Source organism: Actinokineospora guangxiensis (assembly GCF_042657845.1).
Classification (GTDB): Bacteria; Actinomycetota; Actinomycetes; order Mycobacteriales; family Pseudonocardiaceae; genus Actinokineospora; species Actinokineospora guangxiensis.
In genome coordinates this window covers 226705-283162 of the sequence record NZ_JBHSKF010000002.1, presented here as the reverse complement: position 1 = coordinate 283162, position 56458 = coordinate 226705, and the positions used below count along the sequence as shown (strand labels likewise).

Genomic DNA, 56458 nt, shown 5'->3' with positions numbered 1-56458 from the left:
CGGCCCAGGTCCGCCAGGCCCTCGACGGCGCGGAGGAGGAGGTCCTCTCCGCCGTCCGCGACGCCTACGTCCTGCACGCCGCGGGCCGGACCGTCGTGCCGCACTCGTCGTTCCTGCGCTTCCCCGACGACGACCGCAACCGGATCATCGCGCTGCCCGCCTACCTGGGCACCGAGTCGCCGATCGCCGGGATCAAGTGGATCTCGTCGTTCCCGGGCAACGTGGCCAACGGCCTGGAGCGCGCCTCGGCGGCGCTGATCCTGAACTCGATGGAGACCGGCCACCCGACCGCGCTGCTGGAGTCGTCCACGATCTCGGCCCGGCGCACCGCGGCGAGCGCGGCGCTGGCGGCGGCGGCACTGCCCGGCGGCGACACCGGGGTGGCGCTGGTCGGCTGCGGGGTCATCAACTTCGAGGTGCTGCGCTTCCTGCGGGTGACCGTTCCCACGCTGGAGACGGTGACGCTGTTCGACCTCTCCGGCGAGCGTTCCGAGGCGTTCGGCAGGCGGGTGGAGGAGGAGCTGGGCGGGCTGAAGGTGGAGATCGCGGACTCCCTCGGGTCCGCGCTGTCCGCCCACCGGCTGGTCAGCTTCGCGACCGTCGCGGGCGTTCCGCACACGGCCGCCGAGGCGTGCGCTCCGGGAACCCTGATCCTGCACGTGTCGCTGCGGGACCTGGAGGCGTCCACGATCCTGGGCGCGGTGAACGTGGTGGACGACGTCGACCACGTCTGCCGGGCGGCGACGTCGCTGCACCTGGCGGAGCAGCGCGTCGGGCACCGGGACTTCATCGACGCGAGCATCGGCGAACTGCTGGGCGGCTCGGTGTCGCTGGAGCGTGCGACCGACCGCCTGACGATCTTCTCGCCGTTCGGTCTCGGCGCACTGGACCTGGCCGTGGCCGCGGTGGTCCACCAGCGCGCGACGGACCTCGGCCTGGGCACCGACGTCCCCGACTTCCTGCTGCCTGAACTCCCGTAGCCAAACATCCCCGCGGCTGGGCGCCGTGCCAGGGTCACCTGACCCTGGCACGGCGCCCAGCCATGTCCGCGTGTTGCCGCTCGACCTGGGCGCGCTGGTCGGCGACATCCCTCTCCGCCGAAGACCTCTGCGTGACCGACGACCCCATCGGCGCCGCCGGCACGTGCCCTGACCCGGCCGCGCCCGTACCGTGGCCCTGATGACCCCCTTCGGCCGACGAGCCCGCCACGTCGACCCGACCCCGCTGGACGCGCGCTTGGCCGCCTTCGCGGGCCGGGTCGGCGCGCTGAGCGACGGAGCTGGGGCCGAGGGCCATCTGCTGCTGTCGCGGAACGTGGTCGCCGAGCACCCCGCGATGCTGTGGTGGAAGGTGCGCGGCACGCCACGTGAGGTGCTGTGCTGGGATGTCGTCATCGAGCGAGGACCCGGCTACATCGGTTACCTCCAAGGGGAGTACGAGGAAGCCGAAGCGCTGGACGAACTCCTGTGCTCGGCTTTCCGGCTGGCCTCTCGGGAGTACGTGATCACGTGGCTGAACGGGGACGACGCGAGAGAGGTCCGCGAAGCGCATTTCGCGCACCTCCGGTCACCGGCGTGACTGGGCGCCGGGTGTCCGGAGAGGACACCCGGCGCCCGGCCGAGAACCGATCTACCCCTCGTCGACCGCCACGAACCTCAGCTCCGCGGTGTAGGACTCCCCCGCGTCGTCGGTGAGCCAGGTCTGCTCCGGGGTCGGCAGCATCTCGGTGATCGTGATGACGCCCTCCGGGTCCTTCTTGACCAGCCTGCGCAGCGCCTTCGCCAGGATGTTCACGTAGACCGGGCTGTCGAAGTCCACGTAGAACGGCCGCGGCTCGGTCGGCAGGACGGCGAAGACGAACCGCGGCATCGCGTGCTCATCGCGCCACGCGCGGCCCAGGACGAAGCGCCTGGCCTCGTCCTTCGCCTCGGCGAAGCTCGCCCCCGAAGCCGGGAGGCGCCAGGTCTCGCGGGCGATGACCATCCGGTCCACCGTCACGCGCGGGGTGTGCGGCGCTTCCGGGAGGACCTCGAAGAGGTCCATCGCCAGGGTGGTCAGCACGTGGGAGAAGACGTCCACGGCGGCGAACCGCTCGCCGTCGGGCAGGACCACCGCCAGGTCGCCGTCCACGTCGATGACCTCGACGTCCGCGCTGCGCACCGTGCGGGGCCTCGTCGGGTCGGCGGTGAAGTCGACCAGGGCCAGGTAGTAGTCCTCCGGGCGGACGAGGGTGTGGCGGATGCGGGCGGACAGGCGGGAGCGGTGCTCCTTGGGCAGCAGCGGCATCAGGCGCGCGCCCGGGTGGTCGCGGCCGGTCAGCTCCAGCAGCTCGGCGGGCTTCGGGTGCTGGTTGACGAACAGCGACGCGCCGATGGTGTTGCTGGCCAGGTGCAGTTCGCCGAGGACCAGCTCGAAGTTGCCCAGGGCGACCGCTTCCGGACCGGTGGCGGCGATCATGATGTCCGGGCTGAGGTAGCGGGCCGTCGTCCAGGCCTTGCCGGGCGGGCCGAAGTAGGCGCGCACGCCGTCGGCGACGGTGGACAGGGAGCGGTGGACGCGGTCGATGTCCGGTTCGGGGGTGAGGATGCGGCGCCAGCGGTCCTGGAACTCCCGGCGCAGGCCCTCGGCCTCGGCGCCCGCGTGGCCGTGCAGGATCGGCATGCAGGCGAACCAGAACTCGGCCAGGTTCACCGGGCCGCGGGCGGCCAGGGTCGTGAAGACGCCGCGGGCACGGGCCATGACGGCGGCGGCGAGGCGGGAGGTGAGCCAGCCCGCGCTGTCCAGCAGGGGTTCCAGCGGCGCCAGCGCGTCGAGCACGCCGCCGCCGAGGCGGGCGGTCGCCGCCCGGCGCGAGTCGGCGTAGACGAGGGCGCGGCACGGGGCGGTGCCCGTCGACTTCTCCCGGACGGCGGCGGTGTCGGTCAGCGCGACGAACCGCTGTTCCAGCGCGGTCAGCGCCTCGACCAGCTCGTCCGGACCGCACGCGGCGGCCACGGCGTCGCGGCCCCGTTCCAGCTCGTCCAGGGCGCTCAGGCCGCGGGTGCGCAGCTCGTCGTCGCCCACGGTGCAGAGCCAGGCGCGCAGGCCGCGCTCCGGTCGGGCGTCGGCGGGGATCTCCAGCCGCCAGTGGGCCCAGCGCTTCTTGACCAGCTCGGCCAGAGTCGCGGGGATGTCCAGTTCGGGCAGCGCCTCGGCGATCGCCCGCGCCGGGCGGACGCCGTCGCAGAGGTCCAGCACGGCCAGCTGCGCGGGTGTCGCGGGCTGCGGCGGCCTGCCGGGGACGATGACGGTGTCCCCGTCGCGGCGGATGAACGGCACGCGCCGGGGCGCGGTCCACGACGGCACCGCCGGGTCGGCGGCGATGGTGGCGGCCAGGGTGTCGATCGCCCAGCTGGCGAAGTACACCTCGGTGCCCGCGAGCAGCCCCTCGCCGGGGTCGACGGCCAGCCCGGCCGTCGACAGGTCCCAGCGGCCCCACCCGACCGGCCCGAAGAAGCCGATCGTGTCGTTCTTCACGCAGAACCGCTGCCAGTAGTGCGCCACCAGCTCCTCGCGCTGGCGCGGCATGCTGCTGCGCCCCTTGTCCGGCGTCCACGCCAGGAACGGCTTGATGCCCGAGCTGAGCACCGGCCGGTTCTGCCAGGCCACCGCCTCGCGGAAGTCCGGCCGGGCGGCGATGCTGAGCAGCTCGTGTGCTGTGTCGGTGGCGGCGGCGGTGAACTGCGCGCTGAACTCGGCCCACTCGGGCGTTGCCGGGTCGGCAGGATCGGCTTTGTCGGCTGCCTCGGCCAGCCCGTCCGGGGCCAGTCGCAGCACCCCGGCGGCCGGGAACCCGGCGCCGCGCAGTGCGAACTGGTCCCACAGCCGCCAGCGCGCGCCCAGCTTCGGTGTCTGGTCCACGCCCGCCCCCTATGCTCGTGCGAAATCGGTGTCGACGACGTCCGCCAGGTCGGCGGGCGACGGGTAGGCGAAGACCAGCGCCACGGGCACCTCGACGCCCAGCGCCTCCTCCAGCCGAGCGGTGATCTGGAACGCGGTGAGCGAGTCGCCGCCCGCCTCGTAGAAGTCGCTGTCGGCGTCCAGACCGGCATCGCCCAGGGTCTCGCGGTAGATGTCGACCAGCAGGTCGACGGTGGCGACGTCGGTGGCGAGCTTCTCGGTGGTGGTCATGCGAACTCCTTCTCGGTGGGGACTCTGTGGACTGGCAGGTGGGTCTTGGCCGCGACGGCCAGGGCCTCGGCCGTGTTGCCGCCGGAGACCACCGCGGCGGCGGTTCCCCGCCAGCCGGCGCGCAGCGCGCCCGCCAGGGCGACCGCGCCGCTGGGCTCGGCCGCGACGCCACGGCGGGCCAGCCGGTCTCGGGCGGCGACGATCTCGGCGTCCGACACGGCGACCAGCTCGTCGACGCGGGCGCGGATGACGGGGTAGGTGAGCAGGCCGGGCTGCTGGCCGCGCAGCCCGTCGGCGACGGTGCGGCTCGGTGGCAGCCGCACGGGTCCGCCTTCGGCGAAGGACCGGGCGTACCGGTTGGCGTTCTCCGGCTCGACGCCGACGACGCGCACCGGCAGGTCGCGCACGGCCAGGCAGACCCCGGCCAGCAGACCGCCGCCGCCGGTCGGCACGAAGATCGTCGCGACGTCGGGGGCGTCGGTGAGGACCTCCAGGCCGACGGTGCCCTGACCGGCGATGATCAGCTCGTCGTCGGAGGACGGCACGAACACCGCGCCGGTCTCCTCGGCCAGCTCCCGCGCCCTGCGGTCGCGTTCGGCGACCCCGCCCGCGACGGTGATCGTGCGCCCGCCGAGGGCGTGGATGAGGTCGGATTTCGCCGTGCTGGCCCCGGCCGCCATGACGACGGTGACCGGCACGCCCAGCGGCGCGGCCATCGTGGCCAGGGCGATCCCGTGGTTGCCCGATGACCCGGTGACGAACGCCCGCGCCCCGAGGGCGAGCACGGCGTTGGCCGCGCCGCGCAGCTTGAACGAGCCGCCGCGCTGGCGGTGCTCGCCCTTGAGCCACAGGCCGGGCAGGTCGGGGTCGGCGAGCAGGGGTGTCCTGCGCACGTGGCCGGTGATGCGGCGCGCGGCGGTGCGCACGTCCCCCGGCCCCAGACCGGTGATGGCGGCCGTCATGGTCCCCCGCTTCCGCTCAGGGCGCGGCGGTCGGTCTTGCCGCTGCGCGTGGTGGGCAGTTCGGCGAGCCGGACGAACCGGCGCGGCATGAGGTGCGGGGGCAGCGACGCGGCCAGGTGCGCGCGCAGCGCGCCGTCGGTGGCCCCGCCGCAGTCGCCCGCGACGTGCGCGGTGAGGAACACCCGGCCCCGGTCGTCGTGCTCGGCGCTGACCACCGCGCCGAGCACGCCGGGGTGGGTGAGCAGCGCGCCCTCCACCTCGGCCGGGTCGACCCGGTAGCCGCGGATCTTGACCTGGCGGTCGCCGCGGCCGAGGAAGTGCAGCCCGCCCGGTCCCCACCGGGCGAGGTCGCCGGTGCGGTAGAGCCGCGCGCCCGGCGGCCCGTGCGGGTCGGGGACGAAGCGCTCCGCGGTGCGCCCGGCCAGCCCGTGGTAGCCGCGGGCCACCCCGGCCCCGCCGATGTAGACCTCGCCGACGTCGCCGTCGGCGACCGGTTCCAGGTCCTCGCCGAGCACCCGCACGACGACCCCGCCGACCGGCTCACCGACGATGTCGACCTCCAGTTCGGGGTCGGCAGGCACGCGGAAGCGCGTCGAGGTCATCGTGGCTTCGGTGGGCCCGTACTGGTTGACCAGCTCGCCGGGCACCAGCGCCCGCCCGCCCGCCGACAGGAACGGCCGCAGCGACTCGCCGCTGGAGACCACCAGCCGCATCCCGCCCAGCAGCGCGGCCGGGTCGGGCTGCCCGGCCAGGAACGACAGGAACGACGGCGTGGTGCTCAGGATCGTGTCCACCCCGTGCCGGGCGACGGCGGCGCCGAACTCGGCGGGCCGCAGCAGCGCCGAGCGCGGCAGCAGCACCAGGCGCCCGCCCGCCAGCAGCGGCGCGAACGTGTCCCGGATGGAGGCGTCGTAGCCCATCGGCGCCATCTGGACTGCCACGGTGTGCGGGCCGAGCCCGTAGTCGGCGGCGATGAACCGCAGGTAGGAGTCCAGGCCGCGGTGCTCGATGAGCACCGGGCTCGGCTCGCCGGTCGAGCCGGAGGTGTGGCTGACGTAGGCGAGGCCGTCCGGTCGCGGGGACGGGAAGTCCCCCGGCCAGTCCCCGGTGTCGCCCACCAGCACCGGCGGAGCGGCAATGGGCAGGTCGACCGTTGTGCCGTCGGCGGTGACCAGCAGGCTCGCTCCCCCGCTGCGCACCAGCCCGGCCAGCCGGGCGGCGGGCTGGCTGGTGTCGAGGGTGAGGAACGCCGCCCCGGCCCTGGTGATCGCGGCGACCGCGACGACCGCGTCCACGCCCCGGTCCACCGCGACCGCGACCACCTTCTCCGGGCCGGCCCCGCGTGCCGCGAGCGCGCGGGCCAGGGAGTCGATCCGGGCGGACAGCTCGCCGTAGGTGACGTCGCCGTCCTCTGTGGACAGGGCGATCGCGTCGGGCGGGTGCCCGGCGATGGTGTCGGCGTAGGTGTCCATCAGGACCCCTCCACCGCGGCGGACTCGACGGCGGTCTGGTCGACGGCGACGAAGCGCAGCTCGCTGGTGTACTTCTGGCCCTCGTCGTCGGTCAGCCACGCCTGCTCGGGGTTGGGCAGCATCTCCGAGAAGGTGATCTTCGCGGCCGGGTCCTTGCGGGCCAGCCTGCGGATCGCCTTGGACAGGATGGTGATGTAGATCGGGTTGTCGAAGTCGACGTAGAACGGGCGCGGCTCGGTCGGCGAGACGGCGAAGACGTAGCGGGGCAGCTCCAGCGCGTTCTGCCAGTGCCGGGCCCGGACGAACCGCTTGGCCTCGGACTTCTCCTCGGTGAAGTCCAGCTCCGAGGCCGTCACCCGCCAGGTCTCGCGGGCCACCACGACCCGGTCGATGGTGATGCGCGGCGAGTGGTCGGCGGCGGGGCGCAGCGTGAAGCGGTCCATCACCCGGTGGGTCATGGCGTTGGCGTAGGCGTCGAGGACGTCGAACTCCGCGCCGTCGGGCAGCACGGCGACCAGCTTGTCGCCGCGCTCCTCCACGGCCACGTCGCCGCTGAGCACGGTGCGCGGGCGGTGCGGGTCGGTGGTGTGGTCGACCATCGCGACGTAGTAGTCCTCGGGGCGGTCCAGCGACGGCCTGCTGCGCGCCGACCACTTCAGCGGCAGCTCCTTGGGCAGCATCGGCAGCAGCCGCGGCGTCGGGAAGTCCTGGGCGGTCTCCTCGGCGAGCAGGTGCCGCTCGGGGTGCTGGTGGACGAACAGCGAAGCGCCCATGGTGTTGAGCGCGCAGTGCATCTCGCCGAGCACCAGCTCGAACTCCCCGCGCGCCACCGCCTCGGCGTCCTCGGCGAGCACCAGCAGGTCGGGGCTGAAGTAGCGGGACAGCGACCACCCCGCGCCGGGCTCGCCGAACTCCTCGCGCACCTTCGCGGCGATGTCGGCCGAGGAGATCCGCACCCGGCTCGGGCCGGACGGCACGTCCAGGATGCGGGCCCACTTCGCCCGCAGCTCGTCCTGGATGGCGTCCATGTCGGCGATGGAGGCCGCGTGCGGGGTGGGCAGGCACTCGAACCACAGCGACGCCAGGTCGACCGAGCCGCGCCGCGCCAGCACCGTGTCGTAGGCCTCGCGCACCCGGGCGCCGATGACCGCGCCGAAGCGGTTGGTCATCCAGCGGGCCGCCGTCAGGCACATCTGCAGCGGGGTCAGCTCGTCCAGCACGGCGCGGCCGAGGGTGGCGGTGGCCGCGCGGGTGCAGTCGGAGTAGACCAGCGCGCGGCAGGGCGCGGTGCGCTGGCCCTTGGCGCGCTGGGCCTCGGTGGCGGTGATGTCGGCGAAGTCGTTCTCCAGTGCGGTGAGCGCGGCGATCAGCGCTTTGGCGTCCTGTCCCGCGGCGGCGACGGCGGCGCGCCCGGCCTCCAGGGCGTCGAGCTTGGCCAGCGCGGCGGCCTTGACCGGCTCGTCGCCGACGCGCTCGATGATGGCCCGCAGCTCGCGCTCGGGGTAGGTCGCCGAGGGCACCTCCAGTCGCCAGTGCGCCCAGCGCTTCTGCACCAGGAACCGCACGGTCTCGACCACGTCGTCGCTCTCGCGGCCGAGCGCGGCGGCGATGGCGGGCACCGGCCGGGTGCCGTCGCACAGCTCCAGGACGGCGCGCGCGTCGGCGGGGATGTCCTGGGCGGGCCTGCCGGGCACGGCGATCTGGTCGCCGTCGAAGCGGGCGAAGGACACCCGCCGCGGCGGCACCCAGGCCCGGAACGCCGGGTCCGCGTCGAGGACCTTGGCGAGCGCGTCGATGGCCCAGCTGGCGAAGTACACCTGCGAGCCGGACAGGAAGCCGGTCGAGCCCGGGTCGATGGACAGGCCGTCGGCGGAGAGGTCCCAGCGGCCCCAGCCGACGGGACCGAAGAAGCCGATCGTGTCGTTCTTCACGCAGAACCGCTGCCAGTAGTGCGCCACCAGCTCCTCGCGCTGGCGCGGCATGCTGCTGCGCGCCTTGTCCGGCGTCCACGCGAGGAAGGAGGCGATGCCGGTGTCGAGGACGGCGCGGTTCTGCCAGGCGACGGCGGCCTGGAAGCGCGGCTGGGCCGCGATCCCCTGCAGCTGCACGGCGGTGCGCACGGCGGCGGCCTCGAACTCCTCGGCGAACTCGTCCCAGTCCGCGCCCGCGAGCTTGTCCTCCTCGCCGAACTTGTCCGCGGCGAGGGCCAGGCCCGGCGGGACGATGCGCAGCACGCCGTCGGCGGGGAAGCCAGGGCCGCGCAGGGCGAACTGCTCCCAGAGCCGCCAGCCCCCGTCGGGCAGCAGAACGGGTTCCTTCTTCTCGGGTGTGTCAGGCATGGCGAGCACCTTCCGGATGCGGTGGGGTCAGCCCGCGCGGGCGGCGACGGGGGCGGCGGGCGGGGGCGCCGCCTCGGGGGTGAGCTGGCGCAGGGCCAGGATGGCGTTGACGGAGGCGAGGCTGGCCAGGGTGGCGATCAGCACGACGGTGGCGGTGATGCCGAGCCCGTCGGTGAGCAGACCGGCGGTCAGGAAGCCGAGCGGACCGGCCAGGCCGCTCAGCGTGATCACCGACTGCAGCACCTTCGGCCGGTAGTCGGCGGGCACGCGGGCGGTCAGGATCGCGAAGAACGGGGCGTTGGACACCGGCACCGCGGCCGAGGCGACCGCGACGGCGGCCATCAGCACCCACACCGGCACGTCCGGCACGAGCAGCCACAGCGGCAGGGCCATCGCCGTCATCGCGACCAGCACGAGCGTCTTGGGTTCGACCTTCGTGGCCACCGCGATGGCTATCAGCGACCCGGCGAGCGCACCGGCCCCGGACGCCGACAGCAGCAGCCCGCCGAGCTGGGCGTCGCCGTCGAAGCGCTGGAAGGCCAGCAGCGGCAGCGCGATCGCCAGCACCCGCAGGACGAAACCGTAGGTGATGGTGGACAGCACGGCCTTGCGCAGGAACCCGTCGGCGTGGATGTGCTTGAGCCCGGCGAGCACCCCCGGCGGACCGGAGCGCGTGGCGGTGCCGTGCATGCGCGGCACCAGCAGGAGCAGCAGGGCCGACAGCGCGAAGGTGCCCGTGTCCAGCCACAGCACGGCGGGCGCTCCGAGGAAGGCGATCAGCGCGCCCGCGGTGGCGGGCCCGGCGAACGCGGCGATGTTGACCGCGCCCTCCAGGATGCTGTTGGCCCTGGCCATGCCGCGCGGGTCGTCGCCGATCAGCTCGGTGGCGAGCACGCGCTGCGCGGCGTAGTAGGGCACCCCGAAGACGCCGAGCACCGCGACGATCGCCAGCAGCAGCGGGTAGCTGAGCAGGTCCATGCCGTGCAGCAGCGGCACGAGCGCGATCAGCGGGGCGCGCACGGCGTCGCCGACGAGCATCGTGCGGTGCGCGCCGAAGCGCTGGATCACCTCGCCGCCGAGGAAGCCGAGCAGGGCGATCGGCAGCACCTGCACCGCGAACACCAGCCCGGTCTTGGTGGCCGACCCGGAGGTCTCCAGCACCAGCCACGGCAGGGCGAGCATCGTCATCTGCGTGCCGAACGCGGACACCGCGCCCGCGGTCAGCAGCGCGCGCAAGCCCATCACCGCGGACCTCCCGCGCACCACTCCAGCACCGCGCGGGCGGAGTGGTACTTGTTCTCGGCCTGGGCGAAGGCGGCGCTGGCCGGGCCGTCGAGCACCTCGGCGGTGACCTCCTCGCCGCGGTGGGCGGGCAGGTCGTGCAGGAACACCGCGCCGGGGCAGCGGTCCATCAGCGCCTGGTTCACCTGGAACGGCGCGAACACCGCGCGCCAGTCCGGGGTGGGCTTGACGGTGCCGGTGGTCTGCCAGCGGGTCGTGTAGACGACGTCCACCTCAGGCAGGTCGTCCACGTCGTGGCGCTCCTCGACGGTGGATTCGGCGCGCTTGGCGTGGATCTGGGCGCGGTGCAGGTAGTCGGGCTCCAGGCCGTAGCCGGGCGGCGTGCGCAGGTGCAGCTCGGTGCCCGGGAAGCGGCTGAGGCCGAGCGCGAGCGCGGAGGCGGTGTTGTTGCCCTCGCCCACGTACAGCACGCGCAGGCCGTCGACCGAGCCGAAGCGGCGGGTCAGCGTGGTGAGGTCGGTGAGCCCCTGCGTGGGGTGCTCCCCGGCGCTCATCGCGTTGATGACGGCCATACGGTCCTGGTTGGCGTAGGCGCGCAGCTCCGCCTCCGGCCCGGCGGTGCGGGCGACGAGCACGTCGAGCATCCCGGCCAGCACCTGGCCGGTGTCGTCCACGGTCTCGCCGGTGTTCTCCTGCAGGTCGCCGGGACCGTAGGTGATCAGCTTGGCGCCCAGGCGCAGCGCTCCCGCCGAGAACGCGGTCCGGGTGCGGGTGGAGGTCTTGCGGAACAACACCCCCACGATCAAGTCTTCCAGGGCGCGTTCGCGCGGCGGGCGGACGTGGTCCAAGGACCCCGCGGAGTAGTCCGCGCCGCGGTTGACGATCCAGCGCAGATCGTCCTCGCTGAGGTCGTCGAGCGAGATGAGGTGCCTGCGGCCCATCGCCGCCTCCTTACGGGTTCGCCGGGGTGCTCACGCCGACCAGAGGGCCGCGCGCAGGATGTCCACGCCGCGGTCGAGCCGGGCGATGTCGATGTTGACCGGGGGCAGCAGCTTGATGACCTCGTCGTCGCGCCCGCACAGCTCCACGATCAGGCCGTGCTCGAAGGCGTAGCGCTGCACGCGGTCGGCGCGCTCGGCCCCGCCCGCCGCGCCCAGGTCCAGGCCCAGCGCCATGCCGCGGCCGCGGGTGACGATCTCCGGGTGGGTCTGGGCCAGCTCGGTGCGGAAGCGCTCCAGCCTGCGGCTGGCCACCGCGAGGTCGGTGCGGAACTTGGTGCTCTGCCACAGCTCGATGGCCGCGGTGGCGGCGACGAAGCCCAGCTGGTTGCCGCGGAAGGTGCCGGTGTGCTCGCCGGGCTCCCACACGTCCAGTCCGCGCTTGAACAGCGTCAGCGACACCGGCAGGCCGATCCCGCCGAGGGACTTCGACAGCGTGACGACGTCCGGGACGATCCCGGCGTGCTCGAAGCAGAAGAAGCGGCCGGTGCGCCCGCAGCCGGACTGGATCTCGTCCACGATCAGCAGCACGCCGTGCTTCTCGGTGACCTCGCGCAGCGCGCGCAGCCACTCCCGGGACGCCGGGTAGACCCCGCCCTCCATCTGCATCGGCTCGACGATCACCGCGGCGGGCTTCTCCACCCCCGACGACGGGTCGTTGAGGTAGCGCTCGATCAGGCCGATGGAGTCGAACGCGCCCGCCGGGCCGTCCTCGAACGGGATGAAGGTGACCTCGCCGGGGCCGACGCCGCCCGCGCGGCGGGCGCGCAGGCTGCCGGTCGCGGCCAGTGAGCCGCGCGACATGCCGTGGTAGGCGCCGGTGAAGGCGAAGATCCCGCGCCTGCCGGTGGCCTTGCGGGCCACCTTCAGCGCCGCCTCGACCGCGTCGGTGCCGGTCGGCCCGCAGAACTGGATCTTGTAGTCCAGCCCGCGCGGGCGCAGCACCACATCGTTGACCGTGCGCAGGAACTCGCGCTTGGCCGCGGTGTGCATGTCCAGGCCGTGCATGATGCCGTCGGCGGCCAGGTACTCCTGCACCTTCGCCTTGATGGTGGCGTTGTTGTGGCCGTAGTTGAGGCTGCCCGCCCCGCAGAAGAAGTCGATGTAGCGGCGGCCGTCCTCGGAGAACAGGTCAGCGCCGACCGCGCGGTGGAACACCACCGGGAACTTGCGGCAGTAGGTGCGGACCTCGGACTCCAGGTCCTCGAAGACGGTGAAGTCGATGGCGGACGCGCCGGGGGTGACGGGCGCGACCGGGTCGGCGGCGAGAGTCATGGTGGTCTCCTTGTGCCTCAGCGGGGGGTGGCGGCGGTCCGCCGCCTGCTGCGCAGGACCGGCGCGGCGGTGGTCTCGGTCATGCGGGGGTAGCTCGGCAGGGCGGCGGCGAGCGCGGCGACGCTGCTGTGGTCGAACAGGGCGCGCACCGGCACGTCCACCGAGAGCGCGGCGCGCAGCCGCACCGCGACCCGGGTGGCCAGCAGGGAGTGCCCGCCGACGTCGAAGAAGCTGTCGTGCACGCCGAACGCGTCGGTGTTCAGCACCTCGGCCCACACTCCGGCGACAACCTTCTCGTCGGGGGTGCTCGGCAGGACCTTGGCGTGGGCCGCCGGGGCTTCCGGCAGCGGCAGCGCGAGCCGGTCGACCTTGCCGTTGGCGGTCTTGGGCAGCTCGTCGAGCACGACGTAGGCGGCGGGGAGCATGTAGTCGGGCAGCGACGCCAGCAGGAACGGGCGCAGCTCGTCGGCGCCGGGCGGATCGCCGACCAGGTAGGCGGTGAGCTGCAGGTCGCCGTCGGGGGCCGGGGTCGGGTGCACGACGGCCGCCCGCACACCGGGGTGCTCCAGCAGCGCGGCCTCGATCTCGCCGGGCTCCATCCGGTGCCCGCGGATCTTCACCTGGTGGTCGGCGCGGCCCAGGATGGCCACGGCGGCGCCGGGCCCGCGCCTGCCGAGGTCGCCGGTGCGGTACAGGCGCGCGCCGGGCTCGGCGGAGAACGGGTCGGGCAGGAACCGCTCGGCGGTGGTGTCCGGCCGGTTGCGGTAGCCGACGGCCATGCCCGCGCCGCCGAGGTAGATCTCCCCCACCGCGCCGTCGGCCACCGGCTCCAGGTCGGCGTCGAGGAGGAAGACGGTGGAGTTGTTCTGCGCGGCCCAGTCCAGCACGCGGCCCTCGGCGTCGACGCGGGCCGTGGTCGCCCACACGGTGGTCTCGGTGGGGCCGTAGAAGTCCCAGACCTGGGCACCGTCGGCGGAGAGCCTGCGCACCAGCTCCGGCGGCAGCTTCTCCCCGCCCGCCAGGACGGTCAGCGTGGACGGCGGCGACCAGCCGGAGTCCAGCAGCATCCGCAGCGTGACCGGGGTGGCCTGGAGCACGCGCGGGCCGTGCTCGGCGATGAGCGCGGCCAGGCGCTGCGGGTCGCGGGCCTGCTCGGCCGAGGCGATCACGACGTGCGCGCCGGTCAGCAGCGGCAGGTACAGCTCCAACACCGACGGGTCGAAGGAGACGGTGGTGAGGCCGACGACCGCGGTGCCCGGCTCCATCCCGGGGCGGTCCACCATGGACACCAGGAACTCGGCGAGGCCGCGGTGGTCGATCATCACGCCCTTGGGCAGGCCGGTCGAGCCCGAGGTGTAGATGGTGTAGGCGAGGTCCTCGGGGGTGGGGCCGGGCTCCGGCGGGGTGTCCGGGTGCGCGGCGATGGCCTCGGCGTGGGCGTCGATCAGCACGGGGACGGCCCCGCCCGCGGCGAGCACGTCGGCGAGCGCGGTCTCGGTGATGAGCGCGGTCGCGCCGGTGTCGGCGAGGAAGAACTCCAGGCGGCGGGGCGGGTAGTCGGGGTCCAGCGGCACGTAGGCCGCGCCCGCCTTGAGCACGCCGAGCAGGGCGATCGGCAGCCGGTGGCCGCGGTCGAGGTGCACCCCGACCACCGAGCCCCGGCCGACGCCGAGCCCGCGCAGGTGGTGGGCGAGGCGGTTGGCGGCGGCGTCGAGCTGGGCGTGGGTGAGGTCGCCGTCGTGCGAGCGCACGGCGGGCAGCTCCGGGGTGCGGGCCGCCTGCTCGGCGATCAGCTCGACCACCGTGCCGGTGGGCGGCGGGGCGGCGGTGTCGTTGCCGTGGGCCAGGAGCCGGGCGCGCTCGCGGCCGGGCAGGGCCGGGATGAGCGCGGTGTGGGCGGTCACCGGGGTGTCGGGGGCGGCGAGCGCGGCGCGCAGCAGGACGGGGTAGTCGGCGCCGATGCGCTCGACGCTGTCGGTGTCGAACAGGGAGGTGGCGTACTGCACGCGCCCGGCGAGGCCGTCGCCGACTGGGATCAGGTCCAGCACCAGGTCGAAGGGCAGGCCGGTGGGCGGCGACGGCCGCATCGCCACGTCCAGGCCGGGCAGGCCGACCCCGGCGACGCCGGCGGCCAGCAGCGAGAAGGTGACCTGGAACAGCGGGTTGCGGGAGAGGTCGCGGGCCGGGGCCAGCTCGGTGACGACCTGGTCGAAGGGGATGTCGGCGTGTCGCAGGTCGGCGAGCATGCCCGCGCGGACCCGGCCGAGCAGCTCGGTGAAGCTCGGCTCGCCCGCGACGTCGGCGCGCAGCGCGATCGTGTTGACGAACAGCCCGATCAGCGCCTCGGCGGCGACCCGGTCGCGGCCGGTCACCGGGGTGCCGACGGCGAAGTCGGTCTGGCCGCTGTAGCGGGCGAGCAGCGCCTGGAAGGCGGCCAGCAGCACCATGTACCGGGTGGACCTGTTGGCCCTGGCGAACGCGTCGACCTCGGCGAGCAGGTCGGCGGGGACCTGGAAGCGGCCGATCGCGCCCGCGCCGGTCCACTCGGCGGGCCGGGGCTTGTCGGTGGGCAGGCGCAGCGGCGGCAGGTCGGCGAGCTTGCCGGTCCAGTGCGCCAGTCCGGCCTCCATGCGCTTGCCCGCCAGGCGCTCGCCGTGGGCGCGGGCGTGCTCGGCGTAGCTGGTGGCCAGCGGCGCGAGGTCGGCGGGGCCGCCTCCGGTCAGCTCGCCGTAATGGGCGGCCAGCTCGCGGGTGAGCACCGGCCAGGAGCCGAAGTCGAAGGCGATGTGGTGCACGACGATCACCAGCACGTGCTCGTCGTCGGCGAGCCTGCCCAGCACGGCGCGCAGCGGGACGCCCGCGCCGACATCGATGGGCCTGCCCGCCTCAGCGGCGACCCAGGCGTCCACTTCGGATTCCGTACGGCCGCTCAGGTCGACCAGGTCGACCGGCACGGCCGAGGCCGGCTCCAGCACCGCGACCGGATCGCCGTCCTCGGCGGGAAACCGCGTGCGCAGCACCTCGTGCCGCCCGGCGACCGCCCGCAGCGCCCCGGCCAGCGCCCCGACGTCCAGCGGCCCACCCACCCGCAGCGCCACGGGCAGCAGGTAGTCGGCCGATCCGGGGTGCAGCTGGTCCAGGAACCACAACCGCCGCTGAGCGAAGGACATCAAGCCACCGGAGCCCACCGGACACCTCCTCCAGTACCGAGACCGGGCCTCTGGGCGCCGGCTTGTGGCACAACGCTGCCCGTCGGCGGGTGGGTGTCACCAGAGAAGGAGCGGCAGCCATCCACCGCGACGGCTTCTGCGCTTTTCTCCCTGTGCCGAACCCCGGCCGGGGTACACGCTTGAGCCTGTTCGCCCCACAGTTCAGGAGGACCGGATCGATGAGCGACGAGGGAACCTACCGCGTAGTCCGCAACGACGAGGAGCAGTACTCGATCTGGCGGGCAGGCCGCGACCTGCCCCTGGGCTGGTACGCCGAGGGCACGACGGGAACCAAGCAGGAGTGCCTCGACCACATCGGTGCGGTGTGGACGGACATGCGCCCGCTGAGCCTGCGCAAGCAGATGGACGCCGCCGCGGTCTGACCGAGACGGCTGTGAGGGGTGGCCCGGATGGGCCACCCCTCACAGTGCTGTCGGCCGGTGTGCCGAGGGTGCTGTCGATGCTGTGTTGCCGGAGATGGCCGGAGTCAACCGGATACGAGGACCACCGGGGCGATATCCCGGCACGCGGTGTCGGCAAGGCGGTCTGGCCAGGCGGACACCGCCCCCCGCCGCCTGGTTATCGAAGGCGGCGGTGCGGGTTCCAGGCGAATGCGGCGGCTGTGGACTGCCGCCGTTCGCACCAGGCTCGCTCGACCGGGGTTCGCTCGACCGGGGTCGCTCAGATCAGGCCTGTGCGGATGGCCGTGGCGACGGCGTGGGAGCGGTTTCGGGCCTGGAGCCTGCCCATCAGCTCGTAGATGACGTTCTTCACCGTGTGCTCCGAGCAGCGCAGCATCCTGGCGATGTCGGCGTTGCCGTGGCCATCGGCCATCAGGCCCAGGACACTCGTCTGCCTGCGGGTGAGCACCGCGGGTACGGGTTCGACGGGTTCGGGGCCGCCGAGGAGGCGGACCAGGACCTCGTGGGGGACGCGGCCGTCGCCGGAGCGGGCGGCGTCGACGGCGGCGAGGAGGCGGGCCGGGGTGAGGTCGGCGGTGCGCAGCATCGCGCTCGCGCCCATACGCAGCGCCCGGCGCACGCCGATCTGGCTGAAGCGCTCGGCCACCACCAGGCCCGGGGTCGCGGTCCCGCAGGCGTCGATGGCGTCCTCCACCGTCTCCCCCACCGCCGCGACGACGGCGGACCCGCCCGCGGGCCCGGATAACGGGACGCCCGCTAGGCGGAGCGCGGAGGTGATCTTGGCGCGCGTGCTCTCGTCGGCGGCGACGACCCGCACCGGCAGCGCGGCGGGCGGGGCCAGCAGGGCGGTCACAGCAGACCCGCCCGGAGTGCGTAGGCCACGGCGTGCGCGCGGTTGCGCAGCCGGAACCGGCGGGTGATGTCGTGCACGACGGTGGTGACCGTGCGGGTGGAGTAGGACAGCGTCCTGGCGATCTCGCTGGTCTCGTGCCCGTCGGCGACGAGGCTGAGCACAGCGCGCTCGCGGTCGCTGAGGCCCGCCGCCGACCAGCCGCCCGCGGCGGAGAGGTCCCGGTCGCCGAGCAGGCCGCCGTCGAGCAGGCGGTTGAGCATGTCCGGCGGCACGGTGCAGTCGCCGCCCGCGGCGGCCAGCACGGTGCGCGCCAGCCGGACCGGCGTCGCCTCCTTGCGGCGCAGCAGTCCCCGCGCGCCCGCCGCGATGGCCCGCTGGGCGGCGCCGGGGTCGACGTCGGTGGCGACGATGACCACCTCGGGGCGGTGCGGGGCCGATCGGGTGGCGCGCACGGCGGCCAGCTCGTCGGCGCCGACGGAGTCCACCATCACCACGGTGACGACCGCGGGCTCGCCGGGCGTCACCACCGACAGGTCGGGGCAGGAGCGCAGGGCGCTGGTCGCGCCCGCTTCCAGCATCGGGTCGTTCGCCACCACGGCGACGCACACGGGATCGCCCATGTCGTCTCTCCTTCAGCAGTCATCCGGTCTGCCGACACCGTCGCCCGCGCCGCTTGGCATCCGCTTTCGACGCGCTGTCGGCGGCGTTTAGCGCTCGGATAGCCGACTGACGACTCCTCACTTCAGGGCCCTCACCTGGTGGTGGCCGATTGACGACATAACCCGGCAGTTTGGCGGCACTTGTCTCGGTCCACGTGGCGGTCGCGTTACGCTTCGGTCGGTTACGACTGTTAGCCTCCGATCGCGCCGAACCGGGAGGGGTCGGATGGAGTTGCGGCTTCTCGGCCCGCCCGAGCTGGTGGTCAACGGGCGGACGCTGGACCTGGGAGGACCGCGCCAGCGCCTCGTGCTGACCCTGCTCGCGCTCAACGCCAACCGGGTCACCTCCGTCGAACACCTCCTGGACGCCGTCTGGGACGACGCGCCGCCATCAACCGCCCGCGGCCAGATCCAGATCTGCATCTCCGCGCTGCGCAAGCTCTTCGGCGAGTCCGGCTCGGCCGCCATCCGGACCCAGCCGCCCGGCTACGTGCTCACCCTCGGCCCCGGCGAGCTGGACATCGATGTCTTCCACGCCCGCGTCGCCGCCGGGCACGAGCACGCCGCCGCCAACCGGCCCGCCGAGGCCGTCGCCGAGCTGCGGGCCGCCCTCGCGCTGTGGCGCGGTCCCGCGCTCGCGGGCATCTCCGGCGCCGCGGCCCTGCGCGAGGCGACCCGCCTGCACGAGCGCCAGGCCGCCGTCTTGGAGGAGCGCATCCGCCTGGACCTCACCCTCGGCAGGCACCAGGAGCTGATCGGCGAGTTACGCGCGCTGGTCGCCGAACAGCCCCTGCAGGAGAGGCTGCACGCCTTCCTCATGCTCGCCCTCTACCGCTGCGGACGGCAGGCCGACGCGCTGGAAGCGGGCAGACGGGCCCGGACCCTGCTGGCCGAGGAGGTCGGGGTCGACCCCGGCCCCGAGCTGGAGCGCATGGAGCAGGCGATCCTCACCCGCGACCCGGTCCTCGACCTGCCCGGCGACCGCGCCCCCGAGCGCCCCGCCGAGACCCGCGCCGCAGCCCGTCCCGCCGAGGAGGGCATCGCGGTGCCCCGGCAGCTGCCGCCCAGCATCGCCGACTTCACCGGCCGCGGCGGCCAGCTGGCCGAGGTCAACGGCGTCCTCTGCGGCGACCGCGACCCCTACGCCATGCCGATCGTGGCCGTGAGCGGACCCGGCGGCGTCGGCAAGTCGAGCATGGTGGTCCGCGCCGCGCACGAGCTGGTCGAGGAGTACCCCGACGGGCAGCTCTACGCCGACCTGCGCACCAGCGGCGTGGACGACGGCGCGTCCCGCCAGCTCGCCCGCTTCCTGCGCGCGCTGGGCGTGCCCGGCACGTCGGTGCCCGACGACCCGCTGGAGCGCGCGGAGCTCTACCGCAGCAAGCTCGCCAACCGCCGGGTGCTCGTCGTGCTGGACGACGTCTCCGACGAGGAGCAGGTGCTCCCGCTGCTGCCCGGCAGCCCGCACTGCGCGGTGATCACCACCAGCCGCACCCGGCTGACGGGCCTGCCCGGCGCGCACTGCATCGATGTGGAGACCCTCGACGCGGACCAGTCGGTCGCGCTGCTGGGCCGGATAATCGGCCCCGACCGCGTCGCCGAGGAGCCCGAGGCCAGCGACCGGCTGGTGCAGCTGTGCTCCGGTTTGCCGCTGGCGCTGCGGATCGCGGGGGCGCGGCTGGTGTCGCGGCCGCACTGGCGCGTCGACGATCTGGTGCGCAGGCTCGACGACGAGAAGCACCGGCTGGACGAGTTCGTCCACAAGGGACTGGAGCTGCGCTCCACGATCGCCCTGACCTACCGCGGCTTACCCGAGCGCGCCCGGCGCCTGTTCCGGCTGTGCGCGGTGGTCGACGCCGCCGACTTCCCCGGATGGGCCCCGGCCGCGCTGCTCGACACCTCCCTGCGCGCCGCCGAGGACCTGGTCGAGACGCTGGTCGACGCGCACGTGCTCGAAGTGCGCTCCGTGCCCGGCGAGCGCACCCGCCGCTACCGCTTCCACGACCTGGTCCGGGTCTTCGGCCAGGAACGCCTCGCCGACGAGGAGCCCAAGGAGAGCCGCGACGCCGCGGTCGAGCGCTACCTCGGCGGCTGGCTCGCCCTCTCCGACGCCGCCCACCGCAAGGAGTACGGCGGCGACTTCACCGTCCTGCACGGCGCCGCGCCGCGCTGGCGGCCCTCCGACGCCGAGCTGCCCGAGCCGGTCGCCGAGCCGCTGGCGTGGTGGGAGCGCGAGCGCCGCGGCCTGGTCCCGGCGATCCGGCAGGCCGCCGACACGGGCCTGGTCGAGGCCTGCTGGGACCTGGCCCTCACCTCGGTGACCCTGTTCGAGACCCGCGGCTACATCGATGACTGGGTGGAGACCGCGACCCTGGCCGCCCGGGTCACCGAGGGCGAGCAGCGCGGCCACGCCGCCGCGGTCTACAACCTCGGCACCCTCGCCCTGGCGCAGAAGCGGCTCGCCGAGGCCGACGAGCACTTCGCGAGCGCGCTCGCCGGGTTCACCGAGTGCGGCGACGTGCACGGGCAGGCCTTGGTGCTGCGCAACTCCGCCTTCATCAGCCGGGTGCGCGGGGAGTCCGGGACGGCCCGCGCGAAGTACTCCGACGCGCTGAGCCGCATGCGCGAGGCCGGTGACCGGGCAGGCGAGGCGCACGTGCTCTCCAGCCTGGCGAAACTGTGCATCGACGACGGCGACACGGCGCGGGCGCGGGAACTGCTGGACGAGGCGGTCGCGATCTGCCGGGACGCGGGCAGCCTCCGGGTGGAGGCCCAGGTCACCTACCGGCTCGCGGAGCTGCACCTCGGGGTGGACGACGTCGCCGCCGCGCGGCAGGCGCTGCACCGGACGCTGCGGGTCGTGCGCGACCTGGGCGACAAGGTCGGGGAGGCGTACGCGCTGCACGCCCTCGGCGCCGTCCGCCACCGCGAGGGCAGGCTGGACGCCGCGCACACCACGCTGTCGCACTCGCTGTCGCTGGCCATCGAGGTGGGCGACCGGTGGATCGAGGGGCAGGCGCGGTACAGCCTCGGCGAGGTCACCGTCGCCAGGGGCAACGAGGAGGTCGGCGCCGAGCACCTGCGGGCCGCCGCCGCGTGCTTCGCCGAGCTCGGCTCGACGCTGTGGCGGGCCAAGGCGCTGGTCCTGCTGGCCGAGGCGCACCTGTCCGCCGAGCGCTCCGCCGAGGCGGGCACCTGCCTGGACACCGCGCTCGACCTGCTCTCCGGGACCGAGTCCGAGGAAGCCGCCCGCTGGTCCGAGCAGGCCGAGCGGGCCCGCGCCACGGTCTTCACCGACCTCGACCTCGTGTGAGCCACCGGGCCGTCAGCCCCAGTGCGAGTCGTTGAGGACGGTCGCGGCCGGGGCGGAGCCCCAGTGCGAGTCGGCGGGCGTGGCGCCCCAGTGCGAGTCCGCCGGGGTGAAGCCCCAGTGCGAGTCGGCGGGGGTGGCGCCCCAGTGGGAGTCGGCGACCGTCGGAGCGCCCCAGTGCGAGTCGTCGCCTGCCGCGCCGACGAACACCGCGCCGAAGGCCGCGAACAGGGCGGAAGCGGCGACGACGAACTTGCTGACCTGGGCGGCGGTCTTGGACATCTGGGACGCTCCCTCTGCTGGTTCCCCCGGCGTTCTGCCGGACTGGAGCCAGTTCACGGGTCCGCGCTCAACAGGAGACTTCGATCCGGTTTACCTGAGCGCTTAGCGCGCCGATAGCGAACGCATAAGGCTCTCAGCCACGCTCCTGGGCGCATCACCACTGACGATGGGGGCACCGATGCGAGACGGCACCAGAACACTCACCGACGACGACCTCTGGGCGCTCACCGAGCACGTCGACGTGTCCGCCGTGCTGCGCGCGGCGCTCGCCGAGCTGCGCGCGTCCGGTGCCGCCCAGCCGCTGGGGGAACCGCCCGACGGCGACCCGGTGCTGCTGATAGCCGACCCGCTCACCGGGGGAAAGGCCGAGCTGCCCGCAGCCGCGGTGCGCGCCATCCGGCAGGCGGGCTGCGCCGCGGCCGCCGCCGTCGACCTGCTGCCCCCCGCGGTGATCACCGCGGGCGTCATCGGCGCGGCCCCGGACGTGTGGTGGCACGCGCGCGTGCTCTGCCAGGCGCTGCCCGCCATCACCCACATCGCCGTCACCGCGGCGGGCCCGCCGCCCGCCCGCCTCGCCGACCACCTCGACCTCGCGGGGGTCGGGCTGGCCGTCGCCGCCGACGCCCGGACCGCGGCCTTCGGCGCGAACCTGGTCGTGGCCGCGGGCCCCGCCGCGCTCGCCCCGGAGGGCATCACCGCGGGCGCGGTGCTGGTCGAAGCCGTCCCGCACGCCTATCCCCCGAGCCTGCGCGGCCCCGACGACCTGCTCGCCGACGCCGACCTCCCGCACCCCTTCCATCTGGTCCCGCCCCGGGCGGGCTGCCACTCCCCCGCCCTGGACGCCTTCCTCGCGGCGGCGCTGCTGGCATCGCTGCCCTGAACCCGTGTTTGCGCCCGAACGGGCCGCGTCAAGTCGCTGGGCACCGCCTACCAGGGCTCTGGCGGTGCGAGGCCGCCGACCTCTTCCGGCACAAGCTCGGCGAGCTGCCGACTACCTCGACAAGGCCAACCGCTCCCTCAACGCCGCCGCCGACGCGCCGCGGCGCTGGCACGCCGACCTCGTCCCGATGCAGCGCGCCGCCAACGACCTGGAGGCCCAGGCCAGGGCCGCGCTGGAGCGGCTGCGGTCCGCCGATCCGGCGGCTGCCGCGGCGGGCTGGTGATCGGGGAGCTCCGGATGCCGGCAGGCCGCTTCGGCACTGCCGCGGAGCTGGTGGTGCCGACGTTCCGGGCGGTGGGGCTGGCGCCGTTGCCGACGGGCGACCACGTGGCGGTCTTGGACGTCAGCACGACCAGCCCGGCCGCGTGGCCCGAGGTGTCCCGGCAGGAGGCGGGATCGCGCACAGCTTGCGGCACGGGGTCTCGTGAGCGGGGGGTTGGGCACGGCCATCGCGGTGGTGGCCGTGCCGGTTCCGGTGGCCGTGGGCGCGGTGGTGTTCGCCTGTCGGCACCGGCTCCTGTCCGTCGCGCAAGGTGGAGAGGTTCGCGAGCAAGTGCGACGGTCGCAGGGTTGTTCACTTTCAGCCGTGGTACTGGTCTTTCGGCGTGACCGTGGCGCGGGGAGTCGCTCGGGAGCGGGGACATGCGGAGGCGGGCGCCACCGGTCCTCGCCTTGGTGCGAACCGGGACGTGATGAACTTCGTCCCCGGCAGGCGCTGATTTGTCCACTTCGGACAACATGAGAGCGGGAGGCGGCATCGCGATCTTGCCGGTATTGTCGGAATAGTTCGCTGTGCCGCTCTAGCTGAAGGGTTTGACATGAGCCTGTTCGACTCCCTCCGGGACAAGGCCGCCGAGATGTTCTCCGGCGCTTCCGACCAGGTGGGTGACGTGGCGTCGTCGCTGCCGGGGGCTGATGTCGTCGGCGAGCAGACCGCCGCGGTGAGCGGGGCCGCCGAGGGGTACGTCGCGGACGCCACCGGGATGGCTCAGGACTTCGGCGGGACCGCGACCGAGGCCGTCGCGCCGTACGCCGAGGCAGCCCAGGACGTCCCCGGGGCATTCGGCGAGGCAGCCGCCCCGTACACCGAGGCCGCTCAGGGCTTCGGCGAGGCCGCCGCCCCGTACACCGAGGCGGTTCAGGACTTCCCCGGCGCTCCGGAGCCTTACCGCCCCTGAGCGGTGGCACGGCGCGGGGGCCGGGCCGGTGGCTCGGCCCCCGCGTTCGCTCACCGCTCGGACCGCAGCCGCTCCAGCGTTCGCTCCCGGCGCTCCTGCCCGTCCGGCGTCAGCGCGAGCCCGGACGCCGCGGACGCCCGGCACGTCAGGTCGCGCTGGGGCATCACCCCGTCGACCAGGTACTTCGTGGTGACGTTCAGGGCACAGGCGTTGTCGTCGTACACGTAGACCCCGTGCCCGGAGCCGTCGACACTCACCATCCGCGCCCGCTCGCCGAACTTCGCGCGCACGAGCTTGCCGCCCAGGTGCGGCGTCGCCGGGTCGCGGAGGTTCTGCAGGACCAGGATGTTGCGCGGGCCCTCGTCGCTGATCTCCACGCGGGGCTGTGGGTCGTGGCGCCAGAACGCGCACGGCATGACGTTGGCCCCGGCCGCCCCGTACAGCGGGTGCTTCTCCCGATCCTGCGCGACGTCCCGGCGGTAGGTGGCCACGTCCTCGGGCCACTCCACGTCGTTGCAGGTGACGGCGAGGAACACCGTCCACGGGTTGTCGAACTGCGAGCCGTCGATACCGGGCGCGGGAGTCTCCTCGCCCCGCTTCACCGACTGCCACATCTGGGCGGTCCTGGCGTAGCTGCGCTCCTTGTACAGCCCGGCGAAGGTCCCGAGCCGGAAGAGGGTTCCGTTGATCCCCGCCACCGGTCGCTCATCCACCCGCTCCGCCAGCGCGAAGTACGTCCGGCGCACCTGCGCGGGCGTGCGCCCCAGGTCGTAGGTGCCGTGGCGGGCGGCCACCCACGCGGCGAAGTCCGGGAACGTCTCCTCGGCCCCGAGGCCGAAGCGGCGCATGCCGTCGTGGTCCAGCGCGGTGTCGCCGACGTTGCTGTCCAGCAGGACCCGGTCGGTGCGCTCCGGGAACATGGTGGCGTAGGCGGCGCCCAGGGCGGTTCCGTAGGACAGGCCGAAGAAGCTCGTCTTCTCCTCGCCGAGGGCGGCGCGGATGGTGTCGAGGTCCCGGGCCATAGTGGCCGTGGAGATGTGGCGCAGCCTGCCATCGGGATCGTTGGCGGCGCACTGGTCGGCCACCGACTTGGCGATCTCCGCCTGGCGGACGACGGCGGCATCGTCGACCGCGTAGGGCGGGATGTTGCCGAAGTACTCCTGATCGGCGGTGAAGCCGCAGCTCACCGGCGTCGAGTGGCCGACACCCCTGGTGTCCATGCCGATGAGGTCGTAGGTGTCCAGCACCGACGCGGGCATCCCCAGGTCCGCCAGGTCGGCGGGCATCGACAGGCCCGAGCCGCCGGGGCCGCCCGGGTTGAGCATCAGCACGCCCCGCCGGGCCGACGGGTTGGCGCTGGGCAGCCGGGAGATCGTCAGCTCGATCTCCTCGCCGCCGGGGTCGCTGTAGTCCAAGGGCGCCAGCACGGTGGCGCACTCCAGCACCGGTGCGGTGATGTCCTCCGGACACGCACCCCATCGCACGCCCGGCGCGGCCTGGCCCGCCTGCGCGGCTGGTGTCGCGAGCAGCGACCCGACGACGCCGACCACGGCCACCAGGGCCGCTTTTCGCCTTCGTTCCATGTCGTTTCTCCCCGATCTGCTCCTGTGGTGTGCCACCCATTCGAGACCGTGCCCTGGGGGCAGGGTCAAGCGGTGGGCCCTGGACGGGCGCGTCGTCTTGACCCTGCCCCCGGGGCACGGTGTGCAATGGGCCGATGGCGTGGAGCACGCGCGAGCTGGCCGAACTCGCGGGCGCGACGGTGAAGACCGTCCGCTACTACCACCGCATCGGACTGCTCGATGAGCCCGAGCGCGCCGCGAACGGCTACAAGCGCTACCAGGTCGCGCACCTGGTCCGGCTGCTGCGCATCCGCAGGCTGGTCGACCTGGGCGTCGCGCTGGCGGACATCCCGGCGGTGGAGGAGTCCGACGAGACCGCCGAGCAGGCGCTGCGCGCGCTCGACGCGGAGCTGGCGGCGAGCATCGAACGCCAGCAGCGCATGCGCGAGGACCTGGCGCTGGTCCTGCGCAACCGCACCCTCGTGGACCTGCCCCCCGGCTTCGACGAGCACGCCGCGGACCTCACCGACGCCGACCGCTCGCTGCTGCTGGTCTACTCCCGCCTCTTCGACCCGCCCGCGATGGCCGCCCTCCGCGACCTGCACTCCGCGCCGCGCGCCGCCGTCGAGACGGAGTTCGACGCCCTCGCCGAGGACACCTCGGAGGACGCCCGGCAGCGGCTGGCCGAGCGCCTGGCCCCCGAGGTGCGCAGGCAGATGCGCGAGCACCCGCGGCTCAAGGACGCTCCCGCCAGGAGCCCGCACGGCGCGGAGTACGCGCTGTCGGTGATCGTCAAGGGATTGGTCGAGCTGTACCGGCCCGCCCAGCTCGACGTCATGCGCAGGCTCGCGCTGCTCCTCAACGCCGACGGCTGACCTCCGCGTTCGCCACTGCGAACATCAGGTCCATCGGTCGAATGCACCCGTTCGGGTGGTTGCTAGCGTGTGCCCGGTGTCAGAGCGTGGACAGACCGGTCGGGTGGTGGGCGGCCGGTTCGAGCTGCTGGAGCCGCTGGGCAGCGGTGGGATGGGAACGGTGTGGCGGGCCCGGGACACCGGACTGCACCGCGAGGTCGCCATCAAGGAGGTGCGCCCGGCCGACGCCGCGCTGTACGAGCACAACGCCGAGCTGGCCGCCCAGCAGCGGGAGCGGGTGCTGCGCGAGTCGCGTGCCCTGGCCAGGCTCCAGCACCCGAACGTGGTCTCGATCTACCAGATCATCGAGGACGACACCCCGTACCCGTGGATCGTCATGGAGCTGGTCCAGGGCACCTCGCTGGACGAGCGCCTGCGCGCGGGCGTGCTGTCCCCCGCCGAGGCGGCCCGCATCGGGCGCGACGTGCTCGGCGCCCTGCGCGCGGCGCACGCGGCGGGCGTGCTGCACCGCGACGTCAAGCCCGGCAACGTCCTGCTGCGCGCGAGCGGCGGGGCCGTCCTCACCGACTTCGGCATCGCCGCGCTGCACGACTCCGGCCAGCTCACCGCCACCGGCGAGGTGATCGGCTCGCCGGAGTACATCGCCCCCGAGCGCCTGCTCGGCGACGAGACCAAGACCGCCTCGGACCTGTGGTCGCTGGCGATGCTGCTGTACGTGTCCGTCGAGGGCTACCACCCGATGCGCCGCGCCACCACGATGGCGACCCTGGCGGCGGTGATGACCGAGCAGGTCCCGCCGCCGCGCCGCGCGGGCGCGCTGGGCCAGGCGCTGAGCGCCGTCCTGGTCTCCGACCCGGCCGCGCGCCCCACCGGCGAGGTCCTCGACCGCATGCTGGCCGCCGCCGAGCACGGCGCGCCGCTGGGCCCGCCCACCCCGGCCGGTCCGGCGTTCCAGGCCTACCCGACCCCGCCCGGCCAGACCCCGCCCGGCGGGCAGTGGTACCCCAACCAGCACCCCGCCCACCAGCAGTCCCCGTCGCACCCGTTCCCCAAGCCGGGCTTCCAGCAGTCCCACTCCCACCCGGTCGCCAAGCCCTTCTACCAGCCCAGCCCGTCGCACCCGGTGGCCAAGCCGGGCCGCAAGCAGCTCGGCGCGGTCCTGTTCTCGCTGACCGCCGTGGCGCTGGTCGTGACGGTCACGCTGCTGCTGGTCAACAGCTTCAGCGCCAAGGACGATCCCGAGGACAACCGCGCGGGCGCGGGGGGCACCACGACCGTGTCCGTCCCGAAGGTCAAGGTCACCACGACCGACCCGGAGACCCGCGAGGCCACGACCACCACGACCGCGACCACGACCGAGGCACCGCCGGACACCCTGCTCAGCCCGGCGGGCGCGCGCGAGGTGGTCGGCGAGCTGAGCAAGGTCATGGGCGGCACCAAGGTCTCCGACCTGACCATCTACCCCGACTTCGCCAGGGCCACCGCGCCCGCCAAGGCGGTCAAGAACGGCTTCGACGACTTCCAGTACCGCAACGGCGAGGCCATCCGCGAAGGCCCCGACACCGTCGACGCCGACCGCGCCGTCCTCGACCTCGATGACGTCAACTGGGACGCCCTGCCCTCCATGTGGAAGCGGGCGGAGAAGGACCTCGGCGTCCCCAAGCCGACGATGCGCTACATCATCATCGACACCGACATCATCGACGGCACCGCCGAGTTCAAGCTCTACCTCAGCGACGACTACGGCGGCGCGTACCTGCTCGCCGACCTCAACGGCAGGGTGCTCAAGCTCTACCCGCGCGACAGCTGAGGCTCAGGGCGTGCGCCAGGCGTCGTCCGGGAGCCGTTCGCCGGCCTGAGGGCCCATGAGGAGCATGCCTCCGTCCACGACGAACGACGCCCCGGTGACGTAGCCCGCCGCAGGCGTGGCCAGGAACGCGATGACGGCCGCCACCTCGTCGGCGTGCCCCGGCCTGCCCAGCGGAATCCCCGGACGCGGCTCGGACCTCGGGTCGGCGTCCTCGTCGTCGTTCATCGGGGTGGCGATCTCGCCGGGGGCGACGGAGTTGACCGTGATGGCGTGCTCGGCCAACTCCATCGCCATGACCTTGGTGAGCATCCCGAGCCCGGCCTTGGCCGCGCAGTACGGCGCGGCGCCCACCCTCGGCGCGTGCTCGTGCACGCTGGTCACGTTGATGATCCGCCCGCCGACCCCCGCCTCGATCATGCGCGCCGCGGCTCGCTGCGAGCACAGGAACGCCCCGTCGAGGTCGACGCTGAGCACGCCGCGCCAAGTGTCGAAATCCATCTCCATGACCGGGGTGCTGCTGCCCCGCCCAGCGTTGTTGACCAGCACGTCGATCCCGCCCAGCTCGTCGGCCAGGTGGTCGATGGCGCTCGCCGCGCCCGGCAGGTCGGTCAGGTCGAGCCGGGCGACGACCCCGCGCGCGCCCGCCGCCTCCACCTCGGCCTTCGTGCGCAGCGCGCCCTCCTCGTCGCTGTTCCAGGTGATGCCGACGTCCACACCGCCCCTGGCCAGCGCGACGGCGGCGGCCTTGCCGATCCCGGAGTCGGACCCGGTCACCACGGCGCGCAGTGGCGCGCCGGAGCGCTCGGCGGGCAGGGGCGCGATCACGGCGTCTCCTCTCGACAGTCCTGCCCTTGGTCTTCCCCGCCGAGCCGCGTCCTATGCCCCCGGGAACTCCAGTCCGGAGTACGCGTTGAGCGCGGGCTGCCCGCCCAGGTGGGCGTAGAGGACGGTGCAGCCGCGGTCGATCTCCCCGGTCGCCACCAGGTCGATCAGCCCGGCCATGGACTTGCCCTCGTAGACCGGGTCGGTGATCATCGCCTCGGTGCGGGCGGCGAGCGCCATGGCGGCGGTGGTCCGCTCGTCGGGGATGCCGTAGGCCCCCGCGTGGTAGCGCTCGTCCAGCTCGACGGCGCTGTCCTCGACGGACGTCCCGCGCAGCTCGGCGGTCCCGCGCGCGATGCGCAGCACGGCGGCGCGGGTCTCCTCGGGCTTGGCCGAGGCGTCGATGCCGATGACCCGGCGCGCGCGGTCCTGCCCGGCGAACCCGGCGACCATGCCCGCCTGGGTGCTGCCGGTGACCGAGCAGACGACCACGGTGTCGAAGAAGACGCCCAGCTCGCGCTCTTGGCGGGCCAGCTCGTCGGCCCACTCGGCGAAGCCGAGGCCGCCCAGCGGGTGGTCGGAGCCGCCCGCCGGGATGGAGTAGGGCTTGCCGCCCCTGGCCCGCACGTCGTCCAAGGCGCGCTGCCAGGACTCCTTGATCTCGATGCCGAAGCCCGACGGGTCGCGGCGGACCTCGGCGCCCATGAGCCTGCTCAGCTGGATGTTGCCGACCCTGTCGTAGCCGGGGTCCTCCCAGTCGACCCACTTCTCCTGCACCAGCACGCACTTGAGCCCGGCGCGCACGGCCGCGGCAGCGACCTGCCTGGTGTGGTTGGACTGCACCCCGCCGATGGAGACGAGGGTGTCGCAGCCCTGGGCGAGCGCGTCGGCGACGAGGTACTCCAGCTTGCGGGTCTTGTTGCCGCCGTAGGCGAGCGGGGAGTTGAGGTCCTCCCGCTTGGCCCACAGCCGCGCGCCGCCGAGGTGCGCGGAGAGCCGGTCGAGCGGGTGGACCGGGGAGGGGCCGAGCAGCAGCGGGTAGCGCTCGAAGGTCATGGCTTCTCCTTCTTCTCCAGCGGGACGGACTTCTCCAGCAGGACCGACAGGGTCGCCCAGTTGCGCTCGGCGAGCCCGGCCGCGAGCCCGGCGTCGCCGTCGGCGCAGGCGGCGATGATCCGCTCGTGCATGGGCGCGGAGTCGCGCCCCAGCGGCGACCCGAGGTACAGGTGGATGGCCCGGTGCAGCAGCGGGGTGTACCGGCGGATGGTCGCCGCGACGGCGGTGTTCCCGCAGGCGCGCACGAGCACGTCGTGGAAGGCGTCGTCGAGGTCGATGGCGTCCATCAGCGCGCCGGAGCCGATCGCGGCGGCGAACCGGGTGTTGGCCGCGCGCATGTCCGCCAGGTGGCCTGCGGTGAGCACGGGCACCGCCAGCCGGGTCGCGAGTCCGTGCATGGCCTGCACGACGGCGTGCGCGTCACGCACGGCGCGGGCGTCGAGCGGGGTGACGCGGGTGTAGCTGTGCGGCTTGGTCTCGATCAGCCCCTCGTCGGCCAGCCGGGCCAGCGCCTCCCGGACCGGCGTCCGCGACAGCCCCATGCGAGCCGCCAGCTCCACGTCCTTCACCGCCTCACCGGGCGCCAGCTCCCCCGCCACGATCGCGCGCCGAATGGCGCCGAGCGCCTGCTCGCTGAGCAGCGACCGGTCCACGCGACTAATATATTGCATTCTGGAAGACTAGCAGGCGCGCGCGAAGGCAGGCGTGGCGGCAGTCCACCCGACGGCTGACGCGCCAACGCCCCCTCACCTTCGGCCCGCCCTGTCGGTCAGCCCCGGTACGGTTCCCGCGTGGAGATCACAGAGGACCGGACGTTCCCCGCCGCACTGGCCGCGCTCACCCGCGTCGACTTCCCCTACGACGACGAGGAGCTGGGCTCGATCGACTACGAGGCCTACCAGGAGTTCGACTCCGCCGAGGACACCACGGGCTGGCTGCGCTCCTGGACCGGCAACGACGGGCTGGACGGCGCCGCGTTCCGGGTGTTCGGTCAGGACGGGACCGGTGGTCTGGCGGCGATCTGGCTGGTGCGGCCGGGCAGGCCGCTGGCCGAGCAGCCGGTGGTGTTCTTCGGCTCCGAGGGCGAGACCGGGGTCGTGGCGGCCAGTCTGGGCGAGTACCTGTGGCTGCTGGCCGACGGTGTGGGGCCGATGGAGGCGGTCGCGTTCGGGACTTCCCTGGGGGTTCCGCACGCCGGGCTGCGCGCGGTCGCCGAGGAGCACTCCGGCATTCCCCCGCGCTCGGCCGACGCGGTGGTGGAGGCGGCGCGGGCCGGGTTCCCCGACTTCTCCGCCACTGTCGAGTCTTGGTGCCGGTAGATCACCCGTTCGCCGCCCGGCGACCACGTTCCGGCAACCGCGACCACACGATTCGGGACTGTCCGGGCCCTCGCGTGCTGCTCGACAATCAACGCCATGCCGAGACACACCGCCGCTGACGGCGTTCTCATAGTGGGTGCGGGGATTGCCGGACTGACAGCGGCGCGCGCGCTGCACGACCTCGGCCACCGGGTCACCGTGCTGGAGGCGCGCGAGCGCGTCGGCGGCCGGATCTGGACCGATGAGCACGGCGTCGACCTCGGGGCGCACTGGATCCACGGCACGGACGGCAATCCGCTCACCGAGCTGGTGGACGACCTCGGCATCCCCTACAGCTACGTCGGCGGCGACAGCGCCTACACCGGCGGTTTCGACAGCCTGGACCTCTTCGGCGCCGACAGCCGCCCGGCCAACCACCGCCGCAAGACCCGCACCCTGGAGCTGGTCGACGACATCCTGCAGGAGTTGGAGCACCGCGCCGAGACCGCGCGCCGGGAGCGCCTGCCGGACATGGCGCTCGGCCACGCCCTCGCCCAGATCCTCGACGCCCGCTCACTTCCGGCCGAGGACGAACAGGCCGTGCGCTACCACCTCAACGTGATCCTGCGCGAGGACGTCGCCGAGGACATCGACAAGCTCTCCCTGAAGCACTGGGAAGACGGCTACCTCGTCTACGGCCACGGCGACAGCATCCTGCACCAGGGCTACCAGTCCGTGGTGGACGCGCTCGCCGCGGGCGTCGACGTCCGGCTGGGCCACGTGGTCACCCGGGTCGACACCAGCACCTCGCCCGCGCGGGTCGAGACCGACCGCGGCGTCTTCGAGGCGGGGAAGGTGCTCGTGACCCTGCCGATCGGCGTGCTCAAGGCGGGCTCGGTCGCCTTCGAGCCGCCGCTGCCGGAGGCGAAGCGCTCGGCCGTCGAGCGGCTGGGATTCGGGACGCTCAACAAGATAGCGCTGCACTACGACGAGCCGTTCTGGCCGCGGGAGCAGTACGTCTTCGGCTACCTGTGCCGCGACACCGACCGCTACCCCACCGTCGTCATCAGCATGTGGAAGTCCCACGGCAAGCCGATCCTGGTGATGCTGCTCGGCGCGTCGCTCGGCCGCGAGCTGGAGACGTGGTCGGAGGAGGAGGTCACCGAGTACGCCACGACCGTCGTCGGCGACATCTTCGGCGCGGACGCGCCCGCCCCCGAGCAGATCTCCCGCACCGCGTGGTCCAGCGACCCCTTCGCCAGGGGCGCCTACACGTGCATCGGCGTCGACTCCTCGGCCAGGGACATCGCCGCGCTCGCCGAACCGGTGGGCGAACGGCTGTTCTTCGCGGGCGAGGGCACCAACCCCTACCACTGGGCGTGCGTGCACAGCGCGTACGAGTCCGGCAGGCGCGAGGCGGCCCGCATCAGCGGCGACGCGAGCCTCTACACCCCGCCGAGCGCGGGCACCTCCCGCCGCCAGAACCGCACCACCGACCGGATGCTGCGCTTCGTGCGCATGCGGATGACCCACATCACCGAGCGCGAGCTGACCGAGCGTGTCTCCTGCCTGCGCGAGAGCGCCGACCCGCACGGCGTGCGGCTGTTCACCACGCTGGCCGAGTCCGAACTGGAGACCCTCGCCTCCATGTTCGACGAGATCCCCTACACCGCGGGCGATCCGATCTGCCGGGAGGACGCCGCGGCCAACGGCGTGTTCCTCGTCGCCCGCGGCGAGGTCGAGGTCGACTTCGGCGGCATCTACGACCGCGCCGTCCTCGGCCGCGGCACCCTGCTGGGCCACTACGACCTCTTCTTCAACGCCCGCACCACCTCCGTCACCGCGCTCACCGACGACGTCGTGGTGTTCTACCTGGACCACTACCGCTACCAGAGCTTCCTCTACGCCTTTCCCGAGGTCCTGATGCTGATGATGGCGGATCTGGTGACGCGCTGGGAGCAGCTGGAGACGGCGCTCGGGGCGAGGACGCTGCCCGCCGCGCGCCGGGCGACCGGGCAGGCCCAGGTCCAGGCCTGAGCTGTCACGCCGGGCCGAGCGCGGCGCGGACCGCGCGCAGCAGGCGGGTCAGCTCCACGGCCTCGGCGGCGCTCAGGCCGCTGGTCTCGGGAGCGTTGAACGCGGCGACGGCGGGCAGGACCCGGCCGAGCACCGCGCGGCCCGCCTCGGTGGCGCGCAGCGCGGCCCGGCGTCCGCGCCCGCCGGGCCCGTCGCGTGCGACCAGGCCGCGGTCGATGAGCGGCCCGGCGGTCTCGGCGAGGCTCTGCGGGCGGACCATCAGCACGCGGGCCAGCTCGGACTGGCTGAGGTCCTCACCGTCGGCGAGGGTGGCGAGCACGCCGAACTGGGTGGGGGTGAGCCGTTCGGCGGCGAAGACCTCGGCGAACCCCCTGGCCACCACGAAGTAGGTCTGCACCAGCTCCCACAGCGGCAGGTCCGGCTCGGCGTCAGGCACCGCGCACCCCGGTGACCACACGGCCGACGCGCGCGGCGGTGGCGAGCGCGGGAAGCGCGGCCCTGGCCACCGCGGTCCCGAGCGGGCCGGACATGCGGTGCACCCACCCGAGCGGCTGCAAGGATTCGCGCAGCGCGGCGGGCGCGTAGGTGGCCAGGCGCAGGTGGTAGCGGTGCACCGCGATCGGGATGGTCGACTCCCCCGCCGCCGCGGCGGCGAGTTCGCCCGCCAGGACGTCGGCGTCGCGGATGGCGGTGACGGCGGCCTGGCCGCCGGTGGGCGGCATGGCGTGCACGGCGTCGCCGAGCGCGGTGACCGGGCCGGCGGGCCACGGGGTGAGGTCGGCGCGCGGGTCGGCGGCGTGGAAGCCGAAGAACGCGGCGGTGGCGGGGTCGGCGGCCTCGACCAGCGCGCGCACCGCCGGGTGCCAGCCGGTGAGGGTGGTCGCGGCGAGGCGGACCAGCGCGGCGGGGTCGAGGTGGCGTGCGCCGCCGGGGTAGGCGCGGTCGGGGGCGAGCAGGCCCCACACCAGCGCGGCGGGCTCGGCCGAGCGGGCGTCGGCGATCAACGGGCGGGCGTCCGGGTCGTGCACGGACAGGAACAGGCCCACCCCGGCGGGACCGAACGCCAGCGCTGGGCCCTCGGACAGCAGCGCGGGCAGCAGGGCGCGGACGCGGTCGGTGAGCGGGGCGCGCGCGGCGATCCCGCTGACCCCGGCGGGCCTGGACGTGGGCCGCCCGGCCAGGGCGGCGGCGACCCGCGAGCCGACGCCGTCCGCGCCGACCAGCACGTCCCCGGTGGCGGTGGCGCCGTCGGCGAAGCGGGCCAGCACGCGTCCGCCCACCACCTCGTGCCCGATGTACTCCGCGCCGAAGCGGACGTCCTCCCCCAGCCAGTCCGCGAGCTGGGTGCGCAGCGGGATGCGGCCGATCAGCAGTTCCTCCGCGCCGGGGGCGCCCTCGTCGGCGAACAGCAGCCGCATCCGGTGGTCGGTGACGTGGAAGCGCCGGTACGCGCCCGCCGAACTGGCCATCAGCGCCTCGTACCGCCGCGGCGCCAGGCAGGTGCGCAGCACCGCGCAGGCCCGCTGGTCCAGGCGAAGCCGGTAGCCGCCGGTCACCTCGGCGGCCGGGTCGCGGTCGAACACCACCGCCTCCAGCCCCTTCCCGCGCAGCGCGTGGGCGAGCACGAGCCCGCCGATCCCGGCGCCGATCACCAACACCCGCACACCGACCTCCTAAGTTTCAGGCACCTGTTTCTCAACCAGTATGCCACCCGGGAACGCCGAAGGGCGCCCGGGCCGAAGCCCGAGCGCCCTTCCTCAGCGGGTGTGGATCAGAACCGGTCGAGGTTCATGACCTTGTCCCACGCGGCCACGAAGTCGCGGACGAACTTCTCCCGCGAGTCGTCGCTGGCGTAGACCTCGGCGACCGCGCGCAGCTCGGAGTTCGAGCCGAACACCAGGTCGACGCGGGTGCCGGTCCACTTGACGGCGCCGCTGGCCCGGTCGACGCCCTCGAACACCTGGCCGTCGCCGTTGGCGGGCTTCCACTCGACGTCGAGGTCGAGCAGGTTGGCGAAGAAGTCGTTGGTCAGCGTGCCGGGGTTGGCGGTGAAGACGCCGTGCGCCGAGCCCTTGTGGTTGGCGCCCAGCACCCGCAGGCCGCCGACCAGCACGGTCAGCTCCGGGGCGCTGAGGTCGAGCAGGTTGGCCTTGTCGACCAGCAGGTACTCGGCGGGCAGGCGGTGGCCCTTGCCGAGGTAGTTGCGGAAGCCGTCGGCGGTGGGCTCCAGCACGGCGAAGGACTCGACGTCGGTCTGCTCGGCCAGCGCGTCGCCGCGGCCGGGCCGGAACGGCACCGCGACCGGGTGACCCGCGGCCTCGGCGGCCTTCTCCACGCCCGCCGCGCCTGCCAGCACGATCAGGTCGGCCAGCGAGATCCGCTTGCCGCCGGTCTGCGCGGCGTTGAACTCCGCCTGCACGCCCTCCAGGACGCGCAGCACCTGCGCCAGCTCGTCGGGCTCGTTGACCTCCCAGCCGCGCTGGGGCTCCAGGCGCACGCGCGCGCCGTTCGCGCCGCCGCGCTTGTCGCTGGAGCGGAACGTCGAGGCCGACGCCCACGCCGTGGAGACCAGCTGCGCCACGGAGAGACCGGAGTCCAGCACCTTGGCCTTGAGGGCGGCCACGTCGTCGGCGTCGACCAGCTCGTGGTCCACGGCCGGGATCGGGTCCTGCCAGATCAGCGTCTCGCTGGGCACCTCGGCGCCGAGGTAGCGCTCGATCGGGCCCATGTCGCGGTGGGTGAGCTTGAACCAGGCGCGGGCGAACGCGTCGGCGAACTCGGCCGGGTTGGCCAGGAAGCGCCGGGAGATCTGCTCGTAGACCGGGTCGACGCGCAGAGCCATGTCCGCGGTGGTCATGGTCGGCTGGTGGGAGACGTCGGCCAGGTGCGCGTCCGGCACGGTGCCCGCGCCGCCGCCGTCCTTGGGCTTCCACTGCTTGGCGCCGGCGGGGCTGTACACCAGCTCCCACTCGTAGGCGAACAGCGTCTCGAAGAAGCTGTGGTCCCAGGCCGCCGGAGTGGGCGTCCAGGCGCCCTCCAGGCCACTGGTGATGGTGTCCTCGGCCTTGCCGGAGCCGAAGGCGTTCTTCCAGCCCAGGCCCTGCTCCTCCAGCGGCGCGCCCTCAGGCTCGGCGCCGACGTTGGCGTCGGCGTCGCCCGCGCCGTGCGTCTTGCCGAAGGTGTGGCCGCCCGCCACCAGCGCGACGGTCTCCTCGTCGTTCATCGCCATGCGGGAGAACGTGTCGCGGATGTCGCGCGCGGAGGCCAGCGGGTCGCCGGAGCCGTTGGGGCCCTCCGGGTTGACGTAGATCAGGCCCATCTGGACCGCGGCCAGCGGGTTCTCCAGGTCGCGCTCGCCGGTGTAGCGCTCGTCGCCGAGCCAGGTGGTCTCCGGGCCCCAGTAGACGTCCTCGTCGGGCTCCCACACGTCGGCGCGGCCACCGGCGAAGCCGAAGGTCTTGAAGCCCATGGACTCCAGCGCCACGTTGCCGGTGAAGACCATCAGGTCGGCCCAGGAGATCTTGCGGCCGTACTTCTTCTTGACCGGCCACAGCAGCCTGCGCGCCTTGTCCAGGTTCGCGTTGTCCGGCCAGCTGTTGAGCGGGGCGAAGCGCTGCATGCCCGCGCCCGCGCCGCCGCGGCCGTCGTAGGTGCGGTAGGTGCCCGCGCTGTGCCAGGCCATGCGGATCATCAGCGGGCCGTAGTGGCCGTAGTCAGCGGGCCACCAGTCCTGCGAGGTGGTCAGCACCGCGGTGACGTCGCGGCGCAGCGCGTCGAGGTCCAGGGTCTGGAACTCGGCGGCGTAGTCGAAGTCCGCGCCCATCGGGTTGGCGACGACCGGGTGCTTGCGCAGGATCTTCAGGTTGAGCTGGTTGGGCCACCAGTCGCGGTTGCTGCCACCCTCGACGGGGTACTTGCGTCGCCCCGACGTGACGGGGCAGCCGGCGACCGCCGACTCATCGTTCATCTCGCCGACTACGGCGTCGGGCTGGGCGTCTGGGGTAGCAGACACGGACTTCCTTCCAACTTCACAATGGGTGGGAGCGATCAGGAACTGGGTGCCGTGGAGCATTCCGGGCACCAGCCCCAATAGACGACTTCGGCTTCGTCGATCGTGAAACCGTGGTCTTGGGCGGCGGTGAGGCAGGGCGCGCCGCCGACGGAGCAGTCGACGTCGGCGATCACCCCGCAGGAGCGGCAGACGACGTGGTGGTGGTTGTCCCCCACGCGCGTCTCGTAGCGGGCCACCGAGCCCTGCGGCTGGATCTTGCGCAGCAGGCCCGCGCTGGTCAGCGCCTTCAACACGTCGTAGACGGCCTGGTGGGAGACCTCACCGTGGTCACCGCGCACGAGGCCGATGATGGAATCGGTGTCGGCGTGCGGGTGGGCGTGCACCGCGGACAGCACGGCCAGGCGCGGCCGCGTCACGCGCAGGTCCGCGCCGCGCAGCATGCGCTCGAAGTCCGAGGTGAGGGGCACGGCCGCGAGTCTGGCGAACAATCTGGAATCAGTCAAGTTTTGACAGGCCGGATGTCAGCGCGGCGCGTCCGTGAAGTCGTGAGGACCTGGATGAGCCGACAGCTGGGACGCGATGACTGAGTCCGTATCCCCCGGGTCCTCTGGGCCTTCCGGCAGACGCCGCGCCAAGCGGCCGCCGACCATCCACGACGTCGCCGCGCACGCCGGAGTCTCCCGCGGCACCGTCTCGCGCGTGCTGCAGGGCGGGCACAACGTCAGCCCGGCGCTGGAGTCGGTCAACGCCGCCATCAGAAGCTGGGCCACGTCGTGAACCGGGCCGCGCGCAGCCTGGTCACCCAGCGCGCCGGGTCGGTGGCGTTCCTCCCGCTGATCCTGGTCACCACGGGCACCGACGACGAGCCGCGGACGAGTCCCTGGTGACCATCGGCGACTACAGCCGCGGCTGACCACCACCCGCCAGCCGTGGGACCGCATCAGCGAGGTCATGGTGCGGCTCCCTGACGTCCCAGATCGGCGGTGAGGAGGGGGCGACGGTGATCCTGCCGACGGAGCTCGTCGTCCGCCAGTCCGGCTGACCCGCGCGTGAGGTGAACGCCGTAGTCACACCTCGCGCGCACATGCCATGGGCCCGGCCTGGCCCTCGGCCTCCTACGCTCCAGGGATGCGGATCGTCTCACTGCTGCCCGCAGCCACCGACATCGTCGCCGAGCTCGGGCGCGCCGACCAGCTGGTCGGGCGCACCCACGAGTGCGACTGGCCCGCCGAGGTCGCCGGGGTTCCGGTGGTGACGGCGACCTCCATCGACCCGGAGCGGCTCAGCAGCCGGGAGATCTCCTCGGCCGTCGGCGGGCACGCGGGCTCGGCGCTCTACTCCCTCGACGCCGACCGGCTCGCCGCACTGGCCCCCGACCTGGTGCTCACCCAGGACCTCTGCGACGTGTGCGCGGTCTCCTACCGCCGCGTCGCCGACGCCGTGCGCGTGCTCGACGCGGACACCCGCGTGGTGAGCCTGGAGCCGCGCACGCTCGACGAGGTGCTCGACTGCGTGCGCCACGTCGGCGGCCTGCTGGACGTCCCCGACGCCGCCGAGCGGGTGGCGTCGCTGCGCGAGCGGCTCGCGGCGGTGGCCGACGCGGTCGCGGGCAGGCCGCGCCCGCGGGTGGCGGCCATCGAGTGGCTGGACCCGGTGTGGCCCGCCGGGCACTGGGTGCCCGAGCAGATCGCCGCGGCGGGCGGGCGGGGCCTGCTGGCCGCCGCGGGCGAGCACACCTCGCCGGTGCCGTGGGAGCGCGTCGTCGCCGAGGAGCCGGAGGTGGTGCTGCTGATGCCGTGCGGCCTGACCCAGGAGCGCACGCTGGCGGAGCTGCCGGTGCTGACCGGGCTGCCGGGCTGGGCGGAGCTGCCCGCGGTGCGCGCGGGTCGGGTGTGGGCACTGGACGGCCCGGCCTACTTCAACCGGCCCGGCCCGAGGGTGGTGCGCGGCGCGGAGGTCCTGGCGCACGTGCTGCACGGGGTGGGCGGGCCCGTGCTGCCGTCGGAAGCCCGACCGGTTCTCTGAAACAATTGCGCGCCGGAATTGTTTCGGATTTTCGAGACTTTACAGTATCGACTCCCGAGATCGCCCGCGGCTACGTCGAGTCGTCTATTGATTCGAGGAGGCGTGGTAGCCGAAGCCCGAAAGCGCTCGAAGGCCGCGGTATAGCGTTCACCGTCGCCGCCTTGGCGGTCGCGGGCGCGCTCGCCGTGGCGGACTCCCTCCGGTGCGCGCCGCGGCCGCCGCCGTCGAGGACGACAGCGCGGGCTGCGCGGTGACGCTGCCCGGCTCGTTCCCGTCGACCACCCGCCTGCCGGTCCCGTTCCGCAAGCTCGACGGCAACCGGATCACCAGCAGCTCGATCAGCGTCAACGTGAACCACAACGGCCGCCTTCTCCGCGCGCGTCGAGCTGCCCAGCGGGACAGGACTGTTCTGCGCCGTCCGATCGCCGTCAGCCGCGAAGGCACCCCGAGGAACAACAAGCAGGGCGCTTTCTACACCGCCTGCGGCAGTTCCAGCAGCACCGGATTGCTCGCCGCGTGGGCGTGGGGGCAAGCCGAATCATCGACGTCGTGGAACAGTCCGGCGGCGCGATTCTGCGGTCGGACGCATTCGGCGTCACCGGCTGCTCGAGATACGGGAAAGGCGCGTTCGCCATCGGCGCGCTCGACCAGCGCGTCGCCCTGACCATGCCGGTGGAATCCGGCGCAGGCGGCGTCCCCGCCTTCCGCTGGGTGGCGAGCGAGAGCGGCGTTCAGCGCCTACACCGGCACCCCCGCCGCCCTGCCCGTCGACACCCACCCAGCTGGCGGCGATGGTCGCCCCGCGCTGCCTGCTGATCATGGAGAACCCGCACGGCGACTGGCTCTCGTCCAGGTCGGGCACCGTGGCCGCCCTCGGCGGCGCGGAGGTCTACAAGGCCCTCGGCGCGGGATCGACCATCTCCTACTGGTCCGACGTGCAGGACGGCACCCACTGCGCGTCCCGCTCGGAGTGGCGCACCCCGATCCAGCAGCACGTCCAGGCATTCCTGCGCGGCTCGACACCGAGGTACGCAACGACGCCCCCGCCTCGGAGCCCACGCCGACCACTGGTGGCGGCAACGGCCTGGCGGGCATGCGCGAACGCGTCGACCGCGCTGGCGGCCAACTCACCGCCGGGCCCAGCGGCACGGGCTGGTCGGTGCGCGCGAGCTTCCCGCTCACCGGGACGGCCTCGTGATCCGGGTCGTGGTCGCCGACGACCAAGCCGTGGTCAGGGCCGGCTTCCGCGCCATCCTGGAGTCCGAAGAGGACATCGAGGTGGTCGCCGAGGCCGCCGACGGCGCCCGAGCGGTCGACCTCGCCCGCCACACCCGTCCCGACCTGGTCCTCATGGACGTGCGCATGCCCCCCACCGACGGCATCACCGCCACCGCGCGCCTCGCGGGCCCCGACATCGCCGACCTCATCCCCGTCCCCATCGCCACCACATTCGACCTGGACGACGACGTGTTCTCCGCGCTGCGCGCCGGCGCGAGCGGCTTCGTCCTCAAGGACATCGAGCCCGACGACCTCGTCGCCGCCGTGCGCGCCGTCGCCGCGGACGGTGGCCTCATCGCTCCCGGGATCACCCGCAGGCTCATCACCGAGTTCGCCAAGTCCACCCGCCCGGCACCCATCCCGCTGCCTCCAACTCCATGAACGTCGCCTCGGCCCACGCCCGCGCCGACTCCGCCGTGTCGCACCGCGTGTCGTGCTCGTCCAGCAACGAACGAGGGGTCCAGTGGTGGCAGTCATTCGGTGTCCGCGTGGAGGGCGGTCAGGAGGGGGAGGCGGGTAGCTCGACGGGCGGGGATTGTGGCGGCGAGGATGCCGATGGTGGCGGTTGCCGCGACGAACACCGCTAGCTGGAGCCAGGGGATCGTCACCGGAACACCGCCTTGGGAGCGCACCGCCGCCACCCCGACGAGGGTGCCTGCGAAGAGGCCGGCGACTGCTCCCAGCAGGGCGGTGAGCACGGACTCCCACCGCAAGGTCGAGCGCACCAGGCCACGGTCAGCACCCACCGCGCGGAGCAGGCCGATCTCCCGGGTGCGTTCGATGGTGGACATCGTCATCGTGTTGACGACGCCGAGGGCCCCGATGAGGACGGAGACGCTCAGGAGGGCGTAGAGGATGGCGAGAAAGACATCGAATCGGCTCCCCTCGGCCTCGCGGTGCTCGTGCCTTGTCTGGACGATGACGGTGGGGTTGTCCAGCGCGGAGATGATCTCGGCCTTGAGGGCGCCCGTATCGGGCGCGCTCGACTTGACCAGCACGGTGGATGGGCCGATGTCGGCTGGAAGAGAGGCCGCGTCGACCAGAACACCGTGGTCGAAGGTGTCGGGAGCCTGGTAGATGGCCACGATCGGGCGGCTCACCTGGGTGCCGTCGTCCCAGGTGCCCGCGACTCCGGTACCGAGCGCCCAGCCCTGGCTTGTGGCTGCCTCGGTGGATACGGCAATCCCCTCCGCGAGGTTGTCGAGCGAGCCGTCGCGGACCGACAGCGAGACGAAGTCGCCAATGGTCGTCGGGTTCACGCCGGTCACTTGCAGATAGTCGCGCCCCAGGTCGATCCAGGTCTGTGCGAGCGGCGTGACCTGACTGGCACCTGGCACGGCGGCGATCCGGTCGGGGATGTCGGGGCTGAGGTCGGCGAAGTCGATCGCGCTCACTCGGATGTCGGCGCTGTCTCCGGTGTCCGCGTCACGCTCGGCCTTCGCCGCGATGGAAGCGATGGGGAGGGTCACCGCGGCGCAGATGGCCAGACCGACCGTCAGCGCACCTGCCGTCGACGCCGTGCGCCGGGGGTTGCGGCGGATGTTGCGCAGCGCCAGCGTCCCCCTTACTCCGGCGAACGCCACCAGCGGCCGCCGCACGATTCCCGTCGCGGCGAGCGCGAGCAGCGGAGTGAGGCCCACCAGCCCCAGCACAACCAGCGGAGCACCGATGTACAGCAGGTCCTGGGTCTCCGCCGCTCCGGCCAACGCGGCCAGACCTGCGACAACGGTGATCCCGCCCACTACCGCCCGACGACGCAGCGACTTGCTCTCGGGTGGCAGGCCGGAGCGCAGCGCGGCCACAGGAGGCACCGCAGCCGCCCGCCGTGCGGGAAGGTACGCCGCCACCACCGTCGCCCCGACGCCGACCAGCACCGCCACGAGCATTGCCACCGGCTCCACCACCTGAAGCGGCACCGGAGGACCGTCTCCGACCGCGAACACCCCGCCGAGCACCCATGCCCCGAGTGCTCCGAGCAGGTAGCCGGCGACGGTCGCGACCAGCCCCACCACGACCGCCTCGGCCAACACGCCACGCATCAGCTGCCCGCGCGCGGCGCCGATGGCCCGCAGCAGCGCCTGCTCCCGCGCGCGGGCGGCGGTGAGCATGGAGAACGTATTCGCGACCAGGAACACCGCGACGAACACGGCGACCGCGGCGAACACCAGCAGGATCTCGGTGAGCTTCCCGTCGCCTGCCGCGCTCGAACCGGCCGACTCCACCCGCAGTTCGTCGCCCAGCAGCGGCTGCACGGCGTCAACCATCGCGGATTCGGCGCCGCGGGCTGTCACGTCGACGGCCGTGATCCCGAAAAGGTCGCGCGCGGTCGCGGGATCGAAGACCACCAGCGTCCCGCCGAGCGCGAGCCCTGGATCGGCCGCGGTGATCACCCCCGCGACCCGCACAAGAGTCGACTCCCCCGCGACCACAACCTGGACCTGGCCCCCGACCTCGTAGCCAGTGCGCTGGGCGGACCACTCATCGATGGCGACCTCGCCCGCTCCAGCCGGGAGCTGACCGCGCACGACTGTCTCCGCACGGTCCGACGCGGAGGCGTAGCCGGGCTGGCCGACCACGTGGCCATCCGGGCCGACCAAGAACGCACGCCCTGTCGACCTCGGGACCGCGCCCGCGACCTCGGGTACCGCGGCCAACCGCGTGACCAACTCGGGGGTCAGGCCCTCGCCGGTGACCGACAGACCGGGCGGAGGTTGAGATCTGTCGATGACGGCACGCACCGACATGCCGTACAGCAGCGCACCGGAGACGAACGCCACGCCCAGTGCGACCGCGAATAGCGGCAGCAGGAACCGCGATCTGCGGGTCAGCACCGACCGGACGGCGAGCTTCAGCATCAGCGCACCGCCTGGGCGGCGTCGAACCGGCGCATCCGTTCCAGCACGCGGTCGGGGGTCGGGCCGGCCATCTCATCGACCAGGCTGCCGTCTGCGAGGAACAGAACCCGGTCGGCGTAGCCCGCCGCGATCGGGTCGTGGGTGACCATGAGGACTGTCTGGCCCCACTCGGCCGCGCACCTCCGCAGCAGGTCGAGGATCTGTGCGCCGGAGCGGGAGTCCAGGTTTCCCGTGGGCTCGTCCGCGACGATGATGTCCGGCCGGGTGACGAGTGCGCGGGCGCACGCCACGCGCTGCTGCTGCCCGCCGGAAAGCTGGGCGGGGCGGTGGGAGAGACGGTCGGCCAGGCCGGTCGCGCGCACGATCTGCTCGGTCCACTCCGGATCGGGTCGTTTGCCCGCCAGCGAAAGCGGGAGCGCGATGTTCTCCTCCGCTGTGAGAGTGGGCAGTAGGTTGAACGACTGGAAGACGAAGCCGATCCGCTCGCGTCGCAGCTGAGTCAGCCGCGCCTCGCGCAAGGAGGAGAGGTCTACCCCGCCGATGCGGGCGGCGCCCGATGTGGGGGTGTCCAAGCCCGCCAGGCAGTGCATGAAGGTCGACTTGCCCGACCCGGACGGCCCCATCACCGCGGTGAACTCGCCCTCGTGGAAGCGCGCCGACACCCCGGCGAGCGCGACGACGGCGTGCTCGCCGGTCCCGTACACTTTTCCGAGGGAGTCCGCCTCGGCCATGGCTCGATTGCTCACCGGGCCATCGTGCTCGGGGCTTGGTGGCGGGCGAATCAGCCGCACGGCGGAGTGGCCCTGACCGTGATCAGCCGAAAGAACGAGGCACCCCCCGCCAACCAGTAATAGCGTGACGCCCATGCCAGCCCCCTCATCGAAACTGCGATGGACGCAGCGGATCACGGTCGCCTTCCTGGTCGCGTGCGCCGCTCTGCTCCTGGTGGTCGAAGGGCTGTCCGCGGAGACCACTGTCACCCAGGTCGGCGTCATCTTCTGCGGCGCGATCACCACCACCGCGCTGTTTCTGCGCCGCCTGGTCGTGCCCGCCGTGCTGGCCTCAATCACCTTCTCCATCGTGTGCGCGACGCTCACCGTCCGTTTGGACAACACCTTCGGCGTGGTCGAGTTGGCCGCCCTGTGGTGGCTGATGGTCTGGGTGGTCACCGACCAGCCGCTGCGGCGGATACTCTGGATCGCCCCCGCGCTGGGCGTCGCCGTCTTCATGATCCCGCTCCGCATGGACAACATCAGGGATCACCTCGACATCGTCTTCATCGGACTGATCTCCGGCTCGGTGTTCATGGTGATGCTGGGCCTCTACATGCGATTGCATGAACAGCGCCGCGCCGCCGCAGTCGCGCTGGCTCGGGAGACCCAGCGTCTGGAATACGCGCGTGACCTGCACGATTTCGTCGCCCACCACGTGACTGCCATCGTCGCCCAAGCCAAAGCAGTCCGGTACACCACGGCGGCGGGCAGCCCTCCGTCCGCGGAGGACCTCGACGGCATGCTCGCGGGTATAGAGGACGCGGGCTCCGAGGCGCTGGCGTCGATGCGGAGCATGATCACCGTGCTGCGCGGCGACGACCCGACACCGCAGCGCCACACCCTGGACGAGGTACTGACCGGCGCTGCCGACCGGTTCCCTGGGCCCGCGCGGGTGAGCGCCACGATTGACGACGGGCTCGCGGGGAGGCCGCTGCCACCGCCTACGCTCGATGCCGCCCGCCATGTGGTGCAGGAGTCGCTGACCAACGTGCTCCGGCACGCGGAGGGCGTCGGATTGGTGGAGATCACCGCGCGGATGCGCGGCGGCGAAGTGGAGATCATCGTGCGCGACGACGGCACGGCGTCGGACAATCCGTCACCCGGATTCGGCCTGGTCGGGCTGACTGAGCGGGTCGGGGCCGTCGGCGGCGCCCTGACGGCAGGCGCGACAGCCACAGGCTGGCAGGTCACCGCCACCCTGCCCGCGTCATGATCCGCCTGCTCATCGCCGACGACCAGCAGATGATCCGCTCGGCCTTCTCGATGATCCTCGGCGCCCAGCCGGACATGGAGGTGATCGCCACCGCTGGCGACGGTGAGGAAGCTGTCGACCAGGCGCGTCGACTCCGGCCGGACGTCTGCCTGCTCGACATCCGCATGCCCCGCCTCGACGGTCTGGAGGCCACCCGCCTCTTGGCGGGGCCCGGTGTCCACGATCCGCTGAACGTCGTCATCGCGACCACGTTCGACCTGGACGAGTACGTCTACCAGGCGCTGCGGAACGGGGCTTGCGGCTTCCTGCTGAAGGATTCCTCCCCCGCCCTGCTGGTGGAGGCGGTTCGCGCGGCTTCGACCGGCACGACGCTCATATCCCCCGCCATCACTGTCCGGCTGCTGTCTCGCCTGGGTCCGCTTCAGCACGGCACTCCTGCCGACGACGGTCCCGCGGAAGCGTTGACCGAGCGCGAACTGGCGGTGGTGCGCCTGGTCGCACGGGGCGCGACCAACGAGGAAGTGGCCGCCGACCTGCACGTCACCCTGGCGACCGTGAAGACCCACCTGGCGAATGTGCAGCGCAAACTGAACGCTCGAAACCGGGTGGAGATCGCTGCCTGGGCGTGGCGGACGGGGGTGATGGCGAACTGAGACCACGACGAGCACGGGATGAGTGCTGTGGCGACGCGGTGTCGGATGCCGGGGCCAGTAGTCGGCGTGTGCCGAGTGGCGCGGCGAAGTGAGTCAATCGGTGCCGAGGATAACGGCCCAGTAGTAGCCGCAGGTGCCCCCTACGGCTCGGCCGACGCCGATCGTGGTCAGTGAGCAGTCCAGGGGACGGGTTCCCAGGACTTCGGCCATCTCGGCTCCTGTCTCGCGAGAGGCCGCGACGTAGGTGTGCCGGATGGCGGAGCGGCTGGTTGCGGGGACGCGGTCGGTGAGGGAAGGGGCGCCGGGGGACTCCACGCCGATGTAGTCGCGGCGCATCATGTCGGTGGAGTGGGCTTGGGCGGCGTCGGTGAGAGGGCGTGATGGGTGCAGGGGTGAGCAGCCCTGGGCGGAGCGGGACGCGTTGATCGCGGAGATCATGCGGTCGGGCTCGGTGGGATCTGGGTGGGTGGCGGCTCCAGGCGCGGGGAGAGAGCGGGCCTGGGTGGCGGCTGGTGACGGAGGTAGGCCTGCACCTTGGGGTGGGGCGCTGCCGGGTGGTGGGGAATCTGGCGATGGTCGGCCGGGCGGGGTGGGACCTGGCGAGGAGCTTGGCGACGGACGGCCGGGTGGGGTGAGATCTGGCGGCGGGAGATCCAGCGGGGTGGCGGTGGGCGGAGTGGGACCTGCGGGGGCGGTGTCCCCGGGGGTGCGGCTGGGGGTGGCCACGGATGTTTCATCGGCGGGCAACAGGACGAGTACCGCGACGGCCGCGGCCACCGATGCGGCTACGGCGAGCTTGGCGGCGTGGCCCGTCGCGGCGGCGGGTGCCAGGCCGGGCGTGGGGGCGGACGCGGCGGTGTGAGGGGACGCGGAGGTGGAAGTGAACGCGGAGGTGGGAGTGAACGCGGAGGTGGGGACCGATGCGGGGGTGGAGATGCCGTCGCGGAGGGCCAGGAGGGTGCCGAGGATGGTCAGGGGGGTGGTGATGGTCGTGGTCAGGGTGCGGCAGTGGGGGCAGCGGCGGACGTGGCGGTCGACGGTGGTGCGTTGGGATCTCGTGAGGGCTGCGGGGCGGCCGGGGACGAGTTCGGCGAGGCGGGGGCAGCGGCGGGGGCTGCGGGTGAGGAGGAGTAGGCGGACGGACTTGCCGAGGGCTGTGCGGGCGCGGTGGGCGAGGACGGCGGCGTGGGCTGGTCGGACGTCCAGGGCCTCGGCGAGTTCGGTGGTGGACAGGTTGCCGCGGAGGATCAGGTCCAGGATGGCGCGCTGGCGGGGCTCCAGGGCGGCGGCGGCCGACCACACCAGGCGGGCGGACTCGCGGGCGGTGGCCGCCTCGTGCGTCGGCTCGGGTGGGGTGGGTGGTTCGGGGAGGTCACCGAGGGGGATGGGGCCTGCGCGGTGGTCGAGGGCGGCGCGGTGGGCGATGGTGAACAGCCAGGGGCGGAAACGGTCGGGGCTGCGCAGGGTGCGCAGGCGGCGCAGGGCCGTTACGAAGGTGTCCTGGGTGAGGTCCTCGGCGAGATGTGGGTCGCCGACGGTGCGGGTCAGGTAGGCGGTGATGGCCGGGCTGTGGCGGTGGTAGAGGTCGGTGAACGCGTCGCGGTCGCCTGCCTTCGCGGCGGTGACGAGGTCGGCCTCGGATGCGGTCATGACGATGGCCTGTGCGGTGCGGACCCGGTGAACTGCGGGGCGAGGCTGGACGGCCCGGCGAGCCGCAGGGCGAAGCCGGAAGCCCCGGCGGGCTGAATGGCGGAGCCGGACGGCCTGACAGGCCACGGGGCGAAGCTGGACCGGTCGACGGGCCGCAAGGAGAAGGCAGACGGCTCAGCGGGCCGCAGGGCGAAGCCGGACAACCCGACAGGGACAGTCGTCGCCACGGGCCACGATCGCGGGACGGGTGGGCAGGTCCTCCGCACCCGCGGCGCGGCGGCGGACTGCCACCGAGGAGCGCGCCGGCGGCGTGACAGTGACGGGGCGGGATGAAGTCCACCGGAACCCGGTTCGGCGGAACGGGGCGCGGCGGTGTGGGCTTTGTCGGTGGTGGGTTGGGGGGTTTGACGGGGTTTCCGAGGTGCTCGGCGGTCGTGGTGTGGCAGGGGTGGCGTTCGGGGGTGGGATGGGGTGGTGGGCGCTTCCATCGTGTGGTCGGGGGCGGGGTGGGGAGGCTGGGAGGTGGGGATCTTCGAGCGAGTGGGGTCGGCTGGGGTGGCTTGGTTGGGATACGACGTGCCCGCGGTGGAGTCAGGGGCGGACGCGGGCATGGGCCACCTTCGGAGGATCTTCCTGTGATCTGTGGCGCAGAGCGTAATGGTCGCGGGAGCGGGCGGGTCATGGGGGCGAATCTGTTCAGGGATGAGAGGAACGTCGGTGTCGTATCGCTCGCGTCGTCTGGTGGTCGTTGGGGTTGGGGTGGTTGTGGCTGGGGTCGCCGCTACCGTCGGAGTGCTGGCGGGTGGGGGGTCTGAGCCGGTGGTGGAGTCGTCGGGGGGTGGCTCGTGGGTGCCTGAGGTGTCGGTGTCCTTTGGGGTGACGTCGACTGTCGGGTCTGCCACCGTGCCTGCGACGACCACGGTCACCACCACTGAGGTCACGACCACCGCAGCGCCGACGACCACGGAGTCCGCCGGGGAATCGACCGCTGAGTCGACTACCGCGACCACGCCGCAGCCGTCCCGCACCAGCAAGCCGAAGCCCGCGGGCACTCCCCCAGCCGACAACGAGAGCGCCGTCCTCGCGTTGGTCAACACCGAGCGGGCCGACAGCGGGTGCGGTCCCGTCCGCTGGAACGCCGACCTCGCCGACGCCGCTCGTGCGCACAGCGTCGACATGGCCGAGCAGGACTACTTCGACCACACCTCCCTCGATGGCCGTTCCCCCTTCGACCGCATGCGCGCCCACGGCTACGACAGCCCGGGCGGGGAGAACATCGCCGCCGGACAGCGGACGCCGGAGTCGGTCATGGAGTCCTGGATGACCAGTCCCGGGCACCGCGCCAACATCCTCAACTGCGACTACACCACCCTCGGCGTCGGCATCGGCAAGGGTGGCAGCTATGGCGTCTACTGGACGCAGAACTTCGGTTTCTGAGCGTTTCGGGTGGCCACGGCCCGGGGTATTCCGGGGCCGTGACGGACAAATCGCCCTCCATCGTGGTGTTCGCGCCATCGCCGCAGCTCACCGTGACGGTCGAGGAGGTGAATGGCGCGCCCGACGTGCACATCCACGCCGGGGGTCAGGGGGTGTGGCAGGCCAGGATGGTGTCGGTTCTCGGGTTGCCGGTCACTCTGTGCGGGGCCTTCGGAGGGGAGACCGGTCAGGTGCTGCGGGGGCTGCTCAGCGGGGTCGGGATCACCGTGGAGGCGTTGGAGGTGGCGGCGCGGAACGGGTCCTACATCCATGATCGTCGGGAGGGGGAGCGGGAGCCGCTGGTGGAGATGGCGGCCGACCCGTTGTCCCGCCACGACCTGGACGACCTCTACGCGGTCGCGCTGCGGGAGGGGCTGGCGGCGGGAACGGCGATCCTCGCGGGGGTGGCGGAGAAGAACGTGGTGCCGCCCTCGCTCTACCGCAGGCTGGTGTCCGACCTGACCGAGATGGGCTGCCGGGTGGTGGTGGACCTGGCGGGCGAGTACCTGGAAGCGGCGCGCGAGGGCGGGCCGTCGGTGATCAAGGTGAGCCACGAGGAGGTGCTGGCCGCGGAGTTGGCCGAGGACGACTCGGAGAAGGCGCTGGTGCGGGCGGCTGAGCACCTGGCCGAGACCGGGGCCGAGCTGGTGCTGGTGTCGCGGGCCGAGAAGCCCGCCATCGCCCGCACCGCGGACGGCATCCGCCTGATCGAGGTGCCGAGCCTGCACCACGTCGACACCCGCGGCGCCGGGGACTCCATGACCGCCGCCGTCGCGGTGGCGATGGCCAGGGGCGAGGACATGGAGAGCACGCTGCGCCTGGGCGGCGCCGCGGGCGCGCTGAACATCACCAGGCACGGGCTGGGGACCGGCGAGGGCGAGACGATCCGCTCCATCGCCGAGCACGTCCGCCTCCACTCCCCCGACTGAGCAGCACCGCCGCGGCGCACATCCGGCCCGGTCGCCGCACCGAACACCACACGAGCGCCTGCTCGCCGAGCAGATCCGGCCCAGCGGGCTCACCGAACCGAGGAGGAACACCGTGGTTGACGTGTCGAGGAAGTTCACCGTCGCGAAGAGCCCCAGTGAGGTGGTCGACTACCTGCGGGACTTCGCCAGGGCCGAGGAGTGGGACCCGGGGACGGTGTCCTGCACGAGGAAGGACGACGGGCCGGTGCGGGTCGGGTCGACGTGGCGGAACGTGTCGAAGTTCCTCGGGCAGGAGACCGAGCTGACCTACGAGCTGACCAAGGCGGGGCCCGACCACCTGCAGTTCGTCGGTCGCAACAAGACCGCCACCTCGACCGACGACATCGCGATCGAGCCGGGGTCCGCGCCGGGCACGACCGAGATCACCTACCGGGCGCACATCGAGTTCAACGGGGTCGCCAAGCTGGCCACGCCGGTCGCCAAGGTCGCGATGGAGCGCCTGGGCGACGAGACCGAGGAGAGCCTGCGGCGCATCCTCGGTCCCGTCGGCGTGGACTGAGCCACCAGGGGCTACCCGACGCTGATGCCCCCGGTGTTCGCGTCGCGGACGCAGGAGACGGCGCGGCTGCCGGTGGTGGCCGCGCCGGAGAGGCACTGGGCCAGCACGCCGTGGCCGCCCGCGTTCGGGTGCCAGGACTCCTGGCAGGTCTGGAAGTGGGTCACGCAGTTGTTGGCGATGCGCTGGATGGCGATCTTGTCCTTGCCCGAGAGGCTGGTCACGACGTTGCCCGAAGTGCCGTCGTGCAGGCGGATCGGGGTGGCCAGGGCGTAGCCGGGGCTGCCGGTGCGCTCGCACAGGCGGGCTCCGTCGAAGGCGCGCTGGACGTTGAGGTAGACGAGGTCGCGGCCGGGGCGCTCGGCGGAGAGCGTGGCGTGGGTGTTGCGGACGAGGTTGCCGAGGCCGGTGGAGAACATGTGGCCTGCGGCGAGGCTGGCGCGGTGGGCGGGGCAGCCCGCGGCGTAGCGCTCGGCGCCGAGGTCGCGGAACTTGTCGCGGTCGTCGGCGCGGCCGTCCTGGGTGTGGTACTCGCCCGCGTAGTCGAAGGGCAGCGGGTTGGTGTAGTCCTGCAGGACGATGCGGTGGACGCCGTCGGCGTCGACCTCGGCGAGGGTGTCCATCAGAGCGCGCAGGGCGACGGTGGTCTCGGTGGTGGCCGAGTTCAGCTCGGCCTCGGTGGCGAGGTCGGCGGCGGTGCAGGGGGCCTGCGGGACGGGCCCGCCGATGTAGGCCCAGAACTCCCACCAGCCGGTCCAGGCGTCGGCGATGAAACGGTTGGCGCACACCGACGCGGCGTCGCCGAAGGTGAAGGAGCTGTTGTTGGAACCGAGGCCGACGAGCACGAAGTCGATGTCGTGGGTGCGGGCGACGGCGCGCAGCTGGTCGAGCTGGGAGGCGACCGTGCGGCCCTTGGCGCGGTTGGCCGAGGCCGAGGTGATGTCGTGCGGCTGGCCGCCGGAGCAGGCCAGGTTGAAGCGCGCGCTGATGCCGGGCAGGGACGCCCGCAGCAGTGAGGCGTTGGCCGAGCGGTGGCAGAAGTAGGCGTTGGCGTTGTCGGCCCCCCACCCGGGGAAGCCTTGGGCGGTGCCGTTGAGGTCCACGACTGACTGGTAGTCCCCCGCGCCCTCCCCGCTGATGAAACTGTCGCCGAGCGCGATGGCCGCGGTCGGCAGCGCCGCGGGCTGGGCCGCAGGCTGGGCCGTGGCGGCGGGCACGACGGCGAGTGCGGCGGCGGACACGGCGGCGAGTGCGGCGATGCAGCGACGTAACAGAGGCACCGGATCTCCTCCTACCAGGTGAAGGTTTCTCGCGATCACAGCACGCCCGCAGGTCAGCGTCAAGATCGGCGGCTTTCGATTCGCTATTGGACAGACGAGCCGGAGGCGATCGGCCAAGCCGTGCGACCGGCGGTAGGGTTCACCGTGTGAAACCGGCCAGCGACGAGCGGACACCGGACGGCGGTGCCCACCCCACCCTTCCCCCGCCGCACGAACAGCTGCTCACCCTGCGCTCCGCCGAGCGCCACGACGCCGTCGTGGTCGCCGCGGCGGGCGCGATCGACGGACTGACAGCGCCCCGGTTGGCCGCCGCCATCGACGCGGCCTACGACGGCCTCGGCGAGCGGGTGCTCATCGTCGACCTCGCCGAGATCGACTTCCTGGGCTCGGCCGGACTGCGCGTGCTGCGCGACGCGGCGAGCGAGGCGGTCACCCGCAGGGGGCTCGACCAGCTCAGGGTGGTCGTGGACCAGTCGCGCCCAGTCATCCGGCCGATCGAGATCGTCGGTTTCGACCAGTTCCTCGCGCTGTTTCACACCGTCGAGGACGCCCTCACGGCGGGCGAGCCCAGCTAGCCCCAGGAGAGACCCATGCCGCCGAGCTCTGAGCAGGACGAGCGGGACGCCCAGCGGGAAGCCGCCCCGTCGCGGCCCGCGCCCACCGAGCTGCGCTTCGCACTGGCGGTCGACTGGGTGTCGCCCTCCATCGCCCGGGAGCGGGTGCGGGAGTGGCTGACGCGGCTGGACTGGTCCCCCGCGCACGTCGACGACCTGGTCATCGTGATCAACGAGGCGGTCAGCAACAGCATCGAGCACGGCTTCGGCATCCACCCCGACCACCCCGGCCCGCCCAACGGGCCGCACCCGGACATCGAGGTGTTCTGCCGAGTGCTCTCCCAGGCCGGGGGCAGGCGGGTCGAGTTCACCGTGCGCGACCAGGGCGCCTGGCAGCCGGTGGACCCCGGCCCGACGCACCGCGGCAAGGGCTTCAACCTGATGCGCGCCTGCAGCGACCGCCTGGACGTGCGCCGCGACGCCGGCGGGACGACGGTGATCGCCGTGAGCAGGCCGGTCCCGGTGGCGCTGCGCGCCCTCTGACAGAGCCGCCGGCTCGGGGGCGGCGACCCTCGGCCGCCGCCCCCGAGCCGGTCCGCTAGCGCAGGCCCTGGGCCAGCCGGTGGTAGGCCTGGTTCCAGCGCAGCCGGTCGGTGAAGTCCTCAGTGGTGCTCGAGGCGCCGATCACGACGAGTTCGGTCCTGGTCATCTCGGCGAAGTCGCGCAGGACCGAGGCGTCCACAGCGCTGGAGAAGACGGTGTGGTGGGGTCCGCCCGCGGTCAGCCAGCACTCGGCGGAGACGGGCAGGCTCGGGCGCGGGGTCCAGACGGCGCGCGCGACGGGCAGGTTCGGCAGGGGCTCGTCGGGGACGACGACATCGATCTCGTTGGCCACCAGGCGGAAGCGGTCGCCGAGGTCGGCGAGACCCACCACCACGGCGGGGCCGGGGGCGGCGTCGAAGACGAGGCGGACCGGGTCCTCCCGGTCGCCGATGCCCAGCGGGTGGATCTCGCAGGACGGGCGGTCGGCGGCGATCGACGGGCACACCTCCAGCATGTGCGCGCCCAGCACCCTCGGTGTCCCCGGTCCGAAGTGGTAGGTGTAATCCTCCATGAAGGACGTCCCACCGCCCGGGGACATCGCCTTGACGGCGGCCAGCAGCGCGCTGGTCTTCCAGTCGCCCTCGCCGCCGAAGCCGTAGCCCTCCCCCATCAGCCGCTGCACGGCCAGGCCCGGCAGCTGGCGCAGCCCGCCGAGGTCCTGGAAGTTCGTGGTGAAGGCGCCGAATCCGCCGTCGGTGAGGAACTGCCGCATACCCGCCTCGATGCGCGCCGCGTAGCGCAGCGAGTCGTGGCGCTCGGCGGCCAGTTCGGGGGCGAGCCGGTACAGGTCGGCGTATTCGGCGACCAGGCGGTCGATCTCGGCGTCGGACACCGCGTCGACCACGGCAACCAGGTCGTTGACGCCATAGGTGTTGACGCTGACGCCGAAGCGCAGCTCGGCCTCCACCTTGTCGCCCTCGGTCACGGCGACGTCGCGCATGTTGTCGCCGAAGCGGGCCAGGCGCAGGCCGCGCAGGTGGTGCTGGCCGAGCGCGGCGCGCAGCCAGCCGTCGACCCGGTCGATGACCCTCGGGTCCGACACGTGCCCGGCGACGGTCTTGCGGGCCACCCCGATGCGGGTCTGCACGTAGGCGAACTCGCGGTCGCCGTGCGCGGCCTGGTTGAGGTTCATGAAGTCCATGTCGATGGACGACCAGGGCAGCGCCTCGTTGAGCTGGGTGTGCAGGTGCAGCAGCGGCTTGCGCAGCGCGTCCAGGCCGGTGATCCACATCTTGGCCGGGGAGAAGGTGTGCATCCAGGCGATCACCCCGACGCACGCCGGGTCGGTGTTGGCCGCCTCCAGCGTCTGGCGGATCGCGGCGGAGTCGGTCAGCACCGGCTGCCACACCAGTTCGGCGGCGAGTCTGCCGCTGTCGGAGAGCATGCGCTGGATGCGCTGGGACTGGCTCGCCACCTGCTCCAGCGTCTCCGGACCGTACAGGTGCTGGCTGCCGGTCAGGAACCAGACCTGTGGCTTGGCTGCGGAAGACATGCGGGTTCCCCCTTCCCCGGGACGCGGCCCGGGAGGATCGTCGGGCCTACTGCCCGTAGACGTTCTGGTAGCGGGCGTGGAGCCGGTCGACGGATTCCGGGTCGATGGCCTCGGGCCTGCCGAGCTGGTGTGCGAAGTGGACGGTTCGGGCGACGTCCTCCAGCATCACCGCGGCCTTGACCGCGGCGCGGGCGTCGGTGCCGACGGTGAACGGGCCGTGGTTGGCCATCAGGACCGCGGGCGATCGGCTGCCGCGCAGCGTCTCCACGATGCCGCGGCCGATGGAGTCGTCGCCGATGAGGGCGAACGGGCCGACCGGGATGTCGCCGCCGAACTCGTCGGCGATCATCGTCAGCACGCACGGGATGGGCTCGCGCCGGGCCGACCACGCCGTGGCGTACGGGGAGTGCGTGTGCACGACCCCGCCGACCTCGGGCATGTGCCGGTAGACGTAGGCGTGGGCCGCGGTGTCCGACGAGGGCGCCAACTCGCCCTCGACGAGTTCGCCGTGCAGGTCGGTGACGACCATGGCCTCCGGGCCCAGCTCGTCGTAGGACACCCCGGACGGCTTGATCACCATGAGGTCGGCGCCCGGCACCCTGGCCGAGATGTTGCCCGCCGTCCAGATCACCAGCCCGTAGCGGGTCAGTTCGCGGTGCAGGTCGGCGACGGTGCGGCGCAGCTCAGCCGACACCGGCAGCGTGGGGTCGGCCACCTCAGCCCTCCCGTCCGGCGCGCGCGGCCCTGCGGATGCCGCGCAGCCTGCGCATGACCTCGTTGCCGCCGCGGCCGAAGTGGTCGTGCAGCTCGTGGTATTCGGCGAAGAGGCGCTCGTAGCCCTCGACGTTGGCCGGGATGGGGACGTAGGCGGCGCGGGTCGCCGCGCCCATCGCCGCGGCGGCGGCGCGGATGTCGGCGTGCGCGCCCGCGGCGACCGCGGCGTGCAGCGCGGAGCCGAGCGCGGGCCCCTGCTCGGAGCCGATGACCGACAGCGGCAGGTTCACCACATCGGCGTAGATCTGCATGAGCAGCGGGTTGCGCAGCAGGCCGCCCGCGATCACCAGCTCGGTGACGGGCACGCCCGCGTCGGTGAACGCGTCGATAATCGTCCTGGTGCCGAACGCCGTCGCCTCGAACAGCGCGCGGTAGACGTCGACCGCGGTGGTGCCCAGCGTCAGGCCCAGCACCAGCCCGGACAGCTCGTGGTCGACCAGCACGGAGCGGTTGCCACTGTGCCAGTCCAGCACGACGAGCCCGTGCTCGCCGACGGCCTGCTCGGCGGCCAGCTCGCTCAGCAGCTCGTGCACGGAGAGGCCGCGCTCGCGTGCCTGCTCGTGGTAGACCGGCGGCACCTGGTTCGCGGTGTACCAGGCGAAGATGTCGCCCACCCCGCTCTGGCCCGCCTCGTAGCCCCACAACCCCGGCACGATGCCGCCGTCGACGACCCCGCACATGCCCGGCACGTCGCGCAGTTCCGCGCCGCTCATGACGTGGCAGGTGGAGGTGCCCATGATGGCGACCATCTGGCCGGGCTCGACGGCCCCGGCGGCGGGCGCGGTGACGTGCGCGTCGACGTTGCCGACGGCGACCGCGATGCCCTCGCGCAGCCCGGTCCAGGCGGCGGCCTCGGCGCTCAGCCCGCCCGCGCGGTCGCCGAGGTCGCCGATCGGGTGGTCGAGCTTGTCGGCGACGAAGCCCGCGAAGTCCGGGTTGAGTTCGGCGAGGAACTCCCGCGACGGGTACTGCCCGTCCTGCAGGATGCCCTTGTAGCCCGCGGTGCAGGCGTTGCGCACATAGGTGCCGGTGAGCCGCCAGACGATCCAGTCGGCCGCCTCGACCCAGCGGTCCATGGCGGCGTAGACCTCGGGCGCGCCTTCCAGCAGTTCCAGGCCCTTGGCGAACTCCCACTCCGAGGAGATCAGGCCGCCGTAGCGGGGCAGCCACTTCTCGCCGAGCCGCGCGGCGAGGGCGTTGATCCGGTCCGCCTGCGGCTGGGCGGCGTGGTGGCGCCACAGCTTCACGTAGGCGTGCGGGTTGTCGGCGAACTCGGGCAGCTCGCACAGCGGGGTGCCGTCGGCGGTCGTGGGGACCATGGTGCACGCGGTGAAGTCGGTGCCGACGCCGATGACGTCGGCGGGGTCGACGCCCGCGTCGGCGATGGCGGCGGGCACGGCCGCGCGCAGCACGTCGACGTAGTCGGCGGGAACCTGCAAGGCCCAGTCCGGCGGCAGCTGGGCCCCGGTGGCGGGCAGGGCTCGGTCTATGACGCCGTGCCGGTACTCGTGGACGGCGGTGCCGAGTTCGGCGCCGTCGCGGACGCGCACCACGACGGCGCGGC

The 56458-nt window shown here is 73.1% G+C and carries 50 protein-coding genes and 1 pseudogene (2 of these 51 running past the window's edge); 24 read left to right on the top strand and 27 right to left on the bottom strand.

What is annotated here, in order from left to right:
• Together sbnB and ACFPM7_RS05145 are read left to right on the top strand one after the other, a co-directional pair.
• Nucleotides 1-980, top strand: partial view of a 2,3-diaminopropionate biosynthesis protein SbnB gene (sbnB, locus tag ACFPM7_RS05150; RefSeq protein ID WP_378244350.1) — the 3' portion only. Its footprint begins 16 nt before the window's first position; the window shows 980 of its 996 coding nt (coding positions 17-996); its start codon lies off the left edge, out of view; its stop codon occupies nucleotides 978-980.
• Between the two features lie 199 nt (nucleotides 981-1179).
• Nucleotides 1180-1578, top strand: a complete 399-nt coding sequence (locus ACFPM7_RS05145; protein WP_378244348.1) for a hypothetical protein — start codon at nucleotides 1180-1182, stop codon at nucleotides 1576-1578.
• A 51-nt stretch (nucleotides 1579-1629) separates the two neighbouring features.
• Here ACFPM7_RS05145 and ACFPM7_RS05140 read toward each other — a convergent pair whose 3' ends face one another.
• From ACFPM7_RS05140 to ACFPM7_RS05100, 9 genes are read right to left on the bottom strand one after another with little or no spacing between them, the layout of a single operon-like run.
• Nucleotides 1630-3900 carry a lantibiotic dehydratase gene (locus ACFPM7_RS05140; RefSeq protein WP_378244346.1) on the bottom strand — a complete coding sequence of 757 codons (2271 nt, stop codon included), beginning with the start codon at nucleotides 3898-3900 and terminating at the stop codon, nucleotides 1630-1632.
• Between the two features lie 9 nt (nucleotides 3901-3909).
• The gene (locus tag ACFPM7_RS05135; RefSeq protein ID WP_378244344.1) at nucleotides 3910-4170 is read right to left on the bottom strand and encodes an acyl carrier protein; all 261 of its coding nucleotides are present in this window, start codon (nucleotides 4168-4170) and stop codon (nucleotides 3910-3912) included.
• Nucleotides 4167-5132, bottom strand: coding sequence for a threonine ammonia-lyase (locus ACFPM7_RS05130; protein ID WP_378244342.1), 966 nt, complete (start codon nucleotides 5130-5132; stop codon nucleotides 4167-4169). The genes ACFPM7_RS05135 and ACFPM7_RS05130 overlap by 4 nt, the downstream gene beginning before the upstream one ends.
• Nucleotides 5129-6604: an amino acid adenylation domain-containing protein gene (locus ACFPM7_RS05125; protein ID WP_378244340.1), complete on the bottom strand. Its 1476-nt coding sequence runs from the start codon at nucleotides 6602-6604 to the stop codon at nucleotides 5129-5131. Before ACFPM7_RS05125 ends, ACFPM7_RS05130 begins: the two co-directional genes overlap by 4 nt.
• The gene (locus ACFPM7_RS05120; protein WP_378244338.1) at nucleotides 6604-8943 is read right to left on the bottom strand and encodes a lantibiotic dehydratase; all 2340 of its coding nucleotides are present in this window, start codon (nucleotides 8941-8943) and stop codon (nucleotides 6604-6606) included. The genes ACFPM7_RS05125 and ACFPM7_RS05120 overlap by 1 nt, the downstream gene beginning before the upstream one ends.
• Before the next feature lie 27 nt (nucleotides 8944-8970).
• Nucleotides 8971-10185: an MFS transporter gene (locus tag ACFPM7_RS05115; protein ID WP_378244336.1), complete on the bottom strand. Its 1215-nt coding sequence runs from the start codon at nucleotides 10183-10185 to the stop codon at nucleotides 8971-8973.
• Nucleotides 10185-11126, bottom strand: a complete 942-nt coding sequence (locus tag ACFPM7_RS05110) for an ornithine carbamoyltransferase (protein ID WP_378244334.1) — start codon at nucleotides 11124-11126, stop codon at nucleotides 10185-10187. Before ACFPM7_RS05110 ends, ACFPM7_RS05115 begins: the two co-directional genes overlap by 1 nt.
• Nucleotides 11127-11156: 30 nt before the next feature.
• Nucleotides 11157-12458, bottom strand: coding sequence for a diaminobutyrate--2-oxoglutarate transaminase (gene ectB, locus ACFPM7_RS05105; RefSeq protein ID WP_378244333.1), 1302 nt, complete (start codon nucleotides 12456-12458; stop codon nucleotides 11157-11159).
• Between the two features lie 17 nt (nucleotides 12459-12475).
• Nucleotides 12476-15628 carry an amino acid adenylation domain-containing protein gene (locus ACFPM7_RS05100; RefSeq protein WP_378244332.1) on the bottom strand — a complete coding sequence of 1051 codons (3153 nt, stop codon included), beginning with the start codon at nucleotides 15626-15628 and terminating at the stop codon, nucleotides 12476-12478.
• 218 nt (nucleotides 15629-15846) lie between these two features.
• Between ACFPM7_RS05100 and ACFPM7_RS05095 the strand changes: the two genes are divergently transcribed.
• A complete protein-coding gene (locus tag ACFPM7_RS05095; protein WP_378244331.1) occupies nucleotides 15847-16050 on the top strand; it encodes an MbtH family protein in 204 nt (67 codons plus the stop codon).
• A gap of 298 nt (nucleotides 16051-16348) precedes the next feature.
• Here ACFPM7_RS05095 and ACFPM7_RS05090 read toward each other — a convergent pair whose 3' ends face one another.
• On the bottom strand, nucleotides 16349-16942 hold the full coding sequence (locus ACFPM7_RS05090; protein ID WP_378244329.1) for a response regulator transcription factor: 594 nt from the start codon (nucleotides 16940-16942) through the stop codon (nucleotides 16349-16351).
• Entirely contained in the window at nucleotides 16939-17562 is a 624-nt protein-coding gene (locus tag ACFPM7_RS05085) for a helix-turn-helix transcriptional regulator (protein WP_378244327.1), read from the bottom strand. Before ACFPM7_RS05085 ends, ACFPM7_RS05090 begins: the two co-directional genes overlap by 4 nt.
• Nucleotides 17563-17827: 265 nt before the next feature.
• Here ACFPM7_RS05085 and ACFPM7_RS05080 point away from each other — a divergent pair, with 265 nt between their 5' ends.
• Complete coding sequence (locus ACFPM7_RS05080) at nucleotides 17828-20914, top strand: AfsR/SARP family transcriptional regulator (protein WP_378244325.1); 3087 nt, start codon at nucleotides 17828-17830, stop codon at nucleotides 20912-20914.
• A gap of 12 nt (nucleotides 20915-20926) precedes the next feature.
• Here ACFPM7_RS05080 and ACFPM7_RS05075 read toward each other — a convergent pair whose 3' ends face one another.
• Complete coding sequence (locus tag ACFPM7_RS05075; RefSeq protein WP_378244322.1) at nucleotides 20927-21193, bottom strand: 5'-nucleotidase; 267 nt, start codon at nucleotides 21191-21193, stop codon at nucleotides 20927-20929.
• A gap of 178 nt (nucleotides 21194-21371) precedes the next feature.
• Here ACFPM7_RS05075 and ACFPM7_RS05070 point away from each other — a divergent pair, with 178 nt between their 5' ends.
• From ACFPM7_RS05070 to ACFPM7_RS05060, 3 genes are all read left to right on the top strand, one after another.
• On the top strand, nucleotides 21372-22073 hold the full coding sequence (locus ACFPM7_RS05070; protein ID WP_378244320.1) for a hypothetical protein: 702 nt from the start codon (nucleotides 21372-21374) through the stop codon (nucleotides 22071-22073).
• 64 nt (nucleotides 22074-22137) lie between these two features.
• On the top strand, nucleotides 22138-22356 hold the full coding sequence (locus ACFPM7_RS05065) for a hypothetical protein (RefSeq protein ID WP_378244318.1): 219 nt from the start codon (nucleotides 22138-22140) through the stop codon (nucleotides 22354-22356).
• A gap of 595 nt (nucleotides 22357-22951) precedes the next feature.
• Entirely contained in the window at nucleotides 22952-23311 is a 360-nt protein-coding gene (locus ACFPM7_RS05060) for a hypothetical protein (protein WP_378244316.1), read from the top strand.
• Nucleotides 23312-23361: 50 nt separating this feature from the next.
• On the opposite strand, the gene ACFPM7_RS05055 is transcribed toward ACFPM7_RS05060, so the two are convergent.
• Nucleotides 23362-24894, bottom strand: coding sequence for an alpha/beta hydrolase (locus ACFPM7_RS05055; protein WP_378244314.1), 1533 nt, complete (start codon nucleotides 24892-24894; stop codon nucleotides 23362-23364).
• A 134-nt stretch (nucleotides 24895-25028) separates the two neighbouring features.
• Here ACFPM7_RS05055 and ACFPM7_RS05050 point away from each other — a divergent pair, with 134 nt between their 5' ends.
• Entirely contained in the window at nucleotides 25029-25748 is a 720-nt protein-coding gene (locus tag ACFPM7_RS05050; protein WP_378244312.1) for a MerR family transcriptional regulator, read from the top strand.
• A 76-nt stretch (nucleotides 25749-25824) separates the two neighbouring features.
• Nucleotides 25825-27558, top strand: a complete 1734-nt coding sequence (locus ACFPM7_RS05045; RefSeq protein WP_378244310.1) for a serine/threonine-protein kinase — start codon at nucleotides 25825-25827, stop codon at nucleotides 27556-27558.
• 3 nt (nucleotides 27559-27561) lie between these two features.
• Here ACFPM7_RS05045 and ACFPM7_RS05040 read toward each other — a convergent pair whose 3' ends face one another.
• Genes ACFPM7_RS05040 through ACFPM7_RS05030 form a run of 3 tightly spaced genes read right to left on the bottom strand, consistent with a single transcriptional unit; the run spans nucleotide 27562 to nucleotide 30089 of the window.
• The gene (locus ACFPM7_RS05040; protein ID WP_378244308.1) at nucleotides 27562-28383 is read right to left on the bottom strand and encodes an SDR family oxidoreductase; all 822 of its coding nucleotides are present in this window, start codon (nucleotides 28381-28383) and stop codon (nucleotides 27562-27564) included.
• Nucleotides 28384-28434: 51 nt separating this feature from the next.
• Complete coding sequence (locus ACFPM7_RS05035) at nucleotides 28435-29436, bottom strand: 1-aminocyclopropane-1-carboxylate deaminase (protein WP_378244306.1); 1002 nt, start codon at nucleotides 29434-29436, stop codon at nucleotides 28435-28437.
• Entirely contained in the window at nucleotides 29433-30089 is a 657-nt protein-coding gene (locus ACFPM7_RS05030; RefSeq protein ID WP_378244304.1) for a GntR family transcriptional regulator, read from the bottom strand. Before ACFPM7_RS05030 ends, ACFPM7_RS05035 begins: the two co-directional genes overlap by 4 nt.
• A 138-nt stretch (nucleotides 30090-30227) precedes the next feature.
• Here ACFPM7_RS05030 and ACFPM7_RS05025 point away from each other — a divergent pair, with 138 nt between their 5' ends.
• Together ACFPM7_RS05025 and ACFPM7_RS05020 are read left to right on the top strand one after the other, a co-directional pair.
• Nucleotides 30228-30755: an SMI1/KNR4 family protein gene (locus ACFPM7_RS05025; protein ID WP_378244302.1), complete on the top strand. Its 528-nt coding sequence runs from the start codon at nucleotides 30228-30230 to the stop codon at nucleotides 30753-30755.
• Entirely contained in the window at nucleotides 30756-32771 is a 2016-nt protein-coding gene (locus tag ACFPM7_RS05020; protein WP_378245019.1) for an FAD-dependent oxidoreductase, read from the top strand.
• A gap of 4 nt (nucleotides 32772-32775) precedes the next feature.
• On the opposite strand, the gene ACFPM7_RS05015 is transcribed toward ACFPM7_RS05020, so the two are convergent.
• The 4 genes from ACFPM7_RS05015 to ACFPM7_RS05000 all read right to left on the bottom strand — a co-directional run bounded on the left by ACFPM7_RS05015 (nucleotide 32776) and on the right by ACFPM7_RS05000 (nucleotide 37250).
• The gene (locus tag ACFPM7_RS05015) at nucleotides 32776-33207 is read right to left on the bottom strand and encodes a MarR family winged helix-turn-helix transcriptional regulator (protein ID WP_378244300.1); all 432 of its coding nucleotides are present in this window, start codon (nucleotides 33205-33207) and stop codon (nucleotides 32776-32778) included.
• On the bottom strand, nucleotides 33200-34435 hold the full coding sequence (locus tag ACFPM7_RS05010) for an FAD-dependent oxidoreductase (RefSeq protein WP_378244298.1): 1236 nt from the start codon (nucleotides 34433-34435) through the stop codon (nucleotides 33200-33202). Before ACFPM7_RS05010 ends, ACFPM7_RS05015 begins: the two co-directional genes overlap by 8 nt.
• Nucleotides 34436-34542: 107 nt before the next feature.
• Nucleotides 34543-36738 (bottom strand): catalase/peroxidase HPI, encoded by a 2196-nt coding sequence (katG, locus tag ACFPM7_RS05005; protein ID WP_378245017.1) that lies wholly within the window; start codon nucleotides 36736-36738, stop codon nucleotides 34543-34545.
• Between the two features lie 80 nt (nucleotides 36739-36818).
• Nucleotides 36819-37250 (bottom strand): Fur family transcriptional regulator, encoded by a 432-nt coding sequence (locus ACFPM7_RS05000; RefSeq protein WP_378244296.1) that lies wholly within the window; start codon nucleotides 37248-37250, stop codon nucleotides 36819-36821.
• A gap of 112 nt (nucleotides 37251-37362) precedes the next feature.
• On the opposite strand from ACFPM7_RS05000, the gene ACFPM7_RS04995 reads away from it, so the two are divergent.
• The 6 genes and pseudogenes from ACFPM7_RS04995 (at nucleotide 37363) to ACFPM7_RS04970 (ending at nucleotide 40467) form a co-directional block, all read left to right on the top strand.
• Nucleotides 37363-37560, top strand: a complete 198-nt coding sequence (locus tag ACFPM7_RS04995) for a LacI family DNA-binding transcriptional regulator (protein ID WP_378244294.1) — start codon at nucleotides 37363-37365, stop codon at nucleotides 37558-37560.
• Between the two features lie 351 nt (nucleotides 37561-37911).
• Nucleotides 37912-38808: a cobalamin-binding protein gene (locus tag ACFPM7_RS04990; protein ID WP_378244292.1), complete on the top strand. Its 897-nt coding sequence runs from the start codon at nucleotides 37912-37914 to the stop codon at nucleotides 38806-38808.
• A gap of 202 nt (nucleotides 38809-39010) precedes the next feature.
• On the top strand, nucleotides 39011-39472 hold the full coding sequence (locus ACFPM7_RS04985; protein ID WP_378245043.1) for a hypothetical protein: 462 nt from the start codon (nucleotides 39011-39013) through the stop codon (nucleotides 39470-39472).
• On the top strand, nucleotides 39358-39624 hold the full coding sequence (locus ACFPM7_RS04980) for a glucuronyl esterase domain-containing protein (protein WP_378244290.1): 267 nt from the start codon (nucleotides 39358-39360) through the stop codon (nucleotides 39622-39624). Before ACFPM7_RS04985 ends, ACFPM7_RS04980 begins: the two co-directional genes overlap by 115 nt.
• Nucleotides 39600-39656, top strand: a pseudogene (locus ACFPM7_RS04975) (hypothetical protein); the annotation flags it as partial. The gene ACFPM7_RS04980 and the pseudogene ACFPM7_RS04975, both read left to right, overlap by 25 nt.
• 346 nt (nucleotides 39657-40002) lie before the next feature.
• On the top strand, nucleotides 40003-40467 hold the full coding sequence (locus tag ACFPM7_RS04970; RefSeq protein WP_378244288.1) for a response regulator: 465 nt from the start codon (nucleotides 40003-40005) through the stop codon (nucleotides 40465-40467).
• A gap of 92 nt (nucleotides 40468-40559) precedes the next feature.
• On the opposite strand, the gene ACFPM7_RS04965 is transcribed toward ACFPM7_RS04970, so the two are convergent.
• Both ACFPM7_RS04965 and ACFPM7_RS04960 read right to left on the bottom strand, forming a co-directional pair.
• Nucleotides 40560-42941, bottom strand: coding sequence for an ABC transporter permease (locus tag ACFPM7_RS04965; RefSeq protein ID WP_378244286.1), 2382 nt, complete (start codon nucleotides 42939-42941; stop codon nucleotides 40560-40562).
• Nucleotides 42941-43672 carry an ABC transporter ATP-binding protein gene (locus ACFPM7_RS04960; protein ID WP_378245015.1) on the bottom strand — a complete coding sequence of 244 codons (732 nt, stop codon included), beginning with the start codon at nucleotides 43670-43672 and terminating at the stop codon, nucleotides 42941-42943. The genes ACFPM7_RS04965 and ACFPM7_RS04960 overlap by 1 nt, the downstream gene beginning before the upstream one ends.
• Before the next feature lie 133 nt (nucleotides 43673-43805).
• On the opposite strand from ACFPM7_RS04960, the gene ACFPM7_RS04955 reads away from it, so the two are divergent.
• Nucleotides 43806-44927 (top strand): sensor histidine kinase, encoded by a 1122-nt coding sequence (locus ACFPM7_RS04955; protein ID WP_378244284.1) that lies wholly within the window; start codon nucleotides 43806-43808, stop codon nucleotides 44925-44927.
• Nucleotides 44924-45580 carry a response regulator gene (locus tag ACFPM7_RS04950; protein WP_378244282.1) on the top strand — a complete coding sequence of 219 codons (657 nt, stop codon included), beginning with the start codon at nucleotides 44924-44926 and terminating at the stop codon, nucleotides 45578-45580. Before ACFPM7_RS04955 ends, ACFPM7_RS04950 begins: the two co-directional genes overlap by 4 nt.
• A gap of 93 nt (nucleotides 45581-45673) precedes the next feature.
• Here the strand turns inward: ACFPM7_RS04950 and ACFPM7_RS04945 are convergent, their stop codons facing one another.
• Nucleotides 45674-47230, bottom strand: coding sequence for a sigma-70 family RNA polymerase sigma factor (locus ACFPM7_RS04945; RefSeq protein ID WP_378244280.1), 1557 nt, complete (start codon nucleotides 47228-47230; stop codon nucleotides 45674-45676).
• 903 nt (nucleotides 47231-48133) lie between these two features.
• Between ACFPM7_RS04945 and ACFPM7_RS04940 the strand changes: the two genes are divergently transcribed.
• The 3 genes from ACFPM7_RS04940 (at nucleotide 48134) to ACFPM7_RS04930 (ending at nucleotide 50194) form a co-directional block, all read left to right on the top strand.
• Nucleotides 48134-48667, top strand: coding sequence for a CAP domain-containing protein (locus ACFPM7_RS04940; RefSeq protein ID WP_378244278.1), 534 nt, complete (start codon nucleotides 48134-48136; stop codon nucleotides 48665-48667).
• Nucleotides 48668-48705: 38 nt separating this feature from the next.
• The gene (locus ACFPM7_RS04935) at nucleotides 48706-49635 is read left to right on the top strand and encodes a 1-phosphofructokinase family hexose kinase (RefSeq protein ID WP_378244275.1); all 930 of its coding nucleotides are present in this window, start codon (nucleotides 48706-48708) and stop codon (nucleotides 49633-49635) included.
• 121 nt (nucleotides 49636-49756) lie between these two features.
• Nucleotides 49757-50194 (top strand): SRPBCC family protein, encoded by a 438-nt coding sequence (locus tag ACFPM7_RS04930; RefSeq protein ID WP_378244273.1) that lies wholly within the window; start codon nucleotides 49757-49759, stop codon nucleotides 50192-50194.
• Between the two features lie 11 nt (nucleotides 50195-50205).
• Here the strand turns inward: ACFPM7_RS04930 and ACFPM7_RS04925 are convergent, their stop codons facing one another.
• Nucleotides 50206-51471, bottom strand: a complete 1266-nt coding sequence (locus ACFPM7_RS04925) for an SGNH/GDSL hydrolase family protein (protein ID WP_378244271.1) — start codon at nucleotides 51469-51471, stop codon at nucleotides 50206-50208.
• A 146-nt stretch (nucleotides 51472-51617) separates the two neighbouring features.
• Between ACFPM7_RS04925 and ACFPM7_RS04920 the strand changes: the two genes are divergently transcribed.
• Nucleotides 51618-52046, top strand: coding sequence for an anti-sigma factor antagonist (locus ACFPM7_RS04920; RefSeq protein WP_378244269.1), 429 nt, complete (start codon nucleotides 51618-51620; stop codon nucleotides 52044-52046).
• A gap of 15 nt (nucleotides 52047-52061) precedes the next feature.
• A complete protein-coding gene (locus ACFPM7_RS04915; protein WP_378244267.1) occupies nucleotides 52062-52568 on the top strand; it encodes an ATP-binding protein in 507 nt (168 codons plus the stop codon).
• Nucleotides 52569-52623: 55 nt separating this feature from the next.
• On the opposite strand, the gene araA is transcribed toward ACFPM7_RS04915, so the two are convergent.
• The 3 genes in view from araA to araB are tightly spaced (at most 46 nt apart) and all read right to left on the bottom strand, a layout consistent with a single transcriptional unit that may run on beyond the window.
• Complete coding sequence (araA, locus tag ACFPM7_RS04910) at nucleotides 52624-54120, bottom strand: L-arabinose isomerase (RefSeq protein ID WP_378244265.1); 1497 nt, start codon at nucleotides 54118-54120, stop codon at nucleotides 52624-52626.
• A 46-nt stretch (nucleotides 54121-54166) separates the two neighbouring features.
• Nucleotides 54167-54835: an L-ribulose-5-phosphate 4-epimerase gene (locus ACFPM7_RS04905; RefSeq protein ID WP_378244263.1), complete on the bottom strand. Its 669-nt coding sequence runs from the start codon at nucleotides 54833-54835 to the stop codon at nucleotides 54167-54169.
• Between the two features lies 1 nt (nucleotide 54836).
• Nucleotides 54837-56458, bottom strand: partial view of a ribulokinase gene (araB, locus tag ACFPM7_RS04900; RefSeq protein ID WP_378244261.1) — the 3' portion only. Its footprint extends 55 nt past the window's final position; the window shows 1622 of its 1677 coding nt (coding positions 56-1677); its start codon lies beyond the right edge, outside the window; it ends in the stop codon at nucleotides 54837-54839.

Bases quoted from the DNA above. Each gene is read 5' to 3' on its own strand.
- ACFPM7_RS05145 (WP_378244348.1), top strand. From the start codon at position 1,180: ATGACCCCCTTCGGCCGACGAGCCCGCCACGTCGACCCGACCCCGCTG.
- ACFPM7_RS05135 (WP_378244344.1), bottom strand. From the start codon at position 4,170: ATGACCACCACCGAGAAGCTCGCCACCGACGTCGCCACCGTCGACCTG.
- ACFPM7_RS05130 (WP_378244342.1), bottom strand. From the start codon at position 5,132: ATGACGGCCGCCATCACCGGTCTGGGGCCGGGGGACGTGCGCACCGCC.
- ACFPM7_RS05125 (WP_378244340.1), bottom strand. From the start codon at position 6,604: ATGGACACCTACGCCGACACCATCGCCGGGCACCCGCCCGACGCGATC.
- ACFPM7_RS05120 (WP_378244338.1), bottom strand. From the start codon at position 8,943: ATGCCTGACACACCCGAGAAGAAGGAACCCGTTCTGCTGCCCGACGGG.
- ACFPM7_RS05115 (WP_378244336.1), bottom strand. From the start codon at position 10,185: ATGGGCTTGCGCGCGCTGCTGACCGCGGGCGCGGTGTCCGCGTTCGGC.
- ACFPM7_RS05110 (WP_378244334.1), bottom strand. From the start codon at position 11,126: ATGGGCCGCAGGCACCTCATCTCGCTCGACGACCTCAGCGAGGACGAT.
- ectB (WP_378244333.1), bottom strand. From the start codon at position 12,458: ATGACTCTCGCCGCCGACCCGGTCGCGCCCGTCACCCCCGGCGCGTCC.
- ACFPM7_RS05100 (WP_378244332.1), bottom strand. From the start codon at position 15,628: ATGTCCTTCGCTCAGCGGCGGTTGTGGTTCCTGGACCAGCTGCACCCC.
- ACFPM7_RS05095 (WP_378244331.1), top strand. From the start codon at position 15,847: ATGAGCGACGAGGGAACCTACCGCGTAGTCCGCAACGACGAGGAGCAG.
- ACFPM7_RS05085 (WP_378244327.1), bottom strand. From the start codon at position 17,562: ATGGGCGATCCCGTGTGCGTCGCCGTGGTGGCGAACGACCCGATGCTG.
- ACFPM7_RS05080 (WP_378244325.1), top strand. From the start codon at position 17,828: ATGGAGTTGCGGCTTCTCGGCCCGCCCGAGCTGGTGGTCAACGGGCGG.
- ACFPM7_RS05075 (WP_378244322.1), bottom strand. From the start codon at position 21,193: ATGTCCAAGACCGCCGCCCAGGTCAGCAAGTTCGTCGTCGCCGCTTCC.
- ACFPM7_RS05070 (WP_378244320.1), top strand. From the start codon at position 21,372: ATGCGAGACGGCACCAGAACACTCACCGACGACGACCTCTGGGCGCTC.
- ACFPM7_RS05060 (WP_378244316.1), top strand. From the start codon at position 22,952: ATGAGCCTGTTCGACTCCCTCCGGGACAAGGCCGCCGAGATGTTCTCC.
- ACFPM7_RS05055 (WP_378244314.1), bottom strand. From the start codon at position 24,894: ATGGAACGAAGGCGAAAAGCGGCCCTGGTGGCCGTGGTCGGCGTCGTC.
- ACFPM7_RS05050 (WP_378244312.1), top strand. From the start codon at position 25,029: ATGGCGTGGAGCACGCGCGAGCTGGCCGAACTCGCGGGCGCGACGGTG.
- ACFPM7_RS05035 (WP_378244306.1), bottom strand. From the start codon at position 29,436: ATGACCTTCGAGCGCTACCCGCTGCTGCTCGGCCCCTCCCCGGTCCAC.
- katG (WP_378245017.1), bottom strand. From the start codon at position 36,738: ATGAACGATGAGTCGGCGGTCGCCGGCTGCCCCGTCACGTCGGGGCGA.
- ACFPM7_RS04995 (WP_378244294.1), top strand. From the start codon at position 37,363: ATGACTGAGTCCGTATCCCCCGGGTCCTCTGGGCCTTCCGGCAGACGC.
- ACFPM7_RS04990 (WP_378244292.1), top strand. From the start codon at position 37,912: ATGCGGATCGTCTCACTGCTGCCCGCAGCCACCGACATCGTCGCCGAG.
- ACFPM7_RS04965 (WP_378244286.1), bottom strand. From the start codon at position 42,941: ATGCTGAAGCTCGCCGTCCGGTCGGTGCTGACCCGCAGATCGCGGTTC.
- ACFPM7_RS04960 (WP_378245015.1), bottom strand. From the start codon at position 43,672: ATGGCCGAGGCGGACTCCCTCGGAAAAGTGTACGGGACCGGCGAGCAC.
- ACFPM7_RS04955 (WP_378244284.1), top strand. From the start codon at position 43,806: ATGCCAGCCCCCTCATCGAAACTGCGATGGACGCAGCGGATCACGGTC.
- ACFPM7_RS04950 (WP_378244282.1), top strand. From the start codon at position 44,924: ATGATCCGCCTGCTCATCGCCGACGACCAGCAGATGATCCGCTCGGCC.
- ACFPM7_RS04945 (WP_378244280.1), bottom strand. From the start codon at position 47,230: ATGACCGCATCCGAGGCCGACCTCGTCACCGCCGCGAAGGCAGGCGAC.
- ACFPM7_RS04915 (WP_378244267.1), top strand. From the start codon at position 52,062: ATGCCGCCGAGCTCTGAGCAGGACGAGCGGGACGCCCAGCGGGAAGCC.
- araA (WP_378244265.1), bottom strand. From the start codon at position 54,120: ATGTCTTCCGCAGCCAAGCCACAGGTCTGGTTCCTGACCGGCAGCCAG.